The organism is Methanobrevibacter sp. (genome assembly GCF_051877095.1).
Lineage (GTDB): Archaea > Methanobacteriota > Methanobacteria > Methanobacteriales > Methanobacteriaceae > Methanocatella.
Window position 1 is genome coordinate 230,687 of sequence record NZ_JBJEIO010000005.1, and the last position, 57,671, is coordinate 288,357.

Sequence of the window (57,671 nt, forward strand, 5' to 3'; positions counted from 1 at the left end):
ATCTGCAGGATCAATTAAACCAAAATGAATGTTGTAACCGTGAGAGAATGAAATAGTGTTTCCAGATTCAACATAAGGAGCAATTTGTTCATTGTAAACTTTTTCTTGGATTTCATCAGGGAGTAAAATATGAATAATGTCAGCTTCTTTTGCTGCATCTTCGATAGTCTTTACAGTCATGCCATCTTCTTGAACTAAATTCCAAGAACTTCCGTTTTCTCTTACACCAACTATGACATTAGCTCCACTATCAGCCATATTTCTGGATTGTGCTCTACCTTGTGAACCATAACCTATTACAGCAATGGTTTTTCCTTCAAGAGCATCTGTATTTACATCCGCATCGTAATACATTTTCATAAAATCATCTCTTATTTTTTAATTAATAAATAAAATTGAATTGAATATTTTATAAAATATCCACTATAATATATTCCTTTTTAATGATATATTAAGTTTTATATTTCGTAAATAGAACAATAAAAAAAATAGAAAAATAGAAAAATAGATGATTAGTAACCATCTACTAAGACATTTAATTCGCCAGTAACAATGTCTAGAATTAAACCATGTACAGGCACATCAGGGATTAATGGGTGGTTTTTAATTTTTTCAACGACATTTTTGACATTTTCTTCTTCATCGTCAAATCTACCAAGCCATTCAGATAAATCATACTTAGCAATGTCTTCTTCTTTGATTCCTCTAGCAAGCATTTTTTCTTTTAAAGCATCAGCATCAGCACCTGCCATACCACATTCAGTATGACCAACAACTAAAACTTCTTCAGCTCCGAGATTGTATAAAGCTGCCCCAATTGATCTAATTGCATCTTCTCCAACGATAGAATTTCCTGCATTTCTTACAATTTTTGCATCTCCTCTTTTAAGACCTAAAGCAGGTTCAAAAAAGTCAATTAATCTGCAGTCCATGCAAGTTAATATAGCTAACTTTTTTTGTGCATGGTGGGACATTTCTTCGCCTTCAAAGTTTTCAACAAATTTCTTATTATCTTCTAAAACATTTTCTAAAATACTCATTTTATACACCTCTAGCCATAGCTGTAAGTCCAGTACGGGAAATATTCTTTATTCCGTAACCTTTTATTAAAGATATAAATGCATTAATTTTTTCTATATCTCCAGTAAGCTCAATAATTAAATTTTCTTCCGAAACATCAACTATTTTTGCTCTGAAGATATTTGTATATTGCATTATCTCCGCCCTTACTTTTTCATTAGGAACATGCACTTTAATAAGGCATAACTCCCTATTAACTGCATTTTGTGTAATATCCTTAATCTTGATAACATCAACTAATTTATTTAGTTGCTTTATAACTTGTTCAAGGCCTTGTGCATCTGCATTAACACTAATTACCATACGAGATAATCCTTCAACTTCAGATGCTCCTACAGTGATACTGTCAATGTTAAAGCCCCTTCTATTAAATAATCCTGCAATTTTTTGTAAAACCCCTGGCCTATCCTCTACTAATGTGGATATAACATGATATTCTTTAATCATCTAAATCACATCCTTTTCAAGCTTATATTCTCCAATCATCTCATTAATTCCAGCTCCAGGAGGCAACATAGGTAATGCCTCTTGTGAATCAATTACAATATCTAATAAAATTGATTCATTATCTTTAATTGCTTTACTTAAAACTTCTTTAGTTTCACCAGGTTTAGTAATTCTACTAACATTTATTCCAAAACTTTCTGCTAATTTAACAAAGTCAGGACTGTTTCCAAGTAATGTTTGAGAGTGTCTTCCATCATATAATAAACTTTGCCATTGGTATACCATTCCTAATGTTCTATTTTCAAAAACAGCAGTAATAACAGGTAAATCATATTCACGAATAGTAGCTAATTCTTGACAAACCATTAAGAACCCACCATCACCATTAATTGACACAACAGGATCTTCTGGACAAGCTACTTTAGCACCAATAGCTGATGGTAATCCGAATCCCATAGTTCCAAGACCACCTGAAGAAATAAATTTACGTGGTTTTTGGGTTTCAAAAAAGTGTGCTGCCCACATTTGATTTTGACCAACATCTGTTGTTAATATTGAATCAGGAGTTAATACTTCAGCAATTTCTTTTATAACAGTTTGTGGTTTTAAAGGAACATCAGAATAAGTAACTCTAGGATATAATTCTTGTTTTTTCTCTTTAAGCATATCTGCCCATTTAGTTACATCATTAGAAACTACATGTCCATTTAAAGTATTATTTAATGAAGATAATACATTACGTGCATCCCCTACAATTGGTAAATCAACACCAACATTCTTACCAATTTCAGCAGGATCAATGTCAATATGAATAATTTTAGTGTTAGGTGCGAAGCTATCTAATTTACCAGTTGTTCTATCTGAAAATCTAATACCAATAGCTATTAACAAATCAGATTCATTAATATAATCATTAGAAACTTTTCTACCATGCATACCAAGCATACCTAATGATAAATCATCAGTTTCATCAATAGCTCCTTTACCTAAAAGTGAAGTCATAACTGGAGCATTAATAGTATATACAAGTTTTCTTAACTCACCACATGCACCAGAAATAATAACTCCCGCACCAGCTAAAATCATAGGTTTTTTAGCTTCTTTAATTAAATTACAAGCTTTTTTTATTTGTCTAATATTACCTTTAGTAGTTGGATTATAACCTGGTGTTTCAATTAATGAATCATCAAAATTACTTAATTCTCCTTCTTGAACTTCTTTTGGAACATCAATAACAATAGGTCCAGGCCTTCCACTTGCAGAAATCTCAAAAGCAGATTTAATCACTGATGGAATTAAATCTGGATTTTTAGGTTGAAAATTATGTTTAGTAATAGGCATTGTAATTCCAATAATATCTGCTTCTTGGAATGCATCATTACCAATCAAATGAGTAGGAACTTGCCCAGTAATAGCTACAATTGGAGAAGAATCCATATATGCTGTAGCAATACCTGTTACTAAGTTTGTAGCACCAGGACCTGAAGTTGCTAGACACACACCAACATTGCCAGAAGCTCTTGCATATCCATCTGCTGCATGAGCTGCGCATTGTTCGTGTCTTACTAATATATGCTCCATGTCTGAATCATATAACATGTCATAAAACGGTATGGTTTGTCCACCAGGATAACCAAATATTGTTTTGACACCCATATTTTTTAGAGATTGAATTATCGCTTCTCCGCCTCTCATTGTTAAAACCTTTATATCTACTATAAATTAAAATATGACAACAAATGTTATATATAATTATTGAAATAGATTTAGGTATTTAACTTGTGTTGATACTATGAACTTAACAAAATATATTTGCCATAGGAAACCTGAGAGAAGTTTTCATATTAAAAATCATCAATTTCCAGTTTGTGCAAGATGTACTGGCTTTTATATGGGACTAATTGCTTATTTAATTTGTAATTTATTTTACACTCATAACTATGATCTAAATATGCTAATAATTTCAATTATTCTTATGATTCCCGTGGCAATCGATGGTTTTACACAATACGCAGGTTTAAGAGAAAGTACGAATGAATTAAGATTAATAACTGGTTTTATTGGTGGAATTGGTTTAATAATCTTTTTAAAAATAATTATAAGAGTGATTTTATATGATTTGTAAAGAGTGTGGTGAGAAAAATCCCGAAATAGCAACATTTTGTAAAAATTGTGGGGCTAAATTAAAAGAAGAAGACGTTAAAAAAACAACAATAATAGAAGAAAACACATATACTAATCAAAATGAAACAATACAAGGCACATATACTAATCAAAGTGGAACTACAACTACCACTAATGAAAGTTTTGGATTAACTGATTGTTGTTTATGTATATTGGGGATTTTTGTAATCTTTGCAATAATAGCAATCTTGTAAAAAATAATGGATTTTAAGAGTTAAACACTCTAATCCTTCATATAGTAATATAAAACAGCTTTTTGAGCATGCATTCTGTTTTCAGCTTCATCAAAAATAACAGATTGTGGCCCGTCAATTACTTCACTAGTTACCTCTTGACCTCTAATTGCAGGTAAACAGTGCATAAAAATAGCTCCATCATTAGCAATACTCATTAAATCAGAATTAACTTGGAACGGAGCAAAATCAATTTCTCTTTGTTTCGCTTCAGCTTCATCACCCATACTTACCCAAACATCAGTATAAACTACATCTACATTTTCTAATGCAACACCAATATCATCACTTATAGTGATTTCAGTATTGTTTTCAGCAGCATACTCTTTTGCAGTTTTTAAAATTTCTTGTGAAGGTTCATAACCTTTTGGACAAGCAACAGACATATCCATACCAAAGAGAGGAGCAATTAATAAAAGGGAATTACATACATTGTTTCCATCTCCTACAAAACAGATCTTTTTACCTTTCCAATCACCTAAATGTTCTTTAATTGTTAACATGTCAGCTAATGCTTGGCAAGGGTGTTCCAAATTAGTTAATCCACTAATAACTGGGACATCAGAATGTTTAGCTAATTCAATTACATCATCATGTTCAATAGCACGAATCATTATTCCATCAACAAAACGACTTAAAGCTTTAGCAGTATCTGAAATTGGCTCTCCTCTACCCATCTGTAAATCATTAGAAGATAAAAAGATTGCTCTTCCACCTAACTGGTACATTCCAACATCAAAAGAAACTCTAGTTCTTGTTGATGATTTTTGGAAAATCATCGCTAATGTTTTATCCTTAAGTGGCTTTTCTTCTATTTCTCCTGCTTTAATTTTAGAAGCCAAATCTAAAATATATTTGACATCATCTTTAATGTCTGTAATTGATAATAAACTATCCATTTATAATCCCCCATTAATAACAATAAAATTAACTATTTATTAATAATATATATTAAAGTTATCTATCATTTAATTGTAGAAATTATGATAACTAGTAAAATAAAACATTAAAAATCTAAAAAGAATAAAAAAAATAAGAAATTTAGTTTAAAATTTCTTTCATATGTTCAACACGCATGTTAATAAGTTCAGTTGTTCCAACATCACGTCTATGATAAACATTACCTTTAACAAACTCACATGCTTTTTCAGCTATTTTTTCAGCTTCCTCAATAGATTCACCAGTAGCTACAATACCTAATGCTCTTGAACCTGATAAATGAATTCCATCATCTTCAGCTGATACTGCTGCATAAAATACTTTAGCACCTAATTCTTCTATTGCTTCTTCATCAACATCCACCAATTCACCAGCGAATTTAGTTTCAGGATATCCATCAGGCACAATGTATTTACATACACTAGCTTTATCTTCAAATTCCACTTTATCTAAGTTACCGTCCACAATAGCTTGACAAACATCAACTAATGGAGTTTTAAGTAATGGTAAAACGTTCATTGCTTCAGGATCTCCAAATCTTGCATTATATTCAATGAGTTTTGGACCATCAGCAGTTAACATAAATTGACCATATAAAATACCTTTGTATGGTTCAGCTTCCTTAGCAATAGCTTTTAAAGTATCTTCCATAATTTTTACAGCTGCATCATAATCATCTTGAGTTAAAAATGGCAATAATCCAGAAGCATCAGAGTATGAACCCATACCACCAGTAATTGCACCAACATCTCCTTCAAATGCATAAGGATGATCTTGTGCTGCAGGCATTGGAGCTAAATGTTCTCCATCACAAAATGCCTGAATAGTAAATTCTTCACCAATTAATCTTTCTTCAATAATAACTTGAGCAAATCCACCCATTACATTATCAATAACTTCACATGAGTATTCTTTTGCTTCTTCATTATCTTTTAAATGGTCACCAACGATTTTAACTCCTTTACCACCAGTTAATCCAACTGGTTTTACAACAACATCTCTATCAAATTCATCTAAAAATTCAGAAACATCTTTTGAGTTATCAAATACTTTGTAAACAAGTGATCCATCAATTTTATAATCTTCAAAGAGTTTTCTCATAAATGATTTATCAGTTTCGATTCTTGCTGCACTTTTAGTTGGTCCAACACAGCCAATTCCATTTTTCTGAAGTTCATCGACAATTCCTTTTTCAAGAGGAGCTTCAGGACCAATAAATGCAATATCAATATCATTTTCAGCAGCAAAAGCTGCAACTTTTTCAATTTCACCTTCATCGCCTTGTTTAAATTCAGCGATTTTGGACATACCAGGATTTACCTTACTCATGTAACAATATAACTCCACATCATCTTTTAAAGCATCAGCAATAGCATGTTCACGAGCACCAGTTCCAACAACTAAAACCTTCATAATATAGTCTCCTATTAGTTCATAATTATGTTAGTAGAAATATTTATATATTAACACTTGCATATACAAGAGTACTATTGCATATGCAAGAGTGAGATGAGAATTATGGAAAAAAATTCAAATATAGAGATGATTACAGGAGACCCTAAAAGGGCAATTAACAAATTATCAATACCAATTATTGTTAGTATGTTTTTAATTTTTGCTAATAATATTATTGATACCGTTTGGGTAGCAGGACTCGGCTCAGACCCATTAGCTGCACTTGGATATGTAACACCATTGTTTATGGTACTTATTGGAATTGGAAACGGAATCGGTGCCGGTGGTAACTCATTAATTTCACGTTATATTGGAGCTAAAAATAGAAAATCAGCAAATAATGCTGCAATTCACAACCTAATTTTAGGAATAATATTGTCAATAGCTGTTTCAATAATATTACTTACATTTTTAAAACCATTACTACTAGTTATGGGAGCATCATCTGTTTTAAAATATGCAATGGACTATGCAATCGTAATTTTTGCATTTGCATTTGCAATGTTACTCCCACCAATCTTTGGAGGAGCATTTAGAGCAGAAGGAGATGTTAAAAGAGCAACAATACCACTTGCAATCTCAGCAATAACCAACATGATTATTGACCCAATTTTCATTTATACATTAAATTTAGGAGTTGCAGGTGCTGCATGGGCAACCGTAATCGCACATCTATTCGCAGTAGTCTTAATGCTTTATTGGATGCTTATTAAAAAAGATACCTACCTCAAATATGGTCGTGAAAACTTCAAAAACGATTTAAAAATGTATAAAGATATTTTAGTTGTAGGTATTCCTGCTAGTTTAGAACAATTAATCATATCTGCACTAACAATAGTTATTAATTTCATGCTTACAATAGTTTCAGGACCTACTGCCGTAGCTGCTTATACTGCAGGATGGAGAATAATAAACATTGGAATGCTTCCAGGAATAGGAGTCGGAACTGCTTCAATATCTGTTGCAGGTGTTGCGTACGGAGCTCGTAAATACGAAAATTTAAGAGTTACTGCAAGATATTCAGTCAAAGTAGCATTAATAGCTTCAATCATTATTTGTATTATTTTAAATATATTTGCAAATCAAATTGCATTCATATTTTGCTATTCAGAAGGTAGTGCCCACTTAGAACCATTAATCGCAAGTTTCCTACAAATTATGTGTCTATTCATATTATATGTTCCATTTGGAGCAACTGCCGGAAACGTATTCCAAGGAGTTGGAAAAGGAACTATTTCATTTGCATTAACAACATTTAGGGAATTAATACTAGTGTTAATTTTTGCATATCTACTTGGATTCTGTCTTAATATGGGAGAAATTGGAATATACTATGGAATGCTTTTAGGTGGTGGAATTGGTTCATTAATATGTTATGCATGTATTGAACTATATATCAATAAACTAATAAGGAGTAATAAACATGGAATTTAACAAAGCAAGTGCTAAATTCATTTCTATACTCCATAAAGAACATTCAAAATACATTAATGAAACTTTAAAAGATGAGGGTTTAAGCTTTGGCTTAACTCCTCTTTTAGCTATGATATATGAAAATGAAGGGATAAACCAAGAAAAATTAGCAGAAGCATTATATTTAAATGAAAGCACAATAACAAGAAATCTTAAAAAACTCGAAGATGAAGAACTTATTGAGAGAATTAAAGACAAAAGAAAAAAAATCATGAAAGTAACACCAAAAGGTGAAAAATTAGCTTTAAAAATTTTAGATTATGAATACCAATGGGATGAAAAATTAAAAAAATGCCTAACAAATGAAGAATATGATAATTTCTTAAAGAACCTTAAGAAAATTTGTGAAAAATTAATATAAGATGAGTTAAAAACTCATCTACATTTTTTCAGGTGCAGCGACACCTAAAATATCTAAAGCATTTTTAATAGTTGTTTTAGTCCTATCAACCAAAACCAATCTAGTATCTTCTACATCAGAACCAATTACTTGCTCTGATTTATAGAATTTGTTAAATGAACCAGCTAAATCTTGACAGTATTGAGTAATATTGTGAACTCTTTGTTTATTAGCACAATCTTCAACAACTTGTGGGAATTTAGCTATTTGTCTTATTAAATCTTGTTCATTTTCATTAGGAATCCAATCATCACTAACTTCTAAAGAGCTAATATCTTTTCCAGATTTTCCAAGTAATTTACATGCTCTTGCATGAGCATACTGGATAGATGCACAACCTCTCTCAAAGCTTAAAGCTTCATCCCATTTAAAGGTTAAGTGTTTTTCTGGAGATAATTTAGCAATAAAGAAACGTATAGCTCCAATACCAATATCTTCAGCCATTGGTGCAATTTCTTCTTCACTTAATTCAGGGTTTCTTGATTTAATTTCATCATGAGCTCTTAATACAGCTTCATCGATTAATTCATCAACAGATACGAATTTACCTCTTCTTGTAGACATTGAACCTTCAGGAAGTGTAATAAATTCATAAAATATTACATCAGGAGCTGTTTTTCTTAAAATTTCTTCAAAAATGACTTTAATTTGTTTAGCTGCGAGTTTATGGTCAGAACCTAGAATATCGAGTACTCTATCTCCTAAAGTATTTTTATATAAGTGGTAAGCTAAATCTCTTGTAGAGTAAAGAGATGTTCCGTTAGATCTTCTAAGTACGAACTCTTTATCAATATTAAAATCAGTTAAATCAATAAACATTACATCTTCTTCTCTTGTAAATCCTTCTCTTTTGATATAATTTACAAGGTTATCTACTTCTCCGCTTCTTACGAATTGACCTTCCCATACAAAATCATCATGGACAATGTTCATTCTTAAAAGAGATTCTTTCATTCCAGAAATACATTTAGCTACAACATCTTCAAAGACTTTGTTTAATTCTTCATCACTGCCTTCTTCATATTTTTGGATTAATTCATCAACTTTAGCATTTAAAGCATCATCTTCTTCAACTGCTTTATTTGCATCAAAGTATAATTTTCCAATTTTATGATCTATTTTGTCTCCTTCGTAATCTTCAATTTTTAAACCACATTCAGTTATTCCGCATACAATAATAGCTATTTGTCTTCCCATATCATTTACATAATACTGGGTTACAACATCTCTACCAGCTAATTTTAATAATCTTGATAAGGAATCTCCGAAAATAGAATTTCTTATATGACCTATATGTAATGGTCCATTTGGATTTGCTGAAGTGTGTTCTAATATAATTTTTTCTCCTTGGGCTGGAAGTTGTCCGTAGTTTTCATCAACTTTTTCTAATAATAATTTAGAGAATTTAGTATAATCAATAAAGAAATTAACGTAAGGTCCGAAGTTTTGTACTTTTGAAAAAATCTCCGGTACTTCAATTTTTTCAACTAAACCTTTTGCAACTTCAGGAGGAGAAGTTCTTAATTTTTTTGTAAGTGCAAATGCAATTGTACTTGCTAAATCACCTAAATCTGGATTAGGCGGAAACTCTAATTTAAAATCTCTATCTACTTCTACATCATATTGATCTAATGCTTTGTTAATAGCATCAATAGCTTGTTTTTCAATTTCAAAATACATTAACTCACCTTAATAATAATTATAACCCTCTTAACCAAAGGGAAAGATAACCAATTTTTGGAATTACGACTAAATTATGGTCTATTGTTACAACTTTTTCTCTTATTTGACTTGGCTGTACATAATATGGATCTGGAGAATCATTATTGTCCCCTTTTATCATATACATCGTAGTTCCATTGACTTGTGTAATATTAATAATTCTATGGATAACTGGCTGGTTAAACCAAACTGCATCATATACAACTACATCACCAACTTTAAGATCATCTGTGTTAAACTCATGAATACCTAGAAAATCTGCTTTTTCAACCAAAACAATATCTCCTCTGTAAAAAGCAGGCTCCATACTTCCAGATACAACAACATCTAAGTGTTGAGCAGCAAGTAAAACTATGATAAAAATAACTACATATAATGCAATTTCTTTAAAATCAATTTCCATTTAAATTACCTTCTTTTTCTAAAAGCTTCTTGTAAAGCAATCTCAATAGCATCAGAAGTTTTTTGTAAATCTTCCATACTATGAGCATTTGATATAAAATTACATTCAAATTGAGAAGGTGGAATGAATACACCTTGTTTTAATAAAGATTTAAAGTATCTTAAGAATTTTTTTCTGTCAGATTCTTGAGCATCAGCATAATTATAAACTGGTGCAGGATTGAAATAAATTTGAAACATTGACGCAAGTCCAACCGGTTGAATATCATATCTTTCATCATCGATTATAGATTTAATGTTTCCTCTAAGGAAGTTACCTTTTTTTCCTAACTCCTTGTAAAATGCATCATCTAATTGAGTTAAAGTGGAAATACCAGCTTGTACTGAAATAGGGTTTCCTGCAAAAGTACCTGCTTGATAAACAGGACCATTTGGAGCAACTAACTCCATAATTTCTTTCTTACCACAGAAAGCACCCATAGGAAGTCCTCCACCAACAATTTTACCAAGAGTGGTTAAATCAGGAGTAACTCCATAATATTCCTGAGCTCCACCTCTTGAAGCTCTAAAACCAGTTATAACTTCATCAAATATTAAAACAATATCATTTTCTTCTGTAATTTTTCTAATAAATTCTAAAAATCCTAGTTTTGGTTCAATACAACCAACATTACCCATAACTACTTCCATAATAATACAAGCAATATTCTCTCCTTCTTTTTCGATTAAATCAGTTAAAGCTTCTTCATCATTAAATGGAACAGATAAAGTATTTTTAGTAGTATCAACCGGAATACCTGCACTATCAGGTAATGTTGCAGCACCAGAGCCTCCTTTAACTAATACATAGTCATGAGCTCCGTGATATGCGCCTTCAAATTTAACTATTTTATCTCTGCCAGTAAAACCACGTGCTAATCTGATTGCACTCATAGTAGCTTCTGTACCACTATTACAGAACCTTACCATTTCAGCAGAAGGAATTCTATCAACAACTTCTTTTGCAAGAGTTATTTCATTTTCAGTTGGAGTACCATAAGCAGTACCAATAGTTAATTGACCAGAAACATCCTTTACAACTTTAGGATCTGCATGCCCTAATATTAATGGACCATATGCTAAACAATGGTCAATATAAGTTTTTCCATCTTCATCAGTTAGTTTTGAACCATTAGCACTTTTAACAAAAAATGGATAAGGTTTAAAAGCACGAACAGGAGAATTTACCCCTCCAGGAAAATAATTTTTAGATTCATTGAATAATTCTTCAGAATTCATTTTATCACGCTATAAATGTTGTATTAATGAATTTACACAAGCAACTGCAATCGGTGTTCCACCTTTCGGTCCATCAGTAATGATATTTGGAATATTGGAATTATGTAGTGCTTCTTTTGAATCAGCTGCTCCAACAAAACCAACAGGAACTCCAACAATAGCTTTAAGATTCATTTCACCTTTTTCGTATAAGTTCATAGCTTCGAAAACAGCAGTAGGAGCATTACCAGAAACTACGATACCTTCAAAATCATTATTAGCAGCATAACGCATTGCAGCAGCAGCTCTTGTAATTTGATTCTCTTTAGCTATTTTAATAACTTCTTCATTTCTGATATAACACTCAACTTCCCCCTCATATCTTGTAATACCATATTTAACCATATTAATATCAGTTAAAATAGTTTCATTATTTTTTAGGGAAGTCATAGCTACATCTACAAAATCATGACTGATTTTTACTAACTTCGCATATTCAGGATCAGCTGTTGAGTGAACAATCCTCTCAACAATATCCTTTTCAATAGGGTTTAAATCTTTAACATCATCACCAATAAGGCCACGAATAATTTCCCTACTTTTATTAGCAATATCCAAACCTTGTTTAGTTGATGCACCCATGAACATTTTGTCTGTCATATTATAACTATTAGTAAATATATAAGTTAAATATTTTGTCTATTTATATAAAGTAAAAATTATTTTTCACTTGCAGATAAACCTGCTAAGTAACCTGTTGAAAAAGCAATTTTTAAATTATAACCACCAGAAGGTCCATGCAAATCTAAAACTTCACCTGCAAAGTATAAATTTGGTATAAGTGTTGATTCCATTGTTTTTGGATTGATATTATCTAAATCAACACCGCCAATAGTTACTTTTGCAAGATTTCCGTTAAAACCTGTAATTTCAAGTGTAAATCTTTTTAAATTTTCAATTAAGCGATTTTTACTTTTCTTATTAATTCTTGATAGTTGTATTTCACCATCAATATTTAACTCCCTTAAGAAAAAATCAATGAATTTATTGGTTAAAAATAGTTTTAAGTAATTTTTAATCATTGTTTTTCCCCTAACTTGGAAATCTTGGTTGAATTTTTCTTTTAATTTTTCTTGGCTAAACTCTGGACATAAATCAATAGCTATTTCAAAATTAATATCAGGATTAGTATTTTCTAATAAGTTATAACTTATAACTTCTGAGATTTCATTACTTAAGTTCATAATTCCAGGCCCAGTTAATCCAACATGTGATATTAAAACATCACCTTGAACTTTGATTTTCTTATAACTTATAACAACATCATATAAAGTTACACCTGCAATAGAAGATAAATCTTTTTTAGTAATTAGTGGGGATAATCCGTATTTTATATCTGTTGTAGGTTGACTTGTAAGAGAATAATTATCAATACTGCAACCAGTTTGTGGATAAGTTATACCCCCTGTTGCAATAATAATTTTATCTGCTTTTAACTTATCATTTATAATAAAATCCTCAGTGATACTTTTAACTTCAAAGTTATAACTTATAATTATATCTTTTAAGTAATAAGTTAAAATATCTAAAACATCCCTAGACCGTTCTGTTTCGGGAAATATTCTATTATTATCTTCTTCAATGAAATTTAATCCTTTATTTTCAAAAAAAGAGAGTAGTTTTTCATTTGTAAGTGTGTAAAAAGAGTGTTTTAAAAAATTTTTTTGAGGATAGAATTTTAATAGCCTTTTTATTGGTTTAGCATTTGTAATATTACATCTTCCTCCACCAGTAGTTAGGAGTTTTCGACCTAATTTAGGGTTTTTTTCAAGTAATATGATACTAGAGGAATTTTGGCTTGCAGCAATTGCAGCCATTATTCCTGCTGGCCCACCACCAATAATAGCTATTTCATATTCTTCCATAATAATCTAAAAAAAGAAATTAAGGGGTTAACCTGTGTCTGTCTCTTGGGAAGAGTACACATTCACGGATGTTTTCAGATCCAGTAAGTACCATAGTTAATCTATCAGCACCAACACCCCAACCTGCATGAGGAGGCATACCATATTCAAATGCTTTAAGATAGCTTCCAAATCCAGCAGGGTTTAATCCTCTTTCTTCTATTTGTTTCACGAGTAAATCGTATTGGTGAACACGAGTAGCACCAGAGGATAACTCTAAATTGTTATACATTAAATCGAATGCATGGGAGTATTTTTCATCTCCTTCTTTAGGCATTACATAGAATGGTTTAATTGCAGATGGCCATTCGGTTAAGAAGTAGAATCCACCCATAGTATCACCTAAAGCTTTTTCAGCTTCACGAGATAAATCTTCTCCCCATTCCATTTCAACTCCACGGGAGTTTACAATGTCAACTGCTTCATCATAAGTTACAACTGGGAAGCCTTCTTTAGGTACTTCTAATTCATGTCCTAAAACTGCTAATTCATCAGCACATTTATCGTTAATATCAGTTAATACATTGATGAGCATGTCGTTTAATACTTTCATTACATCAACATCATCCATGAAAGAAGCTTCTGCATCAATAGAAACTGCTTCATTTAAGTGTCTTAAAGTATCGTGTTCTTCTGCTCTGAAAATTTGACCAATTTCAAATACTTTGTCCATTCCAGCTCCCATCATCATTTGTTTGTATAATTGAGGGGATTGTCCTAAGAATGCTTCTTTTTCAAAGTAAGTAATTGGGAATAATTCTGTTCCTCCTTCGGTAGCGGAAGCTACAAGTTTAGGAGTGTTAATTTCATAAAATCCATTATCATAGAAGTAATTTCTAATAGTATGGAACATTTGACCTTTAATTTTGAAAATAGCTGAAACATTTTCTTTTCTTAAATCAATGAATCTTGAATCTAATCTTGTATCGATTCCAGCTTGAACTTTTTCAGTTGGATCCATTGGTAAAGGTTGATTGGATAAATTTAATACTTTAATTTCTTTAGGAATAATTTCAACACCATTAGGTGCTTTTGGAGCTTCTTGAACTAATCCTCTAACAGCTACAACGGATTCTTTTCTGAATTTTCTAATATCTTCTAATATTTCTGCTTCTACTTTTTTACTTGGAGCGGTTAATTGAACTCTACCAGTAACATCTCTAATAATGACAAAGATGATTCCACCTAAATCACGGATTTCATGAACCCAACCCATGACAGTAACATCATTACCAGCGATTTCTGGGGTTGTTTGTTTAGCGTAATGAGTTCTTCTCCAGTCATTTAATAAACCTTGCAAATTATTCACCTCGGTTATAAAAATAAAATAATGATAAAATTTTCATTATAATTTTAATTTAGATTTAATGTTTTATAAAGATATGTAAAAAATAGCTAAAAAAAATAAAATAAGACTATTTAAGTCTCATTTTAAATGAATTTGCATGTGCAAAAAATCCTTCATATTCCGCAATAGGAACAGAAGTTTTAGATAATTGTCTAAGACCTTCTTTAGTAATTCTTTGAACAGTTGGTTTTTTAATAAATGCTTCAGTTGATAATCCTGAATACATTTTAGCCCCTCCACCTGTTGGAAGAACATGGTTAGTTCCAGATCCATAATCACCAGCAGCTACCGGTGAAAAAGAACCTAAAAAGATAGATCCTGCATTTTTAATATGTGATAATGTCTCATCATCATCTTCTGTGGATATGATTAAATGTTCTGGAGCATATTCATTTGTAACATAAATAGCATCATCAAGTGTGTTAGTGATAATAATTTTTCCACTTTTAGATAAAGATTCCTCGATAATTTCACATCTTGGAGCAGTATCAGTTAATTGTTTTACAAATTCATCAGTTTTAATAGCTAATTTTTCGCTGTCAGTAACTAAAAAACAAGATGCATTAGGATCATGTTCTGCCTGAGCTAATATATCTGTTGCTAAAAATTCCGGATTTGCAGTTTTATCTGCTAATATTAACACTTCAGATGGTCCTGCTGGAAACTCAATATCTACTTGTCCATATACTAGTTTCTTAGCTGCAGTAACGAATATATTTCCTGGACCTACGATTTTTTCTACTTGAGGAATTGATTCAGTACCATATGCAAGACCTGCAATAGCTTGTGCTCCACCAACTTTGTATATTTCATCAGCACCAGCGATATCTGCTGCAACAAGTATTGCATCTAAGATTTTACCATCTTTTTGAGGTGGTGTAACACATACAACCTTTTCAACACCTGCAATTTTAGCAGGAATAACCGTCATTAAAATTGATGAAGGATAAGCTGCTCTTCCACCTGGAATATAACAACCAACAGAATTGATTGGTCTTACAATTTGACCTGCCACAATTCCAGGATTAACTTCAATTTCCCATTCCTCAGGGATTTGTTTTTTATGGAATTTTTCAATATTTGCTGCAGCTTGTTTTAAAGCAACAAGCAAATCATCATCTAAAGTATCATAAGCTTCTTTAATTTCATCTTCAGATACTCTTAAATTTTCTATTGTAACTCCATCAAATTTTTCAGTATACTCACGAATCGCTTTATCTTGATTATTTTTAACATTGTCTAGGATATCAGAAACAATGTCTAAAACTTTATTTACATCTTCTTCTGATCTTTTGATAGTTTCAGCTAAATCAATATCAGAATATTTTAATATTTCCATTTTAACTACCTTAAAATTGCCCCTGTATCAGCAGAGTGAACTAATTTTTGATATAATCTTAACCATCCATCTACATCTTTTTCTGGATGTTCTACTGATTTTAATCTCTCTTCAATCTCTTCATCTGAAAGTTCTACATTAATAGACCTGTTCATAATATCAATTTCAATAATATCTCCATTTTGAATAGCTGCAATAGGACCGTTTTCCATAGCTTCAGGAGATACATGTCCAATACATGGACCTCTTGTTCCACCAGAGAATCTTCCATCAGTTATTAAACCTACATCCTTAATATTCATACCCGCAAGAGCAGAAGTTGGGTTTAACATTTCTCTCATACCAGGACCTCCTTTTGGTCCTTCATATCTAATTACAACAATGTCCCCTTCTTTAATTTCATGATCAAAGATTGCTTTTGTTACATCTTCTTCACAATCATATACTTTTGCAGGTCCTTTAAGATACATTAAATGCTCTGCAACTGCACCTTTTTTAACAACACTTCCATTAGGTGCAAGATTACCTTTTAAAATTGCAATTCCACCATCTTCATGGACAGGATTATTTAAAGTATGAATAACATCAGTGTTTTTGTTTTCAATATTTTCTAAATTTTCTTTAATTGTTTTACCCGTGACTGTTAATTGATTAGTATCAATTTTATCACCTAATGTTTTTAATACTGCTTGAATACCTCCAGCTAAGTGTAAATCCATCATTGAATCTTCACCAGCAGGAGAAATAAGAGCAATATGAGGCACTTTTCTTGAAATTTTATCAAACAATTCTAAATCTACTGATAAACCTTTTACTTCACTTGCAAGAGCAGGAATGTGAAGAGCAGTATTAGAAGACCCACCTAATGCCATATCTACTGCAATAGCATTATTGAAAGACTCTTGAGTTAATATATCAGATGGTTTAATATCCTCTTCTACTAATTTAATAATTTGCTTACCAGATTCAAAAGCAATTTGATTATTTTCTTCAGTTCTTGCATGAGTGGTTGCACAAGATGGAAGAGATAAACCTAATGTTTCGGTTATACAAGCCATTGTATTTGCAGTAAATAGTCCAGAACAACTTCCAGCACCAGGACAAGCACATTTTTCAAGTTCATAGACTTCTTCTTCAGGTATTTTACCTGCAGAATGAGCACCAACAGCTTCAAATACAGTTATTAAATCAGCACTTTTACCTTTATATTCACCAGAAGCCATTGGTCCACCAGTTACAACAATAGATGGAATATCTACTCTAGTTGCACCCATAATCATTCCTGGAACAACCTTATCACAACTTGGAATCAAAACAAGTCCATCAAAAGCATGTCCTTTTGTCATACTTTCAACAGTAGCTGCAATTATTTCCCTTGAAGGAAGAGAATATTTCATTCCTTCATGATTCATACTAATTCCATCACAAATTGCCATTGTGTCAAATTCAAATGGAATACCGCCAGCAGCAATAATCCCTTCTTTTACAAATTCAACAAGTTCTCTTAAATGTATATGGCCTGGAACAATGTCTGTAAAACTATTTGCAATACCAATGAACGGTTTTTTAAAATCCTCATCATCAAGACCACAAGCTCTTAAAAGAGACCTATGTGGTGCTCTTTGGATTCCTTTTTTTACACTATCACTTTTCATTTAATCACACGTAAATTATTTAATCATTAATATATATCTAATTAATAACTTTTAAAATATTGTGTAAAATAAACAATTCTTTAAATATTTTTATAAACTAATATATTGATTAATTATGTCAACACTAGAAAAGATGAAAATCTTAACCGATTCTGCTCAATATGACTTATGTGACTATGTAAGCCATAATAAAAGTTCACAAATAAACTTACCTGGGATTTATGAAGCAATAGGTCATAATGGATGTAAAATTCCTTTATTTAAAACACTCATGTCAAATAAATGTAAAAATGACTGTAAATATTGTATTAATCAATCAAAAAGGAACTTTACAAGATTAGAACTATCACCTGAGGAACTTGCAAAAGCTTTTCTTGGATATTATAACAGAGGACTTGTTAACGGTTTATTTTTAAGTTCAGGCATTTCAGATGATGTAGATTCCACTATGGAAAAACAAATAGAAACCATAAGTCTACTTAGAAAAAAATATGGTTATGATGATTATATTCATCTTAAAGTTATACCTGGAGCGAGTAAAGACGCCATTAAAAGAGCAATGGCACTAGCTAATAGAGTTAGTATTAATATTGAAGCTGCTACACCTTCAGGACTTGCAGAACTATCATCAACAAAAGATTACAATAAAGATATATTGAAAAGATTATCTTGGATAAATTCTCTACAACATAAAAGTACAACCTATCCAAATTCTACTCATACAACACAATTAATTATTGGAGCAAACAATGAAACAGATAAAGAAGTACTCAGTAGAATGGAAGAAATATACAAAAAATCAGATTTAAAAAGAACATATTTCTCAGCATTTACTCCAATTGAAGATACGGAATTTAAAAATAAAGAAGCTTGTTCAACAGATAGAACTGCTAAGCTATATAATGCAGATAGTTTGATTAATAATTATCATTATAATGTTAAAGAATTAATATTTGATGAAAATGATAAGTTGTCTCTTACACAAGATCCAAAGATTTTAGCTGCAAAAAATATGGATATATTTCCAGTAGAAATAAATAGTGCACCTATCAGAGAGCTTATTAGAGTTCCAGGAATTGGTGTAAAATCTGCACATAGAATCGTGTCTATTAGAAAAAGAAAACCATTCTCCAATAAAGAACAACTTCGAAAATTAGGGGTTGTAATTGATAGAGCAGAGCAATATATTAAAATTAGTGGAGAATATCAAACTACTTTTGATTTTTAGACTTTTTATTGATTACTTTTATTATTAAAAGAATTTAATTATGCTATAAAATAGTGTAATAATAGATAAAATTTTATATACTCAGTATTATTTCGAGTGTAAATAGAATATACTAAGTATAATTTCCTACATCTAACAAGGACAATGCGGTTTTCTTAGCTTGTGTAAATAGAATATACTAAGTATAATTTTAAATTAATAATCGTCGAATAATTCCCATATTTCAGGGTATTTTTTAGCAACAGCTTCTTCAATTAATTTAGAAGCTTCTTTGGAAATACTAAACTCAGGTTCAGTTTTTCTTAAATATCTAAAAACAGCTGAAGACCTTGAAGACCATAAAGTAATTCTAGGGTTTTTATCAACGATTTCCTTAACTTCATCTACATGTTCAGGAATTATATTTAGTGGTGCTTGCACACTTTCTTCATTACTTTCTGTGCTATCTTCCACTTCAACTTCTTCAGTTTCTACTGGAATTTCTTCTTCAGGCTCATTTTCTTCAGTAGTATCTTCTTGTTGATCATTTTCTTCTTTTATCTTTTCAAATATATTTACTTCAGCATCATCATCAGAAAGTTCAACAGATTCATCTATAGGAGTCTCCTCTTCTTCAGAATCAGTATTAATCTCATCAAGAGATTCTTCCTTAGGAACCTCATCTTCTTTAATATCATCATTGGTTTCAGCTTCATTCATTAAATCTTCAAGAGATTTAGTGGAATTACTATCGAAATCTTCATTATAAAAATCAGGGATTAAAGAATCTAAACCTTTACCAAGTCCTTTTTTAGCCATTTATTTACCTCCAGCAACTTCAGAATCTTTTTTAACTCTATCCATATTAGTTTTAGCTATATTTAACTGAACATTTTCATCTCTTTGAATGATTTCATCTGCTAATTTTAAATAAGCTTTAGTACCAGTACTATCAGGATCATAAATTAAACAAGGTTTACCGAAACTAGGAGCTTCAGCTAATCTTATATTCCTTGGAATGATTGTTTTAAAGAGTAAATTTGTTCCTCCAAAATAACTTTTAAGTTCACTATAAACATCTTTACTAAGTCTAGTTCTTTTATCAAATAGAGTGAGGAGAATTCCTTTTATTGGAGTGGGACTTCTGAGTCTTTTTTCAACTAATTTAATTGTATTAATTAAATCAGCTACCCCTTCAAGGGCATAGTATTCAGCTTGAATAGGTATTAAAACACTATCGCAAGCTACTAATGCATTGACTGTTATGACACCTAATGAAGGAGGTAAATCAATGAAAATATAATCAAATAATGGTACAACATCTTTAAGAGTTTCTTGTAAAACAATATGGTAATTTTCACGTCTAGAAAGCTCCATACCTGCTCCACTAAGAGATATATTACTTGGGATAATAAACAAATTTTTAATAAACGTAGGAATTGTTGCTTTTTTAACACTAATATCTCCTATAAGAGCATCATATATTGTATTTTCTAGTTTAGTTTTATCAATCCCAAAACTAGTTGTAGCATTAGCTTGGGGATCCATATCTACTACCAAAACAGATTTTCCCATTACTGCTAGAGATGTTGCCGTATTAACAACAGTAGTTGTCTTACCACAACCCCCTTTTTGATTCATCACTGCAATTATCTCACTCATTAAAGAATTCTCCTATTTATAATAAGTTTTAAGTTAGAAGTTTTCACTAATAACTTTAAAGGGTTAAAAAAATAACTTTTAAGTTATTCAGTATAAGTTAAAAGTATTAAGTTATATCTTTTCAGGTAAAACTTATAGGAACTAACTTATTAGTTTTAACTTCTAAGGGATAAGAACTAAGTTAAAACATTTAAGTTATAAAAAATAAGTTTTAAGAGATAACTTATCATAACTAACTTTTAACAAATAAGTTATATTTTATAACTTCTATCTTATAAAGTATTTGTTTTCACAAATAAGTTATTAGTTATTTGTTAATAGTTATAAGTTATAACTTGAATAAACTGATAAGTTATAACTTATAATAGTGAAAAATTAAAAAAAAATAAGAAAAGTTATTTAGAATTAGGCATGGTACCTTCAAAATAACTTCTGTATCCTTTTAAATCTAACATTCCGTGTCCAGAGAAGTTCATAACAATAGTTTTTTCTTCTCCTGTTTGTTTACATTTCAATGCTTCATCAATAGCTACTTTAATTGCATGAGTAGTTTCAGGAGCAGGCAATATACCTTCATTACGAGCAAATGTAATTCCAGCTTCAAATACATCTCTTTGATGAGCAGATCTAGGTTCAATATAACCTTCTTTAGTTAAAAGAGATACTTGTGGAGACATACCATGATATCTTAATCCACCAGCATGTACAGAAGGTGCAACAAAATCATGACCTAAAGTAAACATTTTAAGTAAAGGAGTAAATCCATTTACATCACCAAAGTCATATTCATAGCTTCCTTTAGTTAATGTAGGACAAGCACTTGGCTCAACTGCAATAAATTGAGTATCAGAGTTGCCATCAATCTTATCTTTAATAAATGGGAATAATGAACCTGCAAGATTACTTCCACCACCTGCACAAGCAATCATAACATCAGGCTCTTCACCAGCAATCTCTAATTGTTTTTTCAATTCTTGACCAATAATAGTTTGATGTAACATTACATGATTTAATACACTTCCTAAAGTATATTTTACTTCATCATTTTCTAAAGCTTCTTCCATAGCTTCAGAAATAGCTACACCTAAAGATCCAGGATGATCTGGATTTTTAGCTAAAATTTCACGGCCAATTTTAGTATTTTCACTTGGAGATGCAAATACATTACCATTATAGATATTCATGATATTTTTCCTATCAGGTTTTTGCTGGAAAGATACTTTAACCATATACACAGTACACTCCAAATCAAGTAAATTACAAGCAAGAGATAAAGCAGTACCCCATTGACCAGCACCGGTTTCAGTAGTTAATCTTTCAATACCTTCTTTTTTAGCAAAATATGCTTGAGGAATTGCAGAATTTAATTTATGAGAACCTGTAGGAGAAGTATCTTCACGTTTATAAAAAATTTTCGCAGGAGTACCCAAATATTCTTCAAGTTTTGTTGCTCTAAATAAAGGAGATGGTCTTCCCATCTGCATGTAGAGTTTTCTAACTTCATTTGGAATTTTAATGTAACGTTCTGTTGAAAATTCTTGCTCTAAACCTACTTTTGTAAATGCTTTTTTGAGAGAAGCAATTTGGTCTTTTCCTTCACTATTTTTTGGCATTGGAAGTTCAACAGGTAAATCAGCGTTAATATTATACCATTCCTTTGGCACTTCATTTGAGTTTAATGTAATTTTGTAATCCATAATAATAGTTGTATGTTGTACTATTTAAATCTTTATTGTACTAAAATATACACTTTAATTATTAATAATATAAAAAACAATAAAAAATCATGAGAATTTTAGCTATTGATATTGGAACCGGAACACAAGACATAATGATTTATAATACTAAAAAAGAACTAGAAAACTCAATTAAGCTAGTTTTACCATCCCCTCATTTACTTATCTCCCAACAAATAAGAGAGATAGATAACAACATTTACTTCGAAGGAGAAATAATGGGTGGTGGAAAAATAAAAAATACTATTATAAAACACATTGAAAAAGGATACAATGTGGTAATGGAACCAATATGTGCTAAAACAATTCGTGATGACTTAAAACAAGTAGAATCATTTGGAATTGAAATAGCTAATAAATCAAAAGATTATAGTAATTATACAAAAATTAAAATGGGTGATATAAATCTCACTAAATTATCTGAATTTTTATTAGGATACGATTTAGAATTTGATTTTGATAAAATCGCAATTGCAGTCCAAGACCACGGATATAACAAAAACATGGGTGATAGAGACTTTAGATTTGAAAAAATAAGAGAAAAAATATCAAAACCAATATCCCCATTAGAATTTGGTTTTAGCGATGATTTACCTGAATATTATACAAGGATGAATGCTGTTAGAAGAATTGTTAAAAATGAAGGCATAGATGAAATTCCATTATTAATGGATACCAAATTTGCCTCAATTGCTGGAATGTGCTTTGATGAAATTGCTGAAAAATTAAACAGTTATATCGTAATTGATATAGGAAATGGACATACAACAGCAGCAAGTATAGAAAACGGCAAAATCCAAGGTGTTTTCGAACATCACACATCAAGCTTAACTGGAGAATCACTTGAGAGATATATTAAAAGATTGGCAGAAGGTACAATTACAAACAAAGAAGTTTACGAAGACCACGGTCATGGAGCCCATGTATTAAATCCAATATCTAAAATCGAAAAAGTAATTGTAAGTGGACCAAAAAGAGAACTTATTGAAAAAACAAATCTTGATTGGCATCATGCAGCTCCTGGGGGAGATGTGATGATGACTGGTACTGTTGGTTTGATAAAAACAATATTAGGTTGATAAAATGCTAAAAATGGATTCACATATTCATAGTGAATATTCTCCTGACTCAAATTCAAAAATTGATGATATTTTAAAAAAAGCAAAAAAAGAGAATATAGACATCATAGCTATATCTGATCACAATACTGTAGATGGAACTAGTGAAGTTTTAAAAAAAACTAGAAATACAGATATACTTGCCATTCCATCTATAGAAATTTCTTCAACACAAGGCCATATTCTTGGTTTTGGGTGTGAGGAAAACATACCTAAAGAATTATCACCTCAAGAAACAATAGACAAAATTCATGATTTAGGGGGTCTTGCAATCATCCCCCATCCATACTGCTTCTATAGACATGGATTACTATGTGAAGATGACAATGAAAATTTAAAAATTGATGCAATTGAAACAAAAAATGCAAGATTTATTGTAGGATATTGCAATTCCAAGGCAAAAAAATTGTCAATAAAACAAAATATACCCTCATTAGGTGCAAGTGATTCCCATTACTGGAAATTTGTTGGGGATTGTTATAGTTTAATTGACTGTGAAAAAGATATCAATAGTGTTTTAAAAGCAATTGTGAAAGGAAAAACTAAAGCATGTGGTAAAGGTACTTCAAATATCTTACTTGCGAAATACCTATTTGAAAAAAATATTTTAAAGAAATTATAAAATTGACCTTTTAATCAACAATAATTTATTAATTGAATCTAAAACAGCTAATATACTTGCCATTACAATATCTTGATTAGTTGAACGTCCAGTTGATTTATTACCATCTAAATCTGAACTAACAACAAACACTTCAGCTAATGCATCAGTACCACCAGTAATAGCTTCTAAATTATACTCTTCTAACTCAATATCTAGTGTATCTTGAATTAACTCACGAATAGCATTTAAAGCTGCATCAATAGGTCCAACACCAGTACTTGCAGTTTCTTTTTCAACACCATCAATTTCTAATTTAACAGTAGCTGTAGGAGAAACATTAGCACCCATTGAAATACTTAATCCTTTAATAACAATTGGAGTTTCACGTGCTGAAGAAAGTTCAGTAATAGCAATAGCTACTAAATCATCATCAGTAACACATTTACCACTATCCCCTAATGATTTAATATTATTGAATACTTTATCAAACTGTTTTTCATCTAAATCAATATGATGTTCTTTTAATTTAGCTTTAACAGCATTAGCACCAGTATGTTTACCTAAAACAATTCTTCTTGAATGACCTACCATTTCAGGAGACATTGGTTCATAAGTAGAAGCATTATTTAAAATTCCATGAACATGAATTCCAGATTCATGAGCAAATGCATTATCTCCAACAATCGGTTTATTAACAGGCATTTTAACCCCTGTTAAACGACCAACCAAATTAGATAAACTGTACAATCTAGTAGTATCTAATCCTAAATCAATTTTATAAGCAGATTTAAGAGTCATTACTAATTCTTCTAAAGAACAATTACCAGTTCTTTCACCTAATCCATTAATTGTTACATGAGCTTGATTAGCCCCGCATTCTATAGCAGTTAATGTATTAGCAGTGGCAAGTCCAAAATCATTATGGAAGTGTACACTAATAGGAACTTTAAAATTATTTTTAATATCAGTAATTAATTCACGAGTACTAATAGGAGTCAAAACACCTACAGTATCTGGAACATCTAAAAAATCAGCACCAGCAACAACAACCTCATTAAATATTTCAAATAAATAGTCTCTTTCGGTTCTTGTTGCATCTTCAGCTGAAAATTCAACAGTTAAACCATGATCTTTTGCATATTCAACAGATGAGACAGCTGATTGAATTATATCTTCCTTAGATTTTTTAAGTTTATAATCACGGTGTAATGGAGAAGTACCAATAAATGTATGAATATACTCTAAATCAGCATCGATAACTGCATCAATATCACTAGGTAATGAACGAGCTAAACCAATAAGTGTTGAATCTAATCCTTTATCTTTAATTCTTTTTGCAGATTCCATTTCTCCTGAAGATGATGCTGGAAAACCAACTTCAATTTTATCTACGCCCAAATTATTAAGTTTTTGTGCAATTTGAATTTTTTCATCAACTGTTAGAGAAACACCGGGAGTTTGCTCCCCGTCTCTTAATGTAGTATCAAAGATATAAATTTTATCAGCAAGATTCATATTTTCTTTTTTTAAAATTTCGATATTTTGCATCAATGCTAACCCCTATTGGTTAAATGGTTTAAGATTTAATATTTATAAATTTTTCATAAAGAAAGATAGAAATTATTTTCTACCTTTAACTTTACGAACAACAACAATAGCTACAATAATAACTACTATTAAAACAGCAAAAGAAAGATACATCTGTGTTGAGCCTGGTACTTCATATTTATCAATGTTTAAAGAGTAAATATTTCCTGAATCATCACCAAAGATTAAGCTATTTCCATTGATGACTGGTGAAGAAGTAATAGCTGAATTAAATAAAACTGTTCCAGGATTATAAGTGAATTCTTCACTACCTGTGTATTTATCTAAAACATATAAATTACCATTATTAGAACCAAATACAACTAGATTATCTTTAATTGCTGAAGTTGTTTGAACTTTACCACCAACAGAATGACTCCATTTTATTGTACCATCACGATTATCTAAACAAGTTAAATTACCTTCATCAGAACCTATGAAAATATTATTATCATGTTCATCAATGGTAGGAGAAGATATGACTTTATTATTTAAATCAACTTTCCAATTTAAAGCACCATCAGATTCATTCAAACAATAAATGTTACCATCATTTGAACCAAAAATAATTGTATCATTAATAAAACTAGGAGAAGATAAAACTTCATCACCAGTGGTGAATTCCCAATTTATATCCTTGTCAGTTCCAACACTATACAACTTGCAATTTGTAGATCCTATATAAATTGTATCATCAACTACAATAGGAGATGATTTAAGCTCACCATCTAATTTTTTATTAAATACAACTTTTCCATTATCCTTATCAAGCCCATATAAATGACCATCATTGCTTCCAAAGTAAACTACATCTTTATAAACAACTGGAGTAGATTCAACATTATCACAATCATACTCCCATATTTGCTTATGATTATTTAGATTAATAGTTTTAATACCATCTTCAGTTCCAATGAATAATTTATTTGAATTAATTACTGGAGATGAATTAGTTTTAGCTCCAAGATCTAAATCCCAATCTTCCTCACCAGTTTCCATGTCAATAGCTTTTAAAATACCTTGTGTAGAAGTTATATAAATAAAATCTTTATAAATTGCAGGAGAAGAATGGACAGGAGATTCCATATTAAAAGTCCAAAGATTAGTTACAAAATCTGAGCCTTCTTCCCTAAATGCATTGTGATCAACTCCACCACCAAATGAATTCCAATTTTCAGCAGCAATTGGAGAAATAAATAAAAGACAAACAATAATTCCTACTAATAACTTTTTATACATCATTAAACCTCCTATACATCTCTATTAAATCTTTTTACACCAATTATAAAGAACAATAATGTAAATCCTAAAAGAACAGCTAAATCTATCCATACATCACCTAAAGTTTGACCTTTAAGCATAATTCCTCTCATTGCGTCATTTAAATAGGTTAAAGGAAATATGTATGCAAATTTTTGTAAAATCCAAGGCATTGTTTCAATTGGATAAAATACACCTGATATAAACATCATCGGCATTGAAAACGGCATTACTAATTGAGCATAATCCTCTTGAGTAGATGTTCTTGCAGATAACATCATTCCAAATCCAACGAAACATAATGCTCCAACTACAAGAACTATGAATGTCGGCAGTAGCCCCCCTTTAATACTAACATTGAAAAGCAATACCGCCATACAAATTAATATTAAAGCTCTCATTAATTCAATTAAAAGTTTAGCAGCGATTTTACCACCAATTACAGTTGAAACAGAAGTTGGTGTCATGAACAATCTTGCAAGTTCACCTGTTTCACGTTCACCAGCAATTGCTGCACCCATTCCCATCATACAACTCATCATTACAGTCATACCTAAAATTGCAGGAACTAAAAAGTCTATGTACTTAATATTACCATAAATTCTGTTAATGTGTAAGCTAATATCATCTTTAAAGTTATTTAATGAATGTGATATTGATGGAGTGATGTTAGCATCCTTATTTTCAATACTAGTTTGAGAACCCACCATATTTGATAATCTATTGAATATAGCTTGTGTTGATGAATCTAAAATTTGAGATGCCATTTGATCAGAAGAATCTAAATACAGAGTGGCTGTTTTTTGCTGTGTTGAATCATCATCATAATCCGATGGCAGAATAATAGCTGCCTTAACTTCACCAGAATTAACACGCTCTTTACCTTCATCTAAATCATCAATAACCTCCACAACTTTATAAGTTTCTGTTGTTTTAATTGTATCTAATGTTAAATCTGTTAAATCACCATGACTTTGAGAAACAACAACAATTGGTAAATCTGTCAGTTCTCCACCCATTCCATAACCAAAAAGTAAAATCATGATTATAGGAAATGCAATTATAGAAACTAATCTACCTGGGTGTCTTTTAAGGCTGAGTAATTCCTTTTTAATCATCCACCAAAATTTTTTAAACTCTAGCATTTTCATCTACCTCAGCAGTTGATTTGATAAACACATCTTCAAGTGAAGGTTCTTCTGTATAAATAGATTTTATTACTCCACCAAAAGAGTTAATATCATTTAAAACATTTTGAACAGCCATATCATCATAATTATCAATTCTTAAATTAATACGACCATTACGAGCAATTTCAATACTTTTTACACTATTAGATGATTTAATAGCTTCAATAATTTCTTCATTTTGATTTTTTAAAAGAATGGACATTTTTCTTAAGGCAATGTTTTCAATGTCCTCTTTAGTAGAAGTTGATACCTTAGTTTCATCTGAAATCTTTCCTAAAGCTTCAATCATCTCTTTCTTATTAGCTTCTAAAAGAGAATCTTTAAGGCCTTGAGGAGTATCATAAGCCACAAGATTACCTGTATTAATGATTCCAACATTGTCACAAAGCATATCTACCTCATGCATGTCATGTGAACATAAAATTATTGTATGACCATCATCATTTAACTCACGAATCAAATCCCATAATGTACGTTTAGTAGTAGGATCAAGACCAATAGTAGGTTCATCTAAAAACAAAATATCTGGTCTATGGACTAAACTAGCAACAAGAGATGCTTTTTGCTTTTGCCCACCAGAAAGTTGACCTACACGTTTATCTTTAGCATATTTAATATCTACTAATTCCATTAAATCTTCAATACGTGAATCTCTCTCATCAGATGGAATTCCATAATAATCTGCACACATTTGTGAATTTTCCATAACTGTCAAATCTTTGTACAAACTAACTTGCTGAGGAACCATACCTAAGAGATTTCTAACCTCATCAGGATTTTTTTCTACATCATATCCTCCAACGATAGCCTGACCTGAAGTTGGTTGTATTAAACAAGTAAGCATTTTAATGGTTGTTGTTTTTCCAGCTCCATTTGGACCCAACATTCCAAAAATACTCTTATTTGGAATTTTTAAATTAAGAGAATTAACTGCAGTGAAGTTTCCATAGATCTTAGTAAGATTTTTAGTTTCAATTGCATTTTTCATTAATTTTAACCCCCATATCAGTATGAAAATCTATCCATGCGGGATTATTGGAAATACAACCAAAAATATAACGGATTTTATCTAAAATTAATAGTCCATCATCAGTAATGGAGTAATACTTAACTCTTTTATTACTTTCATTAATATCCCATTCTCCGACTATAAGTTTGTTTTCTTCCATTTTTCTCAAAATAGGATAGATTTTACTTGAAGTATTTTTAATTTCAAAGTCAACATCCTTAAAATCAAAAAATTCATCTAATTTCTTCATTATCCCATAGCCATGAATTTTTTCTTTTGAAATAATCCAAAGGATTAAATTACGAATCAAGCCATTAGAATAATGTTTAATTAATCTTGCTTCATTATCATCAATTTCTTTATCTATCATATTTCACCATATATAAAAATTTGATATATAAGCATTTATTATATAAAAAAACTCATATATAAATATGAAGGTAGGTTTTACAACTCTTGCACTATTTATGGAAGATAACAATAAAATAATAAAAACTGCAAAACAACATGGATTTGAAATAATTGAGATTCTTGGAGAAGATCCTTTTTTTATAAAAGACCATGGAGAATTTAAAGATTGTGGAATAGACATAAGAATCCATGCTGCAACCGTAGACATTAACATTGCAAGTTTAAACAAAGGAATAAGAGCTGAAAGTGTAAAACAAATGATTCAATGTGGTCAATATGCAGAAAACATTAACGCAAACACCATAACAATTCATCCAGGAGTAATTGGACGTAATGAACCACGTCTTAGAAAACATGCTCTTGAACTTGCAGCTGAAAGTGTTGGTAAGATTATAGATAACACCAATGTTGAAGTTTCTGTTGAAAATATGCCAGTTCGAGGAAAATTCCTCGCAAATAAAGTCGAAGAAATCGAAATGATTCAAGAAGCAACAGGATGTAGTTTGACAATTGATACAGGACATGGAAACACATGTGGAAACTTAGAAGAAATGTTAAGCTTAAAAAATATAAGTTACTGCCATTTAAATGACAATGATGGAGTTAAAGACCAACATATCACATTAGGTGAAGGTACACTTGATTTAAACTTACTTAAAAAAGTAGATACTGCAATCATTGAGCTAAATAATTTTGATAATATTTTAAAGAGTAAAAAAGTCATTGATAATCTATAAATTATTATTTTTTATAAGTTATTAGTTATAACTTATAAGTTATAAATTATAAGTTAGAAATTATAAAAAAATAATATTTAAAAATCAATCTCAGTGACTTCGAAAATATCATTAATGATATGGTCTGTTTTATCCATTACTTTAGGAGATACCTCTTCTTCTTGTTCTATAGTTAATACACTAACATCTGCATTTTTAAAAGCTAGTATATCATTAATTCCATCTCCAACCATCATAACTTTATATCCATCATCTTTTAAAATAGAAACAATCTCACATTTCCCTTTTGTTGAAACTGTTCCGAAGGCATTTTCTATTGGGATATCAAGCATATTAGCTAATTTATTAATAGCTCCTTTTCTATCACCTGAAGCAATGAATATTTCAATTCCACGTGATTTTAAAGTTTCAATAGTTTCAAAAACATTAGGGAAAAGTTTACCAGCAGATGTTATAGTATATGCAATAATACCTAAATCCATATCAACAATTAATGCAGATCCATTACACAATTCCATCATAGGAATCTTCTCTTTTAAAATACCAAAACCATCTGTAATATCTGATAATGTAGCTGATGTTTCATTATCAATAATTTCTTTAACTTCAGCTTTAGAAACAGGATTTGTTGAAAAACTAATATCAAAATCAATGTTATACTCTTTAATAACATCAGAAATTAAGGTATTTTGATCCAATTCTAATAATTTATTTGTATTAAACTGAAGCACAACTAATGCCAAGGAATCGGCTACATCAATTAATTCCAATGAATTAACATCAGTAAATAAATTACCATTTGAAACATCTTTAATAACTCTATATCTTTCTATTAATGTCCCAGAGTTATCAAATACAACAGCTTTTTTCATAATTAATTATAGATAAAAAATAATATTTAAAATTATTTAAAAAAAACAAGTTTATAAACATTAAAAAATAAAATAATAATATTATAAATTACGATTATCAGGTGTTTTAATGAATGTTATTGAAAAGTTAAACTCCATTAAAAATGGTGAAATAACAGCTAAAGAAAATGTTGAAAGCTTCATTAAGGTCATTGATGAAACTAACGAAAACATTAATGCATTTATTGAATTAAACTATGAAAATGCATTAAAACAAGCAGAAGCTATTGATGCAAAAATAGCTAACGGAGAAGATGTTGGTGCTTTAGCTGGATTAGTATTCGGTATTAAAGCAAACATCAATGTTGAAGATTTAATCATTTCAGCAGCTTCAAAAACTTTAGAAGACTATATTGGAAGCTACAATGCAACTGTTGTTAATGAAATTTTAGATGAAGATGGAATTATCATCGGAATACTCAATATGGACGAATTTGCAGCAGGAAGTTCAACTGAAACTTCATATTACGGACCTACACAAAACCCTGCAGCTATGGGTAGAATACCTGGAGGTTCATCTGGAGGATGTGCAGCAGCAATTGCAGGTAAAATGTGTGATATTACAATCGGATCAGATACTGGTGGGTCCATTAGAAATCCAGCATCCCATTGTGGTGTAGTTGGATTTAAACCAACTTATGGTGCAGTTTCAAGACAAGGATTACTTGACTTATCCATGAGTTTAGACCAAATTGGACCTCTTGCAAATGATGTAAGTGGTATTGCACTTGCATTAAATACTATTGCAAAATACGATGAAACTGAATGTACTACCTTAAATTGGGATAAACCTGACTTTACAAGTGTATTAGATGATACTAATTTAGAAGGCATGAAAATTGCAGTATGTAAAGAATTCATTGATGTAACAGATGATGAAATTAACAAAACTGTAAATCAAGCTATAAATAAATTAGTTGAAGCTGGTGCTGAACTTGTAGAAGTAAGCTTTGATTATATTGACTTATGTCTACCTACATATTACTTAATTAACTATGTAGAATTCTTCTCTGCAACCAGAAAATACGATGGAAGAAAATATGGTTCTAGAATCGAAGAAGTATGCGGAGACGAAGTACTTAGAAGAATCAAAATAGGTTCACATATTGCAGAAGCTGAATTTAGTGGTAAATACTACAAACAAGCATTAAAAGCAAGATCTGTAATTAGATCTGAAATCACTTCAATGCTTGAAAATGTAGACTTAATTGTAGGACCAACCGTGCCTAAACTTCCTCATAAAATTGGTGATGAATTAGAACCAATGGAAATGTATGCTTACGATATCTTAACTGTAATAGCTAACTTAGCAGGTATCCCAGCAGCAAGCATGCCAGCTGGTGAAGTGGACAATATTCCTGTAGGATTACAATTACAAGCTAAACCATTAGATGATTTAAAAATTATTAAAGCAATGAGTGTTTTCGAAAACACTCAATAAACTCTTTTTTTATAAATTATAAACTACTAAAAACAAATCAATTTATAAACTTATTTTTACACTTGAAATATACCTCTAAAAATTTAATATTTATAAGATACAATAGATTATCAAGAGGTTATTTTATGACAAGAATTGGACTTGTTTATGTTAATGGAGCAGTTCCAGGATTTGAAGATTTTGGAAATTTGCCAACAGATATTGTTAGGGAAAATGGGCTTGTTGATGGATTAAAAGCTAGTAATGAATTAGATGCATTAATTATCCCTGGTGGAACATTAATTGAATCAAATGACATTAACATAGGTTTAAATACTGAAATTAAAAAAATGGCCAAAGATGGAAAACCAATCATTGGAATTTGTGCAGGTTTTCAATTATTATCAAATCAAATAGACATTGGAAGAAAATCACCAGTCCCAATTATTAAAGAAGGTCTTGGAATAATTGACGTTAATTTTTCACCTTTAATCACAAGCGATCGTGTTAAAGCTAAGGTATTTAACAACTCATTTTTAGTAAAAGGTCAAAGTGAAGATATTGATGGTTTCCATACACATACCTACGGTAAAGTAGAAGGAGATGCTAAACCATTATTCTATTCTCAAGTTCAAAGAATGAATTATGGAGATACTAATGAAAATAATGAATATAATATATTTTCAGGTGCAGTTAATGATGATGGTAATGTTATCGGTACAATGATTCATGGAGTATTAGATGAAAATCCAATTCTCGTAAATAACTTATTAACACAAATAGACGCTACAAATATTGATGAAATATACAGTAGAAACATAGAAGTTAAAAAATATTTACAAAGTGAAATTGGAATCAATACTACTATCAAAGTTCCATCATTAAAAACAAAGACTAAAAAGCCTAAATATCTAATGATTGGAAGTAATGGATCTGATTCTGGAAAAACTTTCATCACTACAGGACTTGCAGGGGCTTTAAGAAAAAGAGGATACAAAGTTGCTCTTCTAAAAGTCGGTCCAGATGTACGTGACATCATACCAGGATTATATTTGACAAAAGGAAAAATGGAAGAATTTTCCTCTATAAAAATTGGTCATTTAGGTTGGATGGATATTGAATCTACAATATCAAAACTTAATTCCTCAGACTATGATATTGTCTTAATTGAAGGAGTAATGAGTGTATTTACTGGACTTTTAAATGAAAAAGTACCATTTTCAGCTGCAGAAATTGCAATGTCTTCTAAAATACCAATACTATTAGTATCAGGTGTTAACAAAGGAGGAATAGAATCTGCTGCAGTTGACTTAGTTTCCCATGCAAACATGCTTGAAAAATTTGGAGTGCCAGTAGAAGCAATATTACTTAATAAAATATACAATGAGGATATTTTCAACGAAGTAATACCTTATATTAAAAATAATACAAATGTCAATAAAGTTTTAAAATTACCTAAATTAAAATCAGCAGATATGAGAGGATTTATTCCAGAAATTGAGATTAGATATGAATTATTCACTAGCCATGCAATGGATTTAATTGAAAATAACTTAAATATTGATGAAATAATTAATATGGCTCGTGAAGTTGAATTTAAAAAAATATACACAATAGATGAAATTAAAAATAAAATAGCTTAAAAATTTAATGAAAATGGGAAAATATATTGCATTTGGAATTTATTCCAGCAATAACCCAATTCATTACAAAGATATTAACTTATTCTTCTAGATATTTGTTAATGATATCTTCACCTTTAAGTAAAACTAAACCATTTTCTTCTGCGAATTTACGAGCATCATCAACAGATGTAGCTTGTCCAGTTTCACTATCCATCATTTCACAAACTACACATACAGGAGTAACACCAGCCATTTCACATAATGCAAGACCTATTTCAGTATGTCCTCTTCTATTTTTAACAAGACCATCTGCTCCTCTTAAAAGACATACATGACCTGGTGATCTGAAAGTAGATCCAAATTCATCAAATCTTCCTTCTTTCATCATTTTGGCACATTCACTAATAGTCATTGCCCTATCATGGTCAGTTACACCAGTAAATGAATTCCTATGATTTACCCAAATTGAAAATGAAGACCTTTCATCGTATGGAATATCATTAGGTGCAAGTTTAGCTAAATCTGGGTATTTCTCACTTGCAGCTTTCATGATATCTACCATAAACGGTAAATTAATTTCATCACAAAAATCAGAGTGTAAACAATTACAGATTAATCCACCTGCATTATCTCTCATTGAAGCAACAGATTTAGGAGTTACAAATTCAGAAGCGATAATCATATCAACTTCTCCTTCCCTATCATCATCATCGAAAACTAGTACAAATTCACCATTTCTAATTGCTTCTAAAGCTTTATCTAAGTTTGTTTCTTGATTCATAGTAATATCTCCTTATAATACTAGAACCAGGGCTAAAAATAACTAAATTACTTATTTCTTCTCTTTCATCCGGACTGTAACCGTCGGTTTTGGAATCTCACCAAATCAACACTTATTAGTGCTCATGGACTTATTTAAAAAAATCACCACCGGTGGAGAATTTCACTCCGCCCTGAGAACGTAATTAATAATTATTATCAACTATATATAAAAAAGTTACTATTTAATTTTAAAATTCAAGAGACACTATATCCCCATCATTTAAAGTTAATTCATCTCTTAACTTATCTTTTGAAATGAATTCCAAATAATTTTCTTCATGAGTAGTTTTAGCTGGAAATACAATAGCTCCATCAATATTATCGTTTAATTTTGCCTTAATATATTTTACAGCCCCAAATCCTTCATCTGGCTTGATTAAATTTTGACAATTATTTTTTATTTTATTTATTTCATCTAAATAATCATCACTAACAACAACATTCAATGTCCCAGGGAAAGGAACAAACCCTAAATTTTTCTTAAATTCATTTGTATAAAATTCCTGTGATAAGAAATATGCTGCTTTTCCTAAACCAGTTGTAACTTCACCATCAATTTTCATGAATTAACCTCTAATTAAATAACAGATAATCTTAAAATATTATTCAAATTTTAATCATATTATTGATTTAAATAATATCTATTCATATGAATTCAATATATATAATTAACTTAATAAATATTTTTAAAGTAATTTATTTAACAATTAAAAAATAAAGTATTACTTAATTAAGTTTTACAGGGTAATATAAATGGAAATAAAAACTATCTCAACAGATGTATTAATTATCGGATCTGGTGGAGCAGGTTCAAGAGCAGCTATTGAAGTTGATAATGCCGGATTAAAAGCAACAATTGTATCAAAAGGCCTTTCATTTAGATCAGGTTGTACTGGAATGGCAGAAGGTGGATACAATGCAGTATTTAAAACAGTTGATAAAGATGATTCAAAAGAAGCTCATATTCATGATACACTTAAAGGTGGAAGTTATCTTAATGATGAAAAGCTTGTAGAAGTTCTTGTCAATGAATCACCACAAAGATTAGTGGATTTAGAAAATTATGGTGCTTTATTTGACCGTCAAGAATCTGGTGAAATAGATCAAAGACCTTTTGGCGGACAAACATACAAAAGAACTTGTTATCAAGGAGATAGAACTGGTGCTGAATTGTTAAATGCTCTTAAAGAAGAAATAATTAAAAGAGATATTGAATGCATCGAAGAAGTAATGATTACATCTCTTGTAACTGATAAAAACCAAGTCATTGGTGCAACTGGTCTTGATTTAAAAGATTCCAGTTTAATTTACTTCAAAGCAAAATCTACAATCCTTGCAAGTGGAGGTGCTGGACAACTATACCCTGTAACATCAAACACCTTACAAAAAAATGGAGATGGTTATGCAATAGCCTACAAAGCTGGAGCTAATTTAATTGATATGGAACAAGTCCAATTCCATCCAACTGGAATGGTTGCACCTGAATCTAAAAAAGGAGTGTTAGTAACAGAAGCTGTAAGAGCTGAAGGTGGAAAGTTACTAAATAAAGATGGTGAAAGATTCATGAGTAAATATGCACCTGAAAAAATGGAATTAGCTACTCGTGATGTTGTTGCTCGTTCTATTTACCAAGAAATTATAGAAGGCAGAGGAAGCGAAAATGGTGGAGTATACCTTGACATTTCCCATTTAGATGATGATTATATCGAAGAAAAATTAGAAACAATGGTTTTACAATTTAATAATGTAGGTATAGACATTAAACATGAACCAATCGAAGTAGCACCTACTGCACACCATTTCATGGGTGGTTTAAAAATAAATACTGATGCTTCTACATCACTAGATAATTTATATGGTGCTGGTGAAGTTTGTGGAGGAGTTCATGGAGCAAATCGTTTAGGTGGAAATGCATTAGCTGATACCCAAGTATTTGGAAAAATTGCTGGTGAAAGTGCAAGTAAAGCATGCATGAACACAAAACTTAAAACAAATGATAAACAAGTCAAAGAGGAAGCTTCTAGAATTGAAAGTTTAATTAAAAAAGGTAGTATTAAACCTGCAAAGTTCAAAGAAAACATTAAAAACTTAATGTGGGAAAAAGTAGCTATTGTAAGAGATGAAAAAACATTAAACGAAGGTTTAAAAAGTCTTCAAGATATGCAAAAAGAATTAGATAACTTAGATGTTAGCGATAAAAAGCAATATAACACTGAATTAGTAACTGCACTTGAAGTAATAAATATGCTTGAAATTTGTATTTTAGTAGTAAAATCAGCAATATTACGTAGAGAAAGCAGAGGAGCACACTTTAGATCTGATTTTCCTGAAAGTAAAGATGAATGGAAAAAGAGTATAATATTTAATAAAAATAAAATAAAATTTGAAGCTAGATAGCTTCTTTTAATTCTTTTATTGCTTGTCTAGCTTTTTGATAAATTTCATTTTCATCTAAAACAGTTAATTTTTTATTTTCCATTAATATTTTACCATCACAAATAGTAGTATCAACATTTGAACCATTTGCTGAATAAATAATATTTGAACTTAAAGAAGAACTATCTGGAACCATATTAGCTGAATTAGTATCAATTAAAATAATATCTGCTTTTTTACCAACTTCAATAGAACCTATTTCAGATTCAAGACCTAAAGTCTCTGCACCTTTAATAGTTCCCATAGCTAATGCTTCATCTGAAGTTAAAACTTTAGGATCTAAAGTAGAAACTTTTTGAAGTAATGAAGTTGTTTTTAATTCTTCTATTAAATCTAAATTATTATTAGAAGAAGCACCATCAGTTCCAATTGAAACACAAATATCATTTTCAATTAATTTAGAAACAGGAGCAATTCCTGAAGCTAATTTCATATTACTACATGGATTATGTGAAATTTTTACATTATTCTTTTTAATAATTTCAATTTCATTATCACTTAACCATACACTATGTGCTGCAACAACATCAGGACCTAAAAATCCAATTTTATCTAAATATTCAAAAGGTCTTAATCCTTTTTGGGCTGAAACATCTTCAATTTCTTTTTGAGTCTCAGAAACATGTATATGAATACCCATATTATATTTATTAGCTAACTCACGTACTTGAATTAATAACTCTTCTGAAGCAGTATAAGGAGAATGTGGTCCTAAAAAGACTTTAATTCTTCCATTAGACATTCCATCACAAGCATTGAATAAAGCTAAATTTTCATTAATTTCATTTTTTCTTTTCTCTTCATCACCGAAATCAATCATACCATAGGATAAAATAGCTCTTATTCCTGCTATATCAACAGCACGAGCAACATCTTCCATATAAAAATACATATCAGAAAATGTTGTTGTTCCTGATTTTATAAGTTCAATAGCTCCTAAAAGAGCACCAATATAACAATAATCTCCATTAAGATTAGCTTCCATTGGCCATATATGATCATTTAACCAACTATCTAAACTTAAATCATCAGCTAATCCTCTAAATAAAGTCATAGATAAATGAGTATGAGTATTAATTAATCCTGGGAGTAAAATTTTACCAGTTGCATCTATAATTTTATCAACATTGCTTTCATCAATTTCTGGGGAAATTTCAGTAATTAAATTATCTTTGATTAAAATTGATTGTTTATCTTCAAAATTTGTATTTGGACTTAAAATTAATGCATTTTTAATTAAAATAGTATTATAACTCATAATAACACCTAAAAAATAAAAAAAAGAAAGCTATAAACTATTTATAAGTTTTTAATAGCTAATTTAATATCTTCTGCTTTTACAGTTTTACGTTTAGCGATTTTAGCTACAACATTTGCTTCTTTAGCTACATTACGAGCAACTTCTTCTAAATATGCTGCTAATTCAGCTTTTGCATCTTCACTAACTCTTTCAGCACCAGATTCTTTGATAATCCTTGCAACAGGAGCTTTTGGTATTTCAGACATATTTTTCACCTCACAATAGTTTATTAAAACTTATGATTATAAATATAAAATCACGAGTTAAATAACAATATAATATAACTTAATATTTAAATATTTGGTACAAATAAAGGTATTATACTAAAATAAGGAATAAACATTTAAATAAATAAGAAAATAATAATAAAAAAATACTTTTTTATAAAATAACTTATAATTATATATATAACGAAAAAAAATTTGAGAAGATATAATGAAAATTAAAATTGCTATTCCTTCAAAAGGAAGAATAAGTGAACCTTCTATAAACATATTAGAAAAAGCAGGTTTAGGATTAATCGATAAAAATAATAGAAAATTAATTTCTAAAACATTTAATGAAAATATAGAAGTTATGTTTGCAAGAGCATCCGATATTCCTGAATTTGTCAATGATGGGGTTGCAGATATAGGAATAACTGGTGTTGATTTAATTAAAGAAAATGAAGCAGATGTTAGTGAATTACTTGATTTGAGATTTGGTCAAACAAAATTAGTTCTAGCTGCTCCAGAAGAATCAGGTATAAACTCTGTTAGTGATATTAAAGAAGGTATGAAAGTAGCTACTGAATTTCCAGTATTAACTAAAAAATACTTAAAAGAAAAAGGATTAAATTTAAAAATTGTTAAATTAAGCGGATCAACTGAAGCTGCACCATTTATTGGAATAGCAGATTTAATTACTGATTTGACAAGTACTGGAACAACTTTAAAAATGAATCATCTACAAATAATTGATTGCATTTTAGATAGTACAATTAAACTTATTGCAAATAAATATAGTTTAGCAAATAAAAAAGAATTAATTGAATCTGTTAGCACAAGTATCAAAGGGGTTCTTGATGCTGATCGTAAAAAATTAATTATGATGAATGTGAAAAATGAAGATTTAGACGATGTTAAAAAAGTAATGCCTTCAATGGGAGGTTTAACAATATCTGAAGTACTATCAAATGAAAAAACTGTTGCTGTACAAGCAGTTATTGATGAAAAAGAAGTATTTGAACTTGTAAATTGCTTAAGAAATGCTGGTGCAAAAGATATTCTTGTAGTGCCAATCGAAAGAATAATATGAAAATTGGAATAATATACTCCACTTCAAAAGAATCTACAAAAAAATCTTGTAAAATATTATCAAGTAAAATTAATAGTAATGTACAATTAATACCTATTGAAAAAGCAAAAACAGCATGTATTTTAAAATATAACTTTATAATATTTGTTGCTTCCGCATATAATGGTAAATTTCAAAATAGTTTAAAAAGATATATCATTAGAAATATCAAAACTATAAAAGAAAAGCCTATTGCACTAGCTATTAATTGCGAAAAAAATATTAATACAGAAAAAATATTTAATAAAATATTTACAGAAGAATTAGTAATTTTATCACGTATTAACTCAAATTTTGGATATGAATTAAATAAAAATGAAGAAAATATTTTTGAAAAGATAAAAACAAGAAATAAACTTAAAAATAATGAAAACATTCCAAGTTTAAATATTAATGAAATCAATAAATTTAGCGATTATATAAATAATTTAATTGAAAACAGGGTTGATTAAAATTTTTAAATTAAAAAACATAATTTCAGTGAAAGATTTTGAAAGAGAAGATATTGAATACATTCTAAATGAAGCATCAAAATTAGAAAATGTTGCTAAATCTAGAGAAATATCTGAAGAACTTAAAGGAAAAATTCTTGGGTTAATGTTTTTTGAACCTTCAACAAGAACTAAAATGTCATTTGAGACATCTATGAAACGTTTAAGTGGAGAATGCATTGGATTTGAAAATAGTGGATCTAGCTCAGTATCTAAAGGTGAAAGTATTGCTGATACTGCAAAAATGTTTGAAGGATATTGTGATGCATTAGTTATAAGACACGAACTTGAAGGAGTGTCAAAATTTATATCTGATATCGTTGATGTACCTGTAATTAATGCAGGTGATGGTGCTGGCCAACATCCTACACAAACATTATTAGATTTATACACAATTAAAAATGAGATTGGTGAAATTGATAATTTAAAAATTGCATTAATTGGTGATTTGAAATTTGGTCGTACTGTTCATTCATTAACACATGCTTTAGGATTATTTAAGAATATTAAAATATATTTAGTATCACCAGATGAGCTTAAAATGCCTCAAGAGATTCTTCATGATTTAAACAAAACTAATGTAGAATATGAAGAAGTAAGTTCAATTGAAGAAATAATTGATGATATAAACGTTTTATATGTAACTAGAATTCAAAAAGAACGTTTTGCAGATATCAATGATTATTTAAAAATAAAAGGTGCTTATACTATTAATAAAAAATTAGTTGAAGGTAAAGATTTAATTATTATGCATCCTTTACCAAGAATTGATGAAATAGACATTGATGTTGATAATACAAAATATAATAAATATTTCACACAAGCAACTAATGCTGTTCCTATAAGAATGGCAATTTTAAAAACATTAATAAAAAACAACCCTAAATAGAAAATAGGGTTGTTTCAAGTAATGTTTCATCACATTGAAGCTTAATAATATTAGTTCTTCCTTTTCCACGACCACGTGAAATTGTATTAGTAGAAATAATTCCTAACATTTCAAGTTCATTAATAAAATCAAATATTCTTCTATAAGTAACTGCATCTTTTTTATATAACTCTGTATAAGCTTCATATAATTTACCTGATGTAATCTCTTCTTTTTGTTTTGTTAAATTTAAAATAGATTCTAGAACTCTTTGTTGTTGAAGTGGTAAAGTGGATATTATTTCAATGACTTTATTGTGTTCTATTCTATCTTTTGCCCTTCTGACATGATCATTTGTAACTTTTTTTGAATCTTCATCAAAAGCTAATTCACCAGCATTTTTAAGTAAATCAAGAGCATACCTTGCATCACCTTCTTCTTTTGCTGCCATTGCAGAACATAATGGAATAACATCTTTTTCTAATACATCATCATTAAAAGATAATTCTGCTCTTTCATTTAAAATATCTGATAATTGATCTGCTCCATATGGAGGAAATACTATTTCTTTATCATTTAAACTACTATTAACTCTAGATTTAATCAAATTTTTAAAATCTAAATAATTACTAATGCATAATACTGAAACATTGTCTGTTCTTGTAAGAGTATATAAAATTCCATCTCCATCTTTATCAAGTAAAATATCAATTTCATCTAAAATAACAATTAAATGTAATTTTTTACCGAAAGCATTAGTAGAATTAAAAATATCTCTAAATGTATTTACAACTTCACCTTTTGTCCAACCACGATTTGGAACATCACGTCCAAGTTTATTACATAATTCTGCAATTACTTGATATTCAGTTGTATAATCAGTACATCTAATATAAATAACCTTAACAAAAATTTTCTTTTTATGAGCAATATCAAGTAATTGCTCACGTGCAAATTTTGATGCTGCTGTTTTACCAGTTCCTGTTTTACCATATAAAGTAACATTAGATGGAGTTACATTACTTAAAACATCAACCCAATATTTAGCAATTTGCCTTATTTGTTCTTCTCTGTGAATTAATTTATTAGGTAACCATCTATGATCCAAAGGACTTTTATCTTTAAATATAGAATGTCCTTGTGTCTCATCATTTTCCAAATCTTCAAAAATATTTGACATAATATCCACCACTAAAAAATTTATAAAAAAATAGAGTATAATTTCCAGTGATAATATATAAAACATATCATAAATAAACATTTTTATTACAATTTTATAAAAATGTATTAAAATTAATAAAAATTTAAAAAAATAAATGAAATAAAATGAGTTAAATCCAATAAAACAGAGTAAAAAGTAACATAATAGTATAATATTAATTAAAATCAATTAAAATCAAAAAATATTTAATTTAACAAAATTAAAATTTAAATATGAAATAGTACTATTTCAAATATAAGATAACAATTTCAAGTGTAAAATTATAAGATAAAAAACCTGTAACAATGCTTTTTTAACTGGATAAACATCACTTTTAAAAAAATTATCATGATTTTTAATTAAGAGAGGGACATATGTTTCAAGTGTAAAATAATTTAGCAAAAAACCAAAATCAAGACATAAATTTCAAGTGTAAAAAAATTAGAATATTTGAAATTATTCTTAAATTTTAAAATAAAGAAAAATCAAGATTTAAAATTTGAAAATAAACATTTAAAAAATAGAGATAAAGTTCAAATGTTTACACTTGAAATATACCTCTTCAGTCTTAATATACCCTCGAAAATGTTATACTTGAAATGCACCTCTCTCTCTTTAAATTTGCATTTCATTTTTAGTAGATGAAAAAGAAAAATCACTAAATTTTTTGTCAATTAACCAAATACAATGTAATTTTGACTTAAAAACTCTTTTTAATGTTCTAATAAATGCATCCTTTGTTAATCCATCTTCAAATATCTGATCAGTAATAATAAATTGTTGTAATATATCATCATTAACTTGAAGTTCATAATCAACTAAAAAATTATTAAGACCAAAATTTAAATCTAAAAGGAAATCTCTTTTAGTTTTTGAATCTGCTTGAATCATTAAATTAGTATGTTCAGGTGAAACTTGAGTTGCACATCCAATAATAATACAATCTTTTTGTTTTGGTTTTACAATATCCATGACATTTTCTTTAGGAAATTCAACAATGAAATGATAATCCGCATTTTCATCAAATTTTATCTCTAATAACATATCTTCATCAAGTAGCCATTTTTCAATTGTTTTTTCATCAATCATAATATCATCTTTAAAATATAATAATAAATTATTTATTTTTTTATATTATATATAATAAAATATGATAGAATATAATGAATTATTAAATAATATAATATTAATAAATATAGATAATATTGTTTTATTTAATTTATTTTTATTCATTATTTTTTCATTATTATTTTCACTTGCAATAGATGTCCTATTTGGTGAACTTCCAGGAAAAATACATCCAGTTGTAATTTTAGGCTCAATAATTGATTTTTTTAAAACAAAATTTATTAACATTAAAAATAAGATTTCTGGTCTATTGCTTGTTATATGTACCAGTATTATTTCAAGTATATTATTATTAATAATTTATATTATAATTAAAAATAATATTATTTTATTATTTTTAATATTTTCAATAATTTTATCATCAACATTTTCTATTAATATGCTTTTACAAACTGCAATTGATGTTAAAAATGATTTAAATGATAATATTGAAAAAGCAAGAAAATCAGTTTCATATTTAGTTAGTAGAAATACTGAAAAACTAACTGAAAGTTTCATTGTTTCAGCTGTTATTGAAAGTTTAACTGAAAATATAACTGATTCTTATGTTGCACCTATTTTTTATTATTTTATCTTTGGAATAATTATTTTATTGTGTCCAATACAATTTCAATTGTATTTTTTATTATTAGTGCCAATGTTATATAGACTTTCAAATACACAAGATGCTATGCTTGGTTATAAAACAGATGAATTAATTTATATTGGTTTTATACCTGCAAAAATAGATGATATATTAAATTATATACCTTCAAGAATTGCAGGATTCTTTATTGTAATATCTTCATTTTTACTTAATTTAGATTGGAAAAATAGTTTTAAAGTAATGATAAGAGATGCTAGAAAATGTCCGTCTCCAAATTCTGGTTATACAATGGCATCAACAGCAGGTGCACTTAATATTCAACTTATAAAAAAAGATACATATATTTTAGGAGATAATAATAAACCAATAATTGCTGATGATATTTCAAAAGCAGTTCAATTGTCTAAATTATCAATTATTTTATTTACAATAACAATTATTGTTTTATTTATAATAATTTATGTGATATTATGAAAATAGCTATTATTTCTGTTTCAAATAAAGGCCAAGAATTAGCTTTTAGATTAAAAAATAAATTAAATGAAGATTCAACTATCTTAAAAACTGATTTATATCATAAAAATGTTAAAAATCATTTCCCTATTTTATTTTATGAATATGATGCAATAATTGCAATAATGGCTTCTGGAATTTTAATCAGAGCTATTGCTCCTTTAATTGAATCTAAGATTACAGATCCTGCTGTTTTAAATGTTGATGATAATGGTAATTTTGTTATTTCTACTTTATCTGGTCATTTAGGTGGTGCTAATAACTTAACTAATAAAATTGCAAATTTAATTGGTGCAATACCTGTTGTTACAACTTCTACAGATGTTAATAAAAAGTTAGGAATAGATGTTTTAGCAAATGATCTTTATTTGTCAATTGAAAATACACATGAAATATTATTTTTTAATAAATCTATTTTAGAAGGTAAACAAATTAACTTTACAATTAATCCAAATAAAAATTTTAATTATTTATTCAATTATCTAAAAAATATTACACTTGAACTACATCTCTCAGTTTTTTACTCAGATGATATTAATACAGATGAAATTCATGTTACATTGGATAATCATAAAATAATCTTAAAAGAAAAGAGAATTGTTGTTGGAATTGGTTGTAGGCGTGGAAAGGAATGTTTAAAAATATATGAAGCATTAAAAAATTCTATAAATGAAATAAATATTGATAAATCTAGAATTAACCTGTTATCATCAGCTGAAATAAAAAGTGATGAACAAGGTATTTTAGAACTTTCAGATAAATTAAATATACCTATTAATTTTGTTGAATTGAATAAATTAAAACTTTTTGAGTCAAATGATATTCAAAAATCAGAATTTGTATATTCAAAATTTGGTATTTATGGTGTATGTGAACCTTCTGCATTAATTACAGCAGGCTTTGATTCTAAGTTAATATATAAAAAAACATCTTATGATGGTGTTACAATAGCTATTGCAATTTCAAAATAAATAATAAAAAAAGAAAAGGAATTAGATTGATTCTAATTTAGATAAAACTTCCCAAATTAATGTTCTTGCATGAACAGGGATGTTTGGATCATTACTGATTTCATCTAATTTTCCTAAAACAGTACTTATTTTCACAGATTCATCTTGTTCTTCATCTTTTAATAATATACTGGATTTTTCTGCAGCCTCTCTGATATTACGAGGTACAGTGTTGTTATCTGCGATATATTCAAGTATTTCACAAACTTCATTGATTTGATTACTCATAATACTCCCTCCAAAATATGTTACTAAAAACAGTTAATAAAATTATTTATTAATATCTATATTTGTTTATAATCTCTTTAAATATTTTGTGGTAAATCATTTATTTTTATCAGTAGAAAAATATATAATTATTAAAAAATAATTATAATGTATGTCAGATGTAAGTAAAACTACTATAAATCTTCCCGTTGATTTAAAAAAAGAATTAAAAAAATGGCTATAGATGAAGATACTTCACTATCTGGATTAATTATTACAATGATTCATGAAGGAATGGAAAAAAGAGAAAATAATAATAATTTTTATTCAGAAGAAGAGGATATTTAATCTTCAACTGAATTTAACATATATGTTACAAATTGAGTTTTAGCATTTTCCTCAACAAAAATTGCTAGTAATTTTGCTTCTTTTAAATTTTTGCCAACACAAATCACACCATGATTTTTTAAAATTAATACATCTTCATTTTCAATGCTTTTACTAGCATTTTTAGCTAATTCAATAGTACCTGGTTTATAATATTCAATTGAAGGTAAATAAGGATTTTTTATTTCCCCAAATCCTTCTAATCTTTTAATTTTTTTAGATGAAAAAGCAAATCCAGTGGCATATGTTGAATGAGTATGAACAATAGCATTTATATCTGATCTTTTTTTATAAATTTCTAAATGCATATCTACTTCTGAAGATGGTTTTCCTTTAGTTAGTATATTTCCATCCATATCAACTAATACAATATCCTCTTCTTTTAAATCTGATAAAGATTTCAATGTTGGAGTAATAGCAATAATATCACCAGTACTTCCTTTAATTCTTTTACTTATATTTCCAGCTTTTCCAGAAACTAATCCTTTATTGTAAATTTCGTTAGAAACGTTAATAATTTCTTTAATATATTTTTTCATTAAATAACCTCATTCAATAAATTTTAAATGTTTATATTTACCTTTATGAATTACAGGGACTTCTGCAGGTGTTGGTTCAATATTGTAAATTTTCTGGAATTCAGTTTGAGTCTGGAAAGTACCAGAATTAATTAAGTGAATTCCTTTGAATTTTCTATATGTATTAATATGAACATGACCTGTATGGAATATGTCTGGTAATTCATCAATTACTAAGTAATCTTCAAGTTCTGATGCAAGAGGAGTTCTTTCACCATAGATTGGAGCTAAATGTCTTTTTTTCAATAATTCTTCCATTAATAAGTCGTTTCTTTCATGAGTAAATTCTTTAACAGCCATTACTAAATCATCAAAACTACGGCCATGGTATATTAAAACATTAATCCCATCAAGGGATACGACACCTGGATTTGATATAAATTCTACATTATCAAGTTCATAAAGTGCTTTTGCATATTCTTCGGGTACAGCAGGTTGTGGTTCTGCTACTCTTGATGCATCGTGGTTTCCAGGAGCAATAATAATTTTAATATCACTTCTAATATTTCCTAAAAATCTAGCAGCTTCATTATATTGTTCAGTAATATCTTTTATTGCTAATTCTTTATCTTGATTTGGATAAACACCAATACCATCTACAATATCTCCACCAATAACGAGATATTTAATATCTTCAGCAATTCTTCTTTGCTCTTCTGAACCATATTCACAGTTTATCCAATCAATAAATCTCTGGAATGCATCTTCAAGAAATGTTAAACTTCCAATGTGAACATCAGATAAAAAAACAATTCCAAAATCCATTTCTTTATCTGGGACTCTTAAAACACCTGGATCAATGATTTGTTGAGCAAATGCAAATCCTGGATCATCACTTTTATTTGCAATAACACCAATAACTTCATCTTTTACGAGTTTTTCAGCTTCAGCAAATAATTCTTCGTTTTTATTTGAAAATAAAATTGAGATTGTTCCAGTATCATCTTCAAATTCAATAATTTTATGACCATTTTTACTGATTTTAATATCTCTAATCATTAGAATTAAGCTTAATGTATCTTGTGAATCATCAATATCTGCAATTTTAGTATAATTTCTAAGTTCAGGTCTTTTTGATAGTATATTAGCTAATTTTTCGTATCTACTTTTAAAATAAGAAATTAAGTTTTCAAGTTCACCACTTGTATATGATTTTTTTGAAGTGTCTTGTATGATTTTAAAATCATATTCAACATTGGTTTTTTGTTCATTTCTTTTGAACTTAATTTTTTCATCTTTAATTGTTTCAGATGCTTCCAAAATCTCTTTGTTAATGTATTTTTCAGAAGTATCACTTTCTTTTTTTAAGTTATTAATGGTGTCATTTTTTAATTTATCTTCTGTTTTTTTGTCAACTTCAGGTTTTGATTTAATTTCAGCAGAAGATATTTCATTTATAGTTGGTTTTTGAGTATCGATTTCATCATTTGGAGTTTTAAATTCTTTTATTAATGTTTTTTGAGTGTTAGATTCCTCTTTTTTAATACCATTAATTTCATCAACCATTTCACCACTAACAGACACTAAATCTTTTGGTGAAAATTCATTGCTTTTTAATTTAACTATTAATGATGATGCATAATTTACAGGATCATCAGCATTTATAACTTTATTATATGCTTCAGGTGATAGGTTAATTCCTTTTTTTGCAAATTTTAATAGAATTTTATTAGTTGACATGTTAGTTAAAATTTTTATTTTTTATGTTAATAAACTTTGAGAATTTTGCTTTTTAATTTTTATTTTTCCTTATTATATTTCATTAATTAGTTATCTTTATTATACATTAAAAATAGAAATTATCATATTATAAGTTAAAATAATGATTGTGATAAAATGGCGAATAAATTTGTTAGAATTATTTTAATAGTTGTTTTATTTGTTATATTTTTTGAAGTAGGTCTTTTTAGTTCTTATACTATTGTTACTGCTGAAGCTCCTAACATTCAAGGATTAATTGATATGCAAATACAAAAGATATCTTCTATTTTAAATCCTGAGACTGTTAATGAAGCTTTAATAAAAGATCCAACTCCAATTAATATTACTAATAAAAAGGATGTTGCGCTTAAGATGCAAGACCTGTCTAAGGTTGATGGAGTTAATATTGATTCAATGAATATAACTACACGTGATAATACTGATAGCGGTAAAAATTTCACTGTAATTATTGAAGCTTTAGGTTATGCTTCTCCTAATTCAACTTCAGGACAAATAGTTATTAGTCAAGACCCATCTTATAAGATTATAGCTTCTGCGCCTGCATCTTATAAAAGTAATGGAATAATGGCTGATACGAATTCCATGATTATAACTTCAGTTTTAAAATTATATTAGTGGTAAAATGATTTATGTAATAGGTATTGGTCAAAATAGAGAAAATATGACATTAGGTGCTTTAAAAGCTATTGAAGAGTCTGATGTTATAATAGGTTATAAAAAATATATTGATCAAATTGAAGATTTAATTCAAGATAAAGAAATCATTAAAAAAGGTATGGGTGATGAAATAGCTAGAGCAGAATTTGCTATTCAGAAAAGCTTGGAAGGCAAAACTGTTTCATTAATTAGTTCTGGAGACCCAGGTGTATTTGGAATGGCAAATGTATTATATCAGATTGTTAGTAAATATGAAGATATTGAAATGAAAGTTATTCCTGGTGTTTCAGCATTAAATTATGCTTCTAGTTATTTAGGAGCACCTTTAAATGATTTTGCAGCTATTAGTTTAAGTAATATTTTAACTCCATTATCTGAAATTGAAAAAAAATTAAAATATGCTCTTAAAGCTGATTTAATAGTTGCAATTTATAATCCTATTAGTAAAACTCGTAAAGAACCATTTATAAGATTTAAACAATGTGTTTTAGATATTAAAGATGAGAATACTTTAATTGGTATTGTTAATAGTACATATAATCCTCCAAAGGAAACAATTGTTAAAATTAAAGATTTAACTGAAGATATGGTTAATATGTCTTGTACTTTAATTGTTGGAAATGATTTAACATATGTTCAGGATGGAAAACTTGTAACACCTAGAGGATATGTAATTAGGTCTAAAATTCATGAATTATCACAAAATCATTATGAAAAATTTTTGAATGGGGAAATTGCTTCTGGTCCAAACAGGGAATGTGAATTTTACCCATGTCATTATGAGGGACAGTATTGTGATTTCTGTTATTGTCCATTTTATCCATGTGGAGATTCTTCAACAGGAGGAGAATGGATTAAAGGTAAGCAGGTTTGGAATTGTAAGAATTGTACATGGTTACATAATAAAGAGAGTGTTGAATGTTTACGTCCATCTTTTGAAGAGATTTTTGAAGATGTTGAAAATTTAAAATCAAAGAAAAAGACTTTACTAAAACTTAGAAGAGCATGTCTATTAAAAAATGATCCAAATGATCTTTAGTGGTGTTTTAAGTGTCAATTAAAAATCTTTTAATAGAAATGAAAAATATGTCGGAACTTATGGTAGATTTAGCTTATTCAGCTGTTTTATTTAATAGTAAAGATGCGGCTGAAGAAGTAATTACATTAGAAAATGAAGTTAATGCAATGAATTATGAAATTAAGAAAGAATCATTAGTTGCAGCAAGATCATATGAAGATGCTGAAAAATTAACTGCATTACTTGAAATTGCAGAAGCTGCTGAAAGTATGGCAAATGCAGCAAAAGATCTAGCTGATTTAGTACTTACTGGTTTCAAACCACATCCAGTATTTAAAATGGTAATGGAAGAATCTGATAAAAGTATTGTTAGAGTTAAAGTTAGTGAATCATCTGAATTATCAAATAACACGTTAGGTGATTTACTTTTAGTTAATCGTACTGGTATGAAAGTAATTGCTATTAGAAGAGGTGTGTCTTGGATTTATGGTCCAGATAAAAATACCATGATTTTACCTAATGATGTATTAATTTTAAAAGGTACTGATGAAGGTGCTGAATTATTGGAAAAACTTGCTTCTGGAACTTGTTCATTAGAAGATATTCCAGATGAATTAGAAGAAGATGAAGAGTGATTGAAATGATTATGGGTAGTGATATGTGTGAAAAAACAGCAGAAGAAGATACGCAGCTCACTATCTACTCGAAGATTATATGAATTCTTTAGTGAGCATAATAGTGTTATAAAAGAAGGATTAGTTGCTCTTTTAATTTGTGCTGTTGGTGATTTAATAGCAGGTATTATATTAGGTAAGATGACTTTCTTCTTTGAAACATTTCCAGGTTTATTAGTTCTTATTCCTGGGGCTATTGGAATGAGAGGAAATATTTTTGGATCATTTGCTTCAAGATTATCTACAAGCTTACACATAGGATTAATATCTCCACAATTTGAATTTTCAGAGGATTTAAATAATAATATCTTTTCATCCTTTGTCTTAACATTAATTTTATCAATATTTTTAGCTATCATAGCCAAGATATTTTGTATCTTGTTGCATTATCAATCAATGGATTTAATTGATTTTATATTGATTTGTACAATTGCAGGATTACTTTCTAATTTAGTTATGCTTCCAATTACAATGTTTATTTCATTTAAAAGCTTTGAATATGGTTGGGATCCAGATAATATTACAAGTCCAATAATTGCAGGATTTGGGGATTTATTTACTCTTCCAGCTATTATTGTTTCAATATTTATACTTAATGCATTAAACTTTAATTTAATAGTTAAGAACATAGTTTCAATATTAATAGTAATTGTAATTTTAATAAGCTTTATTTATTGTTATAGATTATCTGATGAAACTAAAACTATTTTAAAACAATCTACTCCTATATTGATTTTATGTTCATTTTTAGGAGGTTCTGCTGGTGGAATTTTAAATAGTTCAGTTGAAACATTACTTACAAATCCTAGTTTACTTACATTAATCCCATTATTTTCTGGGGAAAGTGGAAGTTTAATCAGTATTTTAGGTGCAAGATTATCATCAGGCCTTCACTCAGGTTTAATTGAACCATTATCAAAACCTAAAGGTGAAGCATTTCATAATTTCGGTATTTGCTTTATATTATGTATTATAATCTTCCCTTTAATTGGAATATTAGCTGAAGCATCATCAATTTCACTTGGAACAATTAGTGTTGGATTTGATAAAATAATTCCAATCAGTACATTATCAGGTCTTATTTTGGTTTCAATAATGGTCTTTATTGTTTATTATATCTCAACAGTTTCATATAATAATAATTTAGATCCAGATAATATTGTGATTCCAATTTCAACCAGTGTAACAGATTCAATATCTAGTCTTGTCTTGATTTCAGTATCATTATTGATATTGGGTACTTTAATTTAATACCAAGTTTTTAAAACGAATTGGCATTCATTTGTTATGAAGTAATCGTATTTTAGTTTATTATTATCAAAATTTTTTGGGACATTTACTAAAACGGCTTTCGCTTGAGGTTTGTTAAAGTGAATAAATACAACTGCACTTGTATCATCGTAAAAATTGATTTTATCATTTAGATAAATTTTATCTGACATTGTATTTTCCCAATATTTTCCTTTAATAACTTTTGTTGTATCCACAATATATTTTAAATCATATTTTTCGTTGTTGTCGATTAATAGATAATAGTTTGAGCTTTTTAAATTTCCTTTAAAAACTTTAAAATAATTACAACTGTGATATTTTTGATTATGATTATGATTACATTTTCCATTATTTTGAAAGTCTTTAAGTACATACTTTTTGTAAAAGTCACATTTCACTAATCTGTTGAGTGAAAATATGTTGTTTGATTCACTATCTGAACCAATTTTTACACTTGAAATTGACCTCTTATTTGGGATTAATTCCATTGATGAGTGAAGTTTTGATTTGAATATCTGCTCATCTACAAGCTTTTTATAGTTTTTTCCAAGTGATACTAATTTTGAATAAGAAACACTGTTTGGAATAATTTCACCACCTTCATTTATAATTGCAAGTCCTGGTGTTCCTTTATCATATTCAAACCATTTTTCTGGTACTCCTGGATTATTGATTAAGTTATCAATAACTTCGCTAGTTAATATTTCCATATTCTCTTTTTCTTGTGCTTTAATAATTTTATCTGTTGTATTTTCATAGGAGGATAGAATAACTCCAAGAATCAATAGAACTATTAATAAAACCACTGTAATTTCTATAGTCATACTTCCTTTATTATCCATTATTAATCAATCCCGTATTTTTTTCTATGAGATGAATCTAAAATTAAGCTATTCAAGTCGTATGGATCTATTTTTTTAGCATTGTAATGGTCTGCAAATACGACATGATCTGAACAGGATAATGTTTCATTATTTAGAAGAGTATGAGTCTGTATGAATACTTCAAAACCATAATGAGGACATTTTCCTTTTCCTTCGAGTCTGCATAAATAACAGCTACCATCTGCACTTTCATGGAAATATCCTTGTTTAAGACAATCTTTAAGTACTCCTGGATCTCCATGATGGATATATGGGTCATATGGACATTTTTTAATGTATAATGGTGCTGTAGCTCCGAGGTATGATTCTGGAGAATCTAAATTATGCAATAACATGTATGCAGACAAGCTTGCTTTATAATGTATTTGATTATTGTAAGTTAGAATTCCTGATAAGAGGGATAATTTAGCAATTGGTAGAGGATCTTTTAAACCTTCGACAGATGCATTTTTTTCAATTATTTTAGAATATTTTTCGTTGTCTTTTTGAATGTTTAATTTAACTTTAAAGAGTATTTTCCAAGGTGAATCGGTATTTTCTACAGATAAAACTTCAGATGTAATTTTTGTACTGTATTTTTCTTCATATTCTTTATTTTTTTCATCTAAAATTTTATTTAGGTTCTTTTTTATTTGTTTTTCACTATTTGTTACAGGTAGTCCAGTAAAAACTTTTTGTGTAGCTCTAGCTATTGCATCTCGTCCATAGATTTCTAAGTTTTGTGTATAATCTCCAACAATATATTTGAAATTATCATTGGCTTGAGAGTCAATATTTTCATTTTGAATATAATTTATGGAGGATACAACAAAAATACAAATCAATAATAATGAAACAATTAAAATAGCAGTTGCTCCCACAATTAAATTTCCTTTAGAGTCTATTTTCATTTTTAAAAATTTATGTTGAAATTTATAAATGTATTTTGTAAGTGCGACTATGTGATTTTGTGAGAAAAAGTATTATTTTTCTTTAAAATATTTAAAATTAATAATAAAAAAAATAATTATTTATATCATTTAATTATAAATTATACTTAATAGAATATATATGGAGGATTTACATGTCTGATACTGTAAGAACATGGCGTCATATTCAACAAAGATATAACCTCATTGGTACTAAATGTAACACTTGTGGAGAATTATTTTTCCCATCTCGTGTAGTTTGTCCTAATTGTAGAAGAAAAGGAGATCTTGAACCTTTCCAATTTTCTGGAAAAGGTAAAATTTATACATTTTCTGTAATTAGATCAGCACCAGATGATTTTAAAAAGGTAGCTCCTTATGCTGTAGCTGTAATTGAGTTAGAAGAAGGAGCAAAATTAACTTCACAACTTGTAGATTGTGATGTTGATGACCTTGAAATCGGTGATGATGTTGAAATGGTATTTAGAAAAATAAGAGAAGATGGAAAGGATGGAGTTATCTCTTATGGATACAAATTCAAAGTTGTCAAATAATACTGGTGTGATTTTAGTAAGCCATGGTAGTACTTTACCTTTTGCAGAAGAAGTCTTTAGGGAAATTAAAGAAAAATTCATCAAAAAAAGTGGTTTAGTCGCTGAAATTGGTTATATGAAAGTTTCTGAACCTACTATTGCGGGTGCTGTTGAAATACTAAAGGAACAAGTTGAAGATTTAGATAATATTATTGCACTTCCAGTATTTTTAGCTCCGGGAATTCATACAAATATTGATATTCCTCAATTATTAGGTCTTGAACCTTTAGAAGTTGATCCTAGATGTCCTGATGGAAATTATCCTGCAGATCATTACTTATCAATAGCTAAAGACATTGAATTTGATGGTAAAATAGATTTATTAAGTTCAATTGGGCCACGTGATGAACTATTAGAGATTATTGATAAAAGGATTAATGAAGCCTTACTTGAATCTAAACTAAATGATGATGCAAAAACAGGTATTTTACTTGTTACTCATGGTTCTAGATTAAATTATAACAAGGAATTTGCTACTGCATTATATAATAAATTTGAAAAAAATTGTGATTTACCATCTAGTTTTGGATTTATGGAATTATGTGGACCTAGTATTCCTGAATCTATTAATAAGTTAGTAGATGAAAATGAACTTGAAAGATTAGTTGTTGTTCCAGTATTTATTGCTCCTGGAATGCATACAACTCATGATATTCCACATATATTGGGATTTTTAGATGATCATGAACATAAACATGAACATTCTCATGAACATGGTCATGGCCATGATCATACTCATGATTTGACCCCAGTTGATTTTGATGGTGAAATTCTCTATCCAGAGCCTATTAAAGCAGATGATATCTTAATAGATATTTTAGTTAAAATGGTTAATGAAAAATTATAATTTTTCATATTTTTTTTTGAGAAATTATCTTTTAAAGATAACTTAATAAAATTTAATAATAATTTGATTCAAAGGAGTATAATATGATTGATAAAAAAACAGGAATATTACTTTTAAGCCATGGTTCTAGATTAAAAGATGGTGAAGAAGTAATCAAAGCTTATAAAGAAATGTATCAAGAGGAATTTCCAGAAGCTATTGTTGAATATGGGTTTATGGAAATTAGAAAACCAGGTATATCTGAATCTATTAAATCTTTAACTCAAAAAGCTGATTTAGAAAAAATAATTGTTGTGCCAGTATTTGTTGCACATGGGTTACATACTAAAAGGGATATTCCAAAGTTACTTGGAATTGAAAGTGATTTTGAAGAGGAAGATTCTCATGATCACCATAATCATGGACATCATCACCATCACCATCACCACCATGACCATGATGAAGAGGCTGTTGAATTTGATGGTGAAATCATTTTAACAGACCCTCTTGGTGTTGATAAGCGTATGTATGAAATTATTAAAGACAGAGTTTCAGAACATTTATAATTCTGAAACATTTTACTTATTTTTTTATTATTTCACTAGAAATAGTACTCATGTAATTTTAATTTTAAAAGTTTATACTTTCTATAAGAATATTTATTTAATCTAAAATTTATATTATATTCATGACTAAAATCTCAGGTATCGGTGAAAAAGAATTAGTTAGGTATATTATAGCTAATTCAAAAGAAATAATTCCAGATGATACTGCAATTATATCATTAAATGATTCAAATTTGATTTCAACATGTGACATGCTTATTCAGTCTAGACATTTTCCAGAAAATATGTCTTATTTTGATATGGGATTTAAAGCTGTTACTGTTAATGTGAGTGATTTAGCTGCAATGGGATCTAAACCATTAGGATTTTTATTATCAATAGCTTTGCCTAAAGATTTGGAACTAGATTCTTTTAAAGAGATTATTAATGGTGTTTTGAAAGCGTGTGATATTTATTCAATTCCATTAATTGGTGGAGATACAAATGAAGCATCTGAGATTATAATTTCTGGAACTGCATTAGGCTTATGTGATAAACCATTAATGAAAAATTCTTATAAAAAAGATGATTTGATAGCTATTACGGGAGATATTGGGCTTGCTGCGCTTGGATTTAATTTAGATATTGAAGATAATATTTATACTAAAAAAGCTTTAAAACCAAGGGCTAGGATTAAGGAAGGAGAAATTTTAAAAAAATATGGTGCTACATCAGCTACGGATATTACCGATGGTCTTGCAAGTGAATTGTATGAGATTAAACAAGATGGATTTGGATTCATGATTCATGAAGACCTCATAGGGATATCTGATGAATATAAAAAGATAGCTAGTAATCTTAATTTAAATTATTTAGACTTGATTTTACATGTTGGTGAAGACTTTGAGCTTCTTTTTACAATTTCTAGAGAAAATATTGAAAAATTACCAATTGATTATAAGGTAATTGGTGTTGTAAATGATTCTGATGTTATTGAAATTACTTTAGAAAATGGATTAATTGAAAAAATTGAAAATAAAGGTTATGAGCACTATGTTAGTGAGTAATGATTTATATAAAAAAAGTTCTAAAACACAAAAAATAAGATGTGAAATTTGTGCAAATTACTGTAAAATTGTTGAAGGTAAATATGGAATTTGTAATCAACATAAAAACATTAATGGAGAGCTATTTAATGAATCATATGGAATTGTTTCATCTTTAAGCCCAGATCCAATTGAAAAAAAGCCTTTAAATAAATTTTTACCAGGTACATTTACATACTCAATAGGTGGTTTTGGGTGTAATATGGGATGTTTACATTGCCAGAACTAT

General features: G+C 28.9%; 59 protein-coding genes, 1 pseudogene and 1 riboswitch (2 of these 61 running past the window's edge). Of the genes and pseudogenes, 26 read left to right on the plus strand and 34 right to left on the minus strand.

Annotation, left to right across the window (positions count from 1 at the left end; all coding sequences use genetic code 11):
• The 4 genes from ilvC to ACI389_RS04140 all read right to left on the minus strand — a co-directional run.
• On the minus strand, positions 1–360 hold the start of the coding sequence (ilvC, locus tag ACI389_RS04125) for a ketol-acid reductoisomerase (protein ID WP_439780274.1). The gene continues 633 nt to the left of window position 1, outside the view; 360 of the gene's 993 nt are visible here — the first part of the coding sequence; it begins with the start codon at positions 358–360; its stop codon lies beyond the left edge, outside the window.
• A 152-nt stretch (positions 361–512) separates the two neighbouring features.
• On the minus strand, positions 513–1,040 hold the full coding sequence (locus ACI389_RS04130; protein ID WP_439780275.1) for a beta-class carbonic anhydrase: 528 nt from the start codon (positions 1,038–1,040) through the stop codon (positions 513–515).
• Position 1,041: 1 nt separating this feature from the next.
• Positions 1,042–1,527: an acetolactate synthase small subunit gene (gene ilvN, locus ACI389_RS04135; RefSeq protein WP_439780276.1), complete on the minus strand. Its 486-nt coding sequence runs from the start codon at positions 1,525–1,527 to the stop codon at positions 1,042–1,044.
• On the minus strand, positions 1,528–3,222 hold the full coding sequence (locus tag ACI389_RS04140) for an acetolactate synthase large subunit (protein WP_439780277.1): 1,695 nt from the start codon (positions 3,220–3,222) through the stop codon (positions 1,528–1,530). It lies immediately after the preceding gene.
• Positions 3,223–3,319: 97 nt separating this feature from the next.
• Here ACI389_RS04140 and ACI389_RS04145 point away from each other — a divergent pair, with 97 nt between their 5' ends.
• A complete protein-coding gene (locus ACI389_RS04145; protein WP_439780278.1) occupies positions 3,320–3,652 on the plus strand; it encodes a DUF2085 domain-containing protein in 333 nt (110 codons plus the stop codon).
• Positions 3,642–3,905: a zinc-ribbon domain-containing protein gene (locus ACI389_RS04150; RefSeq protein ID WP_439780279.1), complete on the plus strand. Its 264-nt coding sequence runs from the start codon at positions 3,642–3,644 to the stop codon at positions 3,903–3,905. Before ACI389_RS04145 ends, ACI389_RS04150 begins: the two co-directional genes overlap by 11 nt.
• Positions 3,906–3,934: 29 nt before the next feature.
• Here the strand turns inward: ACI389_RS04150 and argF are convergent, their stop codons facing one another.
• Positions 3,935–4,843: an ornithine carbamoyltransferase gene (gene argF, locus ACI389_RS04155; protein ID WP_439780280.1), complete on the minus strand. Its 909-nt coding sequence runs from the start codon at positions 4,841–4,843 to the stop codon at positions 3,935–3,937.
• 142 nt (positions 4,844–4,985) lie between these two features.
• Entirely contained in the window at positions 4,986–6,296 is a 1,311-nt protein-coding gene (purD, locus tag ACI389_RS04160; RefSeq protein ID WP_439780281.1) for a phosphoribosylamine--glycine ligase, read from the minus strand.
• 105 nt (positions 6,297–6,401) lie between these two features.
• Between purD and ACI389_RS04165 the strand changes: the two genes are divergently transcribed.
• A complete protein-coding gene (locus ACI389_RS04165; protein WP_439780282.1) occupies positions 6,402–7,772 on the plus strand; it encodes an MATE family efflux transporter in 1,371 nt (456 codons plus the stop codon).
• Positions 7,762–8,172, plus strand: a complete 411-nt coding sequence (locus ACI389_RS04170; protein ID WP_439780283.1) for a MarR family winged helix-turn-helix transcriptional regulator — start codon at positions 7,762–7,764, stop codon at positions 8,170–8,172. Before ACI389_RS04165 ends, ACI389_RS04170 begins: the two co-directional genes overlap by 11 nt.
• 18 nt (positions 8,173–8,190) lie before the next feature.
• On the opposite strand, the gene argS is transcribed toward ACI389_RS04170, so the two are convergent.
• The 8 genes from argS to ilvD form a co-directional block, all read right to left on the minus strand.
• Entirely contained in the window at positions 8,191–9,891 is a 1,701-nt protein-coding gene (argS, locus tag ACI389_RS04175; RefSeq protein WP_439780284.1) for an arginine--tRNA ligase, read from the minus strand.
• A gap of 19 nt (positions 9,892–9,910) precedes the next feature.
• Positions 9,911–10,336 carry a signal peptidase I gene (locus ACI389_RS04180; RefSeq protein WP_439780285.1) on the minus strand — a complete coding sequence of 142 codons (426 nt, stop codon included), beginning with the start codon at positions 10,334–10,336 and terminating at the stop codon, positions 9,911–9,913.
• A gap of 5 nt (positions 10,337–10,341) precedes the next feature.
• Complete coding sequence (gene hemL, locus ACI389_RS04185) at positions 10,342–11,613, minus strand: glutamate-1-semialdehyde 2,1-aminomutase (protein WP_439780286.1); 1,272 nt, start codon at positions 11,611–11,613, stop codon at positions 10,342–10,344.
• Positions 11,614–11,622: 9 nt separating this feature from the next.
• Positions 11,623–12,252 carry a cobalt-precorrin-8 methylmutase gene (locus tag ACI389_RS04190; protein ID WP_439780287.1) on the minus strand — a complete coding sequence of 210 codons (630 nt, stop codon included), beginning with the start codon at positions 12,250–12,252 and terminating at the stop codon, positions 11,623–11,625.
• A gap of 59 nt (positions 12,253–12,311) precedes the next feature.
• Entirely contained in the window at positions 12,312–13,517 is a 1,206-nt protein-coding gene (locus ACI389_RS04195) for an NAD(P)/FAD-dependent oxidoreductase (RefSeq protein WP_439780288.1), read from the minus strand.
• A 19-nt stretch (positions 13,518–13,536) separates the two neighbouring features.
• Complete coding sequence (gene aspS, locus ACI389_RS04200) at positions 13,537–14,856, minus strand: aspartate--tRNA(Asn) ligase (RefSeq protein WP_439780289.1); 1,320 nt, start codon at positions 14,854–14,856, stop codon at positions 13,537–13,539.
• 115 nt (positions 14,857–14,971) lie between these two features.
• Positions 14,972–16,243 (minus strand): histidinol dehydrogenase, encoded by a 1,272-nt coding sequence (hisD, locus tag ACI389_RS04205; protein WP_439780290.1) that lies wholly within the window; start codon positions 16,241–16,243, stop codon positions 14,972–14,974.
• A 5-nt stretch (positions 16,244–16,248) separates the two neighbouring features.
• Positions 16,249–17,898 (minus strand): dihydroxy-acid dehydratase, encoded by a 1,650-nt coding sequence (ilvD, locus tag ACI389_RS04210; RefSeq protein WP_439780291.1) that lies wholly within the window; start codon positions 17,896–17,898, stop codon positions 16,249–16,251.
• 115 nt (positions 17,899–18,013) lie between these two features.
• Here ilvD and ACI389_RS04215 point away from each other — a divergent pair, with 115 nt between their 5' ends.
• A complete protein-coding gene (locus ACI389_RS04215; RefSeq protein WP_439780292.1) occupies positions 18,014–19,126 on the plus strand; it encodes a radical SAM protein in 1,113 nt (370 codons plus the stop codon).
• 195 nt (positions 19,127–19,321) lie between these two features.
• Here the strand turns inward: ACI389_RS04215 and ACI389_RS04220 are convergent, their stop codons facing one another.
• The 3 genes from ACI389_RS04220 to ACI389_RS04230 all read right to left on the minus strand — a co-directional run bounded on the left by ACI389_RS04220 (position 19,322) and on the right by ACI389_RS04230 (position 22,464).
• Positions 19,322–19,924, minus strand: a complete 603-nt coding sequence (locus ACI389_RS04220) for an AAA family ATPase (protein WP_439780293.1) — start codon at positions 19,922–19,924, stop codon at positions 19,322–19,324.
• Positions 19,925–20,767 carry a ParA family protein gene (locus ACI389_RS04225; RefSeq protein WP_439780294.1) on the minus strand — a complete coding sequence of 281 codons (843 nt, stop codon included), beginning with the start codon at positions 20,765–20,767 and terminating at the stop codon, positions 19,925–19,927.
• Between the two features lie 395 nt (positions 20,768–21,162).
• On the minus strand, positions 21,163–22,464 hold the full coding sequence (locus tag ACI389_RS04230) for a TrpB-like pyridoxal phosphate-dependent enzyme (protein WP_439780295.1): 1,302 nt from the start codon (positions 22,462–22,464) through the stop codon (positions 21,163–21,165).
• A gap of 89 nt (positions 22,465–22,553) precedes the next feature.
• Between ACI389_RS04230 and ACI389_RS04235 the strand changes: the two genes are divergently transcribed.
• Together ACI389_RS04235 and ACI389_RS04240 are read left to right on the plus strand one after the other, a co-directional pair.
• On the plus strand, positions 22,554–23,582 hold the full coding sequence (locus ACI389_RS04235) for a DUF1786 domain-containing protein (RefSeq protein ID WP_439780296.1): 1,029 nt from the start codon (positions 22,554–22,556) through the stop codon (positions 23,580–23,582).
• A gap of 4 nt (positions 23,583–23,586) precedes the next feature.
• Positions 23,587–24,243 carry a PHP domain-containing protein gene (locus tag ACI389_RS04240; RefSeq protein ID WP_439780297.1) on the plus strand — a complete coding sequence of 219 codons (657 nt, stop codon included), beginning with the start codon at positions 23,587–23,589 and terminating at the stop codon, positions 24,241–24,243.
• On the opposite strand, the gene ACI389_RS04245 is transcribed toward ACI389_RS04240, so the two are convergent.
• From ACI389_RS04245 to ACI389_RS04265, 5 genes are all read right to left on the minus strand, one after another.
• Positions 24,238–25,773 carry a 2-isopropylmalate synthase gene (locus tag ACI389_RS04245; protein ID WP_439780298.1) on the minus strand — a complete coding sequence of 512 codons (1,536 nt, stop codon included), beginning with the start codon at positions 25,771–25,773 and terminating at the stop codon, positions 24,238–24,240. The two genes, ACI389_RS04240 and ACI389_RS04245, sit on opposite strands and share 6 nt — an antisense overlap.
• 72 nt (positions 25,774–25,845) lie before the next feature.
• Positions 25,846–27,054 (minus strand): outer membrane protein assembly factor BamB family protein, encoded by a 1,209-nt coding sequence (locus ACI389_RS04250; protein WP_439780299.1) that lies wholly within the window; start codon positions 27,052–27,054, stop codon positions 25,846–25,848.
• 8 nt (positions 27,055–27,062) lie between these two features.
• Complete coding sequence (locus ACI389_RS04255; protein WP_439780300.1) at positions 27,063–28,217, minus strand: ABC transporter permease; 1,155 nt, start codon at positions 28,215–28,217, stop codon at positions 27,063–27,065.
• Complete coding sequence (locus ACI389_RS04260; RefSeq protein WP_439780301.1) at positions 28,204–29,250, minus strand: ATP-binding cassette domain-containing protein; 1,047 nt, start codon at positions 29,248–29,250, stop codon at positions 28,204–28,206. Before ACI389_RS04260 ends, ACI389_RS04255 begins: the two co-directional genes overlap by 14 nt.
• The gene (locus tag ACI389_RS04265; RefSeq protein WP_439780302.1) at positions 29,234–29,641 is read right to left on the minus strand and encodes a PadR family transcriptional regulator; all 408 of its coding nucleotides are present in this window, start codon (positions 29,639–29,641) and stop codon (positions 29,234–29,236) included. The genes ACI389_RS04260 and ACI389_RS04265 overlap by 17 nt, the downstream gene beginning before the upstream one ends.
• Before the next feature lie 64 nt (positions 29,642–29,705).
• On the opposite strand from ACI389_RS04265, the gene ACI389_RS04270 reads away from it, so the two are divergent.
• Entirely contained in the window at positions 29,706–30,419 is a 714-nt protein-coding gene (locus ACI389_RS04270; RefSeq protein WP_439780303.1) for a sugar phosphate isomerase/epimerase family protein, read from the plus strand.
• Positions 30,420–30,496: 77 nt separating this feature from the next.
• Here ACI389_RS04270 and ACI389_RS04275 read toward each other — a convergent pair whose 3' ends face one another.
• Positions 30,497–31,291, minus strand: a complete 795-nt coding sequence (locus ACI389_RS04275; RefSeq protein ID WP_439780304.1) for an HAD family hydrolase — start codon at positions 31,289–31,291, stop codon at positions 30,497–30,499.
• 109 nt (positions 31,292–31,400) lie between these two features.
• On the opposite strand from ACI389_RS04275, the gene gatA reads away from it, so the two are divergent.
• The gene (gatA, locus tag ACI389_RS04280) at positions 31,401–32,771 is read left to right on the plus strand and encodes an Asp-tRNA(Asn)/Glu-tRNA(Gln) amidotransferase subunit GatA (protein ID WP_439780305.1); all 1,371 of its coding nucleotides are present in this window, start codon (positions 31,401–31,403) and stop codon (positions 32,769–32,771) included.
• A 125-nt stretch (positions 32,772–32,896) separates the two neighbouring features.
• Positions 32,897–34,393, plus strand: a complete 1,497-nt coding sequence (locus ACI389_RS04285; protein ID WP_439780306.1) for a nucleotide-binding protein — start codon at positions 32,897–32,899, stop codon at positions 34,391–34,393.
• A 79-nt stretch (positions 34,394–34,472) separates the two neighbouring features.
• Here the strand turns inward: ACI389_RS04285 and ribB are convergent, their stop codons facing one another.
• Complete coding sequence (gene ribB / locus ACI389_RS04290; RefSeq protein WP_439780307.1) at positions 34,473–35,156, minus strand: 3,4-dihydroxy-2-butanone-4-phosphate synthase; 684 nt, start codon at positions 35,154–35,156, stop codon at positions 34,473–34,475.
• Positions 35,157–35,209: 53 nt separating this feature from the next.
• A riboswitch (FMN riboswitch) is annotated at positions 35,210–35,340 on the minus strand.
• 45 nt (positions 35,341–35,385) lie between these two features.
• Entirely contained in the window at positions 35,386–35,760 is a 375-nt protein-coding gene (locus tag ACI389_RS04295) for a DUF120 domain-containing protein (RefSeq protein WP_439780308.1), read from the minus strand.
• Positions 35,761–35,950: 190 nt separating this feature from the next.
• Between ACI389_RS04295 and tfrA the strand changes: the two genes are divergently transcribed.
• Positions 35,951–37,594, plus strand: coding sequence for a fumarate reductase (CoM/CoB) subunit TfrA (gene tfrA, locus ACI389_RS04300; RefSeq protein ID WP_439780309.1), 1,644 nt, complete (start codon positions 35,951–35,953; stop codon positions 37,592–37,594).
• On the opposite strand, the gene ACI389_RS04305 is transcribed toward tfrA, so the two are convergent.
• Both ACI389_RS04305 and ACI389_RS04310 read right to left on the minus strand, forming a co-directional pair.
• Positions 37,587–38,891, minus strand: a complete 1,305-nt coding sequence (locus ACI389_RS04305; protein WP_439780310.1) for an amidohydrolase family protein — start codon at positions 38,889–38,891, stop codon at positions 37,587–37,589. The genes tfrA and ACI389_RS04305 overlap by 8 nt on opposite strands.
• Before the next feature lie 41 nt (positions 38,892–38,932).
• Positions 38,933–39,139, minus strand: coding sequence for a histone family protein (locus ACI389_RS04310; RefSeq protein WP_439780311.1), 207 nt, complete (start codon positions 39,137–39,139; stop codon positions 38,933–38,935).
• A gap of 229 nt (positions 39,140–39,368) precedes the next feature.
• Here ACI389_RS04310 and hisG point away from each other — a divergent pair, with 229 nt between their 5' ends.
• From hisG to pyrB, 3 genes are read left to right on the plus strand one after another with little or no spacing between them, the layout of a single operon-like run.
• Positions 39,369–40,229 carry an ATP phosphoribosyltransferase gene (hisG, locus tag ACI389_RS04315; protein ID WP_439780312.1) on the plus strand — a complete coding sequence of 287 codons (861 nt, stop codon included), beginning with the start codon at positions 39,369–39,371 and terminating at the stop codon, positions 40,227–40,229.
• Positions 40,226–40,720 (plus strand): flavodoxin domain-containing protein, encoded by a 495-nt coding sequence (locus ACI389_RS04320; protein ID WP_439780313.1) that lies wholly within the window; start codon positions 40,226–40,228, stop codon positions 40,718–40,720. The genes hisG and ACI389_RS04320 overlap by 4 nt, the downstream gene beginning before the upstream one ends.
• Positions 40,713–41,648 carry an aspartate carbamoyltransferase gene (pyrB, locus tag ACI389_RS04325; RefSeq protein WP_439780314.1) on the plus strand — a complete coding sequence of 312 codons (936 nt, stop codon included), beginning with the start codon at positions 40,713–40,715 and terminating at the stop codon, positions 41,646–41,648. Before ACI389_RS04320 ends, pyrB begins: the two co-directional genes overlap by 8 nt.
• Here the strand turns inward: pyrB and ACI389_RS04330 are convergent.
• On the minus strand, positions 41,641–42,807 hold the full coding sequence (locus tag ACI389_RS04330; RefSeq protein ID WP_439780315.1) for a Cdc6/Cdc18 family protein: 1,167 nt from the start codon (positions 42,805–42,807) through the stop codon (positions 41,641–41,643). The two genes, pyrB and ACI389_RS04330, sit on opposite strands and share 8 nt — an antisense overlap.
• Before the next feature lie 636 nt (positions 42,808–43,443).
• Positions 43,444–43,917: a DUF2299 domain-containing protein gene (locus ACI389_RS04335; protein ID WP_439780316.1), complete on the minus strand. Its 474-nt coding sequence runs from the start codon at positions 43,915–43,917 to the stop codon at positions 43,444–43,446.
• Between the two features lie 61 nt (positions 43,918–43,978).
• On the opposite strand from ACI389_RS04335, the gene ACI389_RS04340 reads away from it, so the two are divergent.
• Positions 43,979–45,016: a cobalamin biosynthesis protein gene (locus ACI389_RS04340; protein WP_439780317.1), complete on the plus strand. Its 1,038-nt coding sequence runs from the start codon at positions 43,979–43,981 to the stop codon at positions 45,014–45,016.
• A complete protein-coding gene (locus ACI389_RS04345; protein ID WP_439780318.1) occupies positions 45,013–46,026 on the plus strand; it encodes a cobalt-precorrin 5A hydrolase in 1,014 nt (337 codons plus the stop codon). The genes ACI389_RS04340 and ACI389_RS04345 overlap by 4 nt, the downstream gene beginning before the upstream one ends.
• 21 nt (positions 46,027–46,047) lie before the next feature.
• Here the strand turns inward: ACI389_RS04345 and ACI389_RS04350 are convergent, their stop codons facing one another.
• Positions 46,048–46,293, minus strand: coding sequence for a UPF0147 family protein (locus tag ACI389_RS04350; RefSeq protein ID WP_439780319.1), 246 nt, complete (start codon positions 46,291–46,293; stop codon positions 46,048–46,050).
• Positions 46,294–46,444: 151 nt separating this feature from the next.
• Between ACI389_RS04350 and ACI389_RS04355 the strand changes: the two are divergent.
• Positions 46,445–46,552 (plus strand): annotated as a pseudogene (locus tag ACI389_RS04355) (Met repressor); the annotation flags it as partial.
• Positions 46,553–46,616: 64 nt separating this feature from the next.
• Here ACI389_RS04355 and ACI389_RS04360 read toward each other — a convergent pair.
• Together ACI389_RS04360 and ACI389_RS04365 are read right to left on the minus strand one after the other, a co-directional pair.
• A complete protein-coding gene (locus ACI389_RS04360) occupies positions 46,617–47,198 on the minus strand; it encodes a class II aldolase/adducin family protein (protein ID WP_439780320.1) in 582 nt (193 codons plus the stop codon).
• A gap of 9 nt (positions 47,199–47,207) precedes the next feature.
• Positions 47,208–48,917 (minus strand): DNA-directed DNA polymerase II small subunit, encoded by a 1,710-nt coding sequence (locus ACI389_RS04365; protein ID WP_439780321.1) that lies wholly within the window; start codon positions 48,915–48,917, stop codon positions 47,208–47,210.
• Positions 48,918–49,073: 156 nt separating this feature from the next.
• Here ACI389_RS04365 and ACI389_RS04370 point away from each other — a divergent pair, with 156 nt between their 5' ends.
• From ACI389_RS04370 to ACI389_RS04385, 4 genes are read left to right on the plus strand one after another with little or no spacing between them, the layout of a single operon-like run.
• On the plus strand, positions 49,074–49,574 hold the full coding sequence (locus tag ACI389_RS04370) for a hypothetical protein (protein WP_439780322.1): 501 nt from the start codon (positions 49,074–49,076) through the stop codon (positions 49,572–49,574).
• 7 nt (positions 49,575–49,581) lie between these two features.
• On the plus strand, positions 49,582–50,655 hold the full coding sequence (cobJ, locus tag ACI389_RS04375; RefSeq protein WP_439780323.1) for a precorrin-3B C(17)-methyltransferase: 1,074 nt from the start codon (positions 49,582–49,584) through the stop codon (positions 50,653–50,655).
• 11 nt (positions 50,656–50,666) lie between these two features.
• Positions 50,667–51,269, plus strand: a complete 603-nt coding sequence (locus tag ACI389_RS04380) for a potassium channel family protein (protein WP_439780324.1) — start codon at positions 50,667–50,669, stop codon at positions 51,267–51,269.
• 27 nt (positions 51,270–51,296) lie between these two features.
• The gene (locus ACI389_RS04385; RefSeq protein WP_439780325.1) at positions 51,297–52,559 is read left to right on the plus strand and encodes a magnesium transporter; all 1,263 of its coding nucleotides are present in this window, start codon (positions 51,297–51,299) and stop codon (positions 52,557–52,559) included.
• Here the strand turns inward: ACI389_RS04385 and ACI389_RS04390 are convergent.
• A complete protein-coding gene (locus tag ACI389_RS04390; protein ID WP_439780326.1) occupies positions 52,556–53,422 on the minus strand; it encodes a hypothetical protein in 867 nt (288 codons plus the stop codon). The two genes, ACI389_RS04385 and ACI389_RS04390, sit on opposite strands and share 4 nt — an antisense overlap.
• Positions 53,423–53,424: 2 nt before the next feature.
• On the minus strand, positions 53,425–54,354 hold the full coding sequence (locus tag ACI389_RS04395; RefSeq protein WP_439780327.1) for a hypothetical protein: 930 nt from the start codon (positions 54,352–54,354) through the stop codon (positions 53,425–53,427).
• A 173-nt stretch (positions 54,355–54,527) separates the two neighbouring features.
• Here ACI389_RS04395 and ACI389_RS04400 point away from each other — a divergent pair, with 173 nt between their 5' ends.
• The 5 genes from ACI389_RS04400 to amrS all read left to right on the plus strand — a co-directional run.
• Positions 54,528–54,926 carry a Zn-ribbon domain-containing OB-fold protein gene (locus ACI389_RS04400; protein ID WP_439780328.1) on the plus strand — a complete coding sequence of 133 codons (399 nt, stop codon included), beginning with the start codon at positions 54,528–54,530 and terminating at the stop codon, positions 54,924–54,926.
• A complete protein-coding gene (cfbA, locus tag ACI389_RS04405; protein ID WP_439780329.1) occupies positions 54,898–55,812 on the plus strand; it encodes a sirohydrochlorin nickelochelatase in 915 nt (304 codons plus the stop codon). The genes ACI389_RS04400 and cfbA (ACI389_RS04405) overlap by 29 nt, the downstream gene beginning before the upstream one ends.
• An 83-nt stretch (positions 55,813–55,895) precedes the next feature.
• Positions 55,896–56,357: a sirohydrochlorin nickelochelatase gene (gene cfbA / locus ACI389_RS04410; protein ID WP_439780330.1), complete on the plus strand. Its 462-nt coding sequence runs from the start codon at positions 55,896–55,898 to the stop codon at positions 56,355–56,357.
• 122 nt (positions 56,358–56,479) lie between these two features.
• Complete coding sequence (gene thiL, locus ACI389_RS04415) at positions 56,480–57,403, plus strand: thiamine-phosphate kinase (protein ID WP_439780331.1); 924 nt, start codon at positions 56,480–56,482, stop codon at positions 57,401–57,403.
• On the plus strand, positions 57,390–57,671 hold the 5' end (the start) of the coding sequence (gene amrS, locus ACI389_RS04420; RefSeq protein WP_439780443.1) for an AmmeMemoRadiSam system radical SAM enzyme. The gene runs 591 nt beyond the window's last position; the window shows 282 of its 873 coding nt (coding positions 1–282); the start codon lies at positions 57,390–57,392; its stop codon lies off the right edge, out of view. Before thiL ends, amrS begins: the two co-directional genes overlap by 14 nt.

Coding starts and splice junctions, on each gene's coding strand:
- ACI389_RS04130 (WP_439780275.1), bottom strand. CDS start 1,040: ATGAGTATTTTAGAAAATGTTTTAGAAGATAATAAGAAATTTGTTGAA.
- ilvN (WP_439780276.1), bottom strand. CDS start 1,527: ATGATTAAAGAATATCATGTTATATCCACATTAGTAGAGGATAGGCCA.
- ACI389_RS04140 (WP_439780277.1), bottom strand. CDS start 3,222: ATGAGAGGCGGAGAAGCGATAATTCAATCTCTAAAAAATATGGGTGTC.
- ACI389_RS04145 (WP_439780278.1), top strand. CDS start 3,320: ATGAACTTAACAAAATATATTTGCCATAGGAAACCTGAGAGAAGTTTT.
- ACI389_RS04150 (WP_439780279.1), top strand. CDS start 3,642: ATGATTTGTAAAGAGTGTGGTGAGAAAAATCCCGAAATAGCAACATTT.
- argF (WP_439780280.1), bottom strand. CDS start 4,843: ATGGATAGTTTATTATCAATTACAGACATTAAAGATGATGTCAAATAT.
- purD (WP_439780281.1), bottom strand. CDS start 6,296: ATGAAGGTTTTAGTTGTTGGAACTGGTGCTCGTGAACATGCTATTGCT.
- ACI389_RS04165 (WP_439780282.1), top strand. CDS start 6,402: ATGGAAAAAAATTCAAATATAGAGATGATTACAGGAGACCCTAAAAGG.
- ACI389_RS04170 (WP_439780283.1), top strand. CDS start 7,762: ATGGAATTTAACAAAGCAAGTGCTAAATTCATTTCTATACTCCATAAA.
- argS (WP_439780284.1), bottom strand. CDS start 9,891: ATGTATTTTGAAATTGAAAAACAAGCTATTGATGCTATTAACAAAGCA.
- ACI389_RS04180 (WP_439780285.1), bottom strand. CDS start 10,336: ATGGAAATTGATTTTAAAGAAATTGCATTATATGTAGTTATTTTTATC.
- hemL (WP_439780286.1), bottom strand. CDS start 11,613: ATGAATTCTGAAGAATTATTCAATGAATCTAAAAATTATTTTCCTGGA.
- ACI389_RS04190 (WP_439780287.1), bottom strand. CDS start 12,252: ATGACAGACAAAATGTTCATGGGTGCATCAACTAAACAAGGTTTGGAT.
- ACI389_RS04195 (WP_439780288.1), bottom strand. CDS start 13,517: ATGGAAGAATATGAAATAGCTATTATTGGTGGTGGGCCAGCAGGAATA.
- hisD (WP_439780290.1), bottom strand. CDS start 16,243: ATGGAAATATTAAAATATTCTGATATTGATTTAGCTGAAACTATCAAA.
- ilvD (WP_439780291.1), bottom strand. CDS start 17,898: ATGAAAAGTGATAGTGTAAAAAAAGGAATCCAAAGAGCACCACATAGG.
- ACI389_RS04215 (WP_439780292.1), top strand. CDS start 18,014: ATGTCAACACTAGAAAAGATGAAAATCTTAACCGATTCTGCTCAATAT.
- ACI389_RS04220 (WP_439780293.1), bottom strand. CDS start 19,924: ATGGCTAAAAAAGGACTTGGTAAAGGTTTAGATTCTTTAATCCCTGAT.
- ACI389_RS04225 (WP_439780294.1), bottom strand. CDS start 20,767: ATGAGTGAGATAATTGCAGTGATGAATCAAAAAGGGGGTTGTGGTAAG.
- ACI389_RS04230 (WP_439780295.1), bottom strand. CDS start 22,464: ATGGATTACAAAATTACATTAAACTCAAATGAAGTGCCAAAGGAATGG.
- ACI389_RS04235 (WP_439780296.1), top strand. CDS start 22,554: ATGAGAATTTTAGCTATTGATATTGGAACCGGAACACAAGACATAATG.
- ACI389_RS04240 (WP_439780297.1), top strand. CDS start 23,587: ATGCTAAAAATGGATTCACATATTCATAGTGAATATTCTCCTGACTCA.
- ACI389_RS04245 (WP_439780298.1), bottom strand. CDS start 25,773: ATGCAAAATATCGAAATTTTAAAAAAAGAAAATATGAATCTTGCTGAT.
- ACI389_RS04250 (WP_439780299.1), bottom strand. CDS start 27,054: ATGATGTATAAAAAGTTATTAGTAGGAATTATTGTTTGTCTTTTATTT.
- ACI389_RS04255 (WP_439780300.1), bottom strand. CDS start 28,217: ATGCTAGAGTTTAAAAAATTTTGGTGGATGATTAAAAAGGAATTACTC.
- ACI389_RS04260 (WP_439780301.1), bottom strand. CDS start 29,250: ATGAAAAATGCAATTGAAACTAAAAATCTTACTAAGATCTATGGAAAC.
- ACI389_RS04265 (WP_439780302.1), bottom strand. CDS start 29,641: ATGATAGATAAAGAAATTGATGATAATGAAGCAAGATTAATTAAACAT.
- ACI389_RS04270 (WP_439780303.1), top strand. CDS start 29,706: ATGAAGGTAGGTTTTACAACTCTTGCACTATTTATGGAAGATAACAAT.
- ACI389_RS04275 (WP_439780304.1), bottom strand. CDS start 31,291: ATGAAAAAAGCTGTTGTATTTGATAACTCTGGGACATTAATAGAAAGA.
- gatA (WP_439780305.1), top strand. CDS start 31,401: ATGAATGTTATTGAAAAGTTAAACTCCATTAAAAATGGTGAAATAACA.
- ACI389_RS04285 (WP_439780306.1), top strand. CDS start 32,897: ATGACAAGAATTGGACTTGTTTATGTTAATGGAGCAGTTCCAGGATTT.
- ribB (WP_439780307.1), bottom strand. CDS start 35,156: ATGAATCAAGAAACAAACTTAGATAAAGCTTTAGAAGCAATTAGAAAT.
- ACI389_RS04295 (WP_439780308.1), bottom strand. CDS start 35,760: ATGAAAATTGATGGTGAAGTTACAACTGGTTTAGGAAAAGCAGCATAT.
- tfrA (WP_439780309.1), top strand. CDS start 35,951: ATGGAAATAAAAACTATCTCAACAGATGTATTAATTATCGGATCTGGT.
- ACI389_RS04305 (WP_439780310.1), bottom strand. CDS start 38,891: ATGAGTTATAATACTATTTTAATTAAAAATGCATTAATTTTAAGTCCA.
- ACI389_RS04310 (WP_439780311.1), bottom strand. CDS start 39,139: ATGTCTGAAATACCAAAAGCTCCTGTTGCAAGGATTATCAAAGAATCT.
- hisG (WP_439780312.1), top strand. CDS start 39,369: ATGAAAATTAAAATTGCTATTCCTTCAAAAGGAAGAATAAGTGAACCT.
- ACI389_RS04320 (WP_439780313.1), top strand. CDS start 40,226: ATGAAAATTGGAATAATATACTCCACTTCAAAAGAATCTACAAAAAAA.
- ACI389_RS04330 (WP_439780315.1), bottom strand. CDS start 42,807: ATGTCAAATATTTTTGAAGATTTGGAAAATGATGAGACACAAGGACAT.
- ACI389_RS04335 (WP_439780316.1), bottom strand. CDS start 43,917: ATGATTGATGAAAAAACAATTGAAAAATGGCTACTTGATGAAGATATG.
- ACI389_RS04340 (WP_439780317.1), top strand. CDS start 43,979: ATGATAGAATATAATGAATTATTAAATAATATAATATTAATAAATATA.
- ACI389_RS04345 (WP_439780318.1), top strand. CDS start 45,013: ATGAAAATAGCTATTATTTCTGTTTCAAATAAAGGCCAAGAATTAGCT.
- ACI389_RS04350 (WP_439780319.1), bottom strand. CDS start 46,293: ATGAGTAATCAAATCAATGAAGTTTGTGAAATACTTGAATATATCGCA.
- ACI389_RS04360 (WP_439780320.1), bottom strand. CDS start 47,198: ATGAAAAAATATATTAAAGAAATTATTAACGTTTCTAACGAAATTTAC.
- ACI389_RS04365 (WP_439780321.1), bottom strand. CDS start 48,917: ATGTCAACTAATAAAATTCTATTAAAATTTGCAAAAAAAGGAATTAAC.
- ACI389_RS04370 (WP_439780322.1), top strand. CDS start 49,074: ATGGCGAATAAATTTGTTAGAATTATTTTAATAGTTGTTTTATTTGTT.
- cobJ (WP_439780323.1), top strand. CDS start 49,582: ATGATTTATGTAATAGGTATTGGTCAAAATAGAGAAAATATGACATTA.
- ACI389_RS04390 (WP_439780326.1), bottom strand. CDS start 53,422: ATGGATAATAAAGGAAGTATGACTATAGAAATTACAGTGGTTTTATTA.
- ACI389_RS04395 (WP_439780327.1), bottom strand. CDS start 54,354: ATGAAAATAGACTCTAAAGGAAATTTAATTGTGGGAGCAACTGCTATT.
- ACI389_RS04400 (WP_439780328.1), top strand. CDS start 54,528: ATGTCTGATACTGTAAGAACATGGCGTCATATTCAACAAAGATATAAC.
- cfbA (WP_439780329.1), top strand. CDS start 54,898: ATGGATACAAATTCAAAGTTGTCAAATAATACTGGTGTGATTTTAGTA.
- cfbA (WP_439780330.1), top strand. CDS start 55,896: ATGATTGATAAAAAAACAGGAATATTACTTTTAAGCCATGGTTCTAGA.
- thiL (WP_439780331.1), top strand. CDS start 56,480: ATGACTAAAATCTCAGGTATCGGTGAAAAAGAATTAGTTAGGTATATT.